Origin of the sequence: Mycobacterium sp. AZCC_0083 (genome assembly GCF_014202335.1) — a bacterium.
Taxonomy (GTDB): domain Bacteria; phylum Actinomycetota; class Actinomycetes; order Mycobacteriales; family Mycobacteriaceae; genus Mycobacterium.
The window spans coordinates 1-56,720 of record NZ_JACHGP010000031.1 but is presented as its reverse complement, the minus strand read 5'-3'; the positions used below and the strand labels follow the sequence as shown (position 1 = coordinate 56,720).

55 protein-coding genes and 3 pseudogenes (1 of these 58 running past the window's edge) are annotated in these 56,720 nt (G+C 65.8%); 30 read left to right on the top strand and 28 right to left on the bottom strand.

What is annotated here, in order from left to right; all coding sequences use genetic code 11:
- Positions 1-127 carry the final stretch of a glyoxalase/bleomycin resistance/extradiol dioxygenase family protein gene (locus tag HNP02_RS41435; protein WP_184446623.1) on the top strand. The gene continues 209 nt to the left of window position 1, outside the view, so only the last 127 of its 336 coding nucleotides appear in the window; its start codon lies off the left edge, out of view; it ends in the stop codon at positions 125-127.
- On the top strand, positions 124-975 hold the full coding sequence (locus HNP02_RS41430; RefSeq protein ID WP_184446622.1) for a class I SAM-dependent methyltransferase: 852 nt from the start codon (positions 124-126) through the stop codon (positions 973-975). The genes HNP02_RS41435 and HNP02_RS41430 overlap by 4 nt, the downstream gene beginning before the upstream one ends.
- Here HNP02_RS41430 and HNP02_RS41425 read toward each other — a convergent pair.
- Positions 972-2,045, bottom strand: a complete 1,074-nt coding sequence (locus HNP02_RS41425; RefSeq protein WP_184446621.1) for a low specificity L-threonine aldolase — start codon at positions 2,043-2,045, stop codon at positions 972-974. The two genes, HNP02_RS41430 and HNP02_RS41425, sit on opposite strands and share 4 nt — an antisense overlap.
- A 121-nt stretch (positions 2,046-2,166) precedes the next feature.
- Here HNP02_RS41425 and mraY point away from each other — a divergent pair, with 121 nt between their 5' ends.
- On the top strand, positions 2,167-3,246 hold the full coding sequence (gene mraY / locus HNP02_RS41420) for a phospho-N-acetylmuramoyl-pentapeptide-transferase (protein WP_184446620.1): 1,080 nt from the start codon (positions 2,167-2,169) through the stop codon (positions 3,244-3,246).
- 25 nt (positions 3,247-3,271) lie between these two features.
- On the opposite strand, the gene nrdF is transcribed toward mraY, so the two are convergent.
- The 3 genes from nrdF to HNP02_RS41405 form a co-directional block, all read right to left on the bottom strand.
- Positions 3,272-4,234: a class 1b ribonucleoside-diphosphate reductase subunit beta gene (gene nrdF, locus HNP02_RS41415; protein WP_221318621.1), complete on the bottom strand. Its 963-nt coding sequence runs from the start codon at positions 4,232-4,234 to the stop codon at positions 3,272-3,274.
- A 144-nt stretch (positions 4,235-4,378) separates the two neighbouring features.
- Positions 4,379-5,884, bottom strand: a complete 1,506-nt coding sequence (locus HNP02_RS41410) for an NAD(P)/FAD-dependent oxidoreductase (RefSeq protein ID WP_184446618.1) — start codon at positions 5,882-5,884, stop codon at positions 4,379-4,381.
- 94 nt (positions 5,885-5,978) lie between these two features.
- Positions 5,979-6,719, bottom strand: coding sequence for a TetR/AcrR family transcriptional regulator (locus HNP02_RS41405; protein WP_184446617.1), 741 nt, complete (start codon positions 6,717-6,719; stop codon positions 5,979-5,981).
- 166 nt (positions 6,720-6,885) lie between these two features.
- On the opposite strand from HNP02_RS41405, the gene HNP02_RS41400 reads away from it, so the two are divergent.
- Positions 6,886-8,070: an NAD(P)/FAD-dependent oxidoreductase gene (locus HNP02_RS41400; RefSeq protein ID WP_184446616.1), complete on the top strand. Its 1,185-nt coding sequence runs from the start codon at positions 6,886-6,888 to the stop codon at positions 8,068-8,070.
- Positions 8,071-8,124: 54 nt separating this feature from the next.
- On the opposite strand, the gene HNP02_RS41395 is transcribed toward HNP02_RS41400, so the two are convergent.
- From HNP02_RS41395 to HNP02_RS41385, 3 genes are all read right to left on the bottom strand, one after another.
- Positions 8,125-8,271 (bottom strand): hypothetical protein, encoded by a 147-nt coding sequence (locus HNP02_RS41395; protein ID WP_184446615.1) that lies wholly within the window; start codon positions 8,269-8,271, stop codon positions 8,125-8,127.
- Positions 8,268-9,644 carry an OFA family MFS transporter gene (locus HNP02_RS41390; RefSeq protein ID WP_184446614.1) on the bottom strand — a complete coding sequence of 459 codons (1,377 nt, stop codon included), beginning with the start codon at positions 9,642-9,644 and terminating at the stop codon, positions 8,268-8,270. Before HNP02_RS41390 ends, HNP02_RS41395 begins: the two co-directional genes overlap by 4 nt.
- 155 nt (positions 9,645-9,799) lie before the next feature.
- The gene (locus HNP02_RS41385) at positions 9,800-10,633 is read right to left on the bottom strand and encodes a GNAT family N-acetyltransferase (protein WP_184446613.1); all 834 of its coding nucleotides are present in this window, start codon (positions 10,631-10,633) and stop codon (positions 9,800-9,802) included.
- A 153-nt stretch (positions 10,634-10,786) separates the two neighbouring features.
- On the opposite strand from HNP02_RS41385, the gene HNP02_RS41380 reads away from it, so the two are divergent.
- Positions 10,787-11,131, top strand: a complete 345-nt coding sequence (locus tag HNP02_RS41380) for a hypothetical protein (protein ID WP_184446612.1) — start codon at positions 10,787-10,789, stop codon at positions 11,129-11,131.
- 24 nt (positions 11,132-11,155) lie between these two features.
- Here HNP02_RS41380 and HNP02_RS41375 read toward each other — a convergent pair whose 3' ends face one another.
- Positions 11,156-11,869, bottom strand: coding sequence for a LysR family substrate-binding domain-containing protein (locus tag HNP02_RS41375; protein WP_184446611.1), 714 nt, complete (start codon positions 11,867-11,869; stop codon positions 11,156-11,158).
- A gap of 41 nt (positions 11,870-11,910) precedes the next feature.
- Here HNP02_RS41375 and HNP02_RS41370 point away from each other — a divergent pair, with 41 nt between their 5' ends.
- Positions 11,911-12,297, top strand: a complete 387-nt coding sequence (locus HNP02_RS41370) for a DUF5997 family protein (protein ID WP_184446610.1) — start codon at positions 11,911-11,913, stop codon at positions 12,295-12,297.
- A 29-nt stretch (positions 12,298-12,326) separates the two neighbouring features.
- On the opposite strand, the pseudogene nrdE reads toward HNP02_RS41370, so the two are convergent.
- From nrdE to HNP02_RS41350, 6 genes and pseudogenes are all read right to left on the bottom strand, one after another.
- Positions 12,327-13,943 (bottom strand): annotated as a pseudogene (nrdE, locus tag HNP02_RS43960) (class 1b ribonucleoside-diphosphate reductase subunit alpha); the annotation flags it as partial.
- Positions 13,944-13,967: 24 nt separating this feature from the next.
- Positions 13,968-15,158: pseudogene (locus HNP02_RS43955) on the bottom strand (LAGLIDADG family homing endonuclease); the annotation flags it as partial.
- A gap of 6 nt (positions 15,159-15,164) precedes the next feature.
- Positions 15,165-15,674 (bottom strand): annotated as a pseudogene (locus HNP02_RS43950) (ribonucleotide reductase N-terminal alpha domain-containing protein); the annotation flags it as partial.
- A gap of 11 nt (positions 15,675-15,685) precedes the next feature.
- Positions 15,686-16,132 carry a class Ib ribonucleoside-diphosphate reductase assembly flavoprotein NrdI gene (nrdI, locus tag HNP02_RS41360; RefSeq protein ID WP_184446608.1) on the bottom strand — a complete coding sequence of 149 codons (447 nt, stop codon included), beginning with the start codon at positions 16,130-16,132 and terminating at the stop codon, positions 15,686-15,688.
- Between the two features lie 32 nt (positions 16,133-16,164).
- A complete protein-coding gene (locus HNP02_RS41355; protein WP_149373221.1) occupies positions 16,165-16,407 on the bottom strand; it encodes a redoxin NrdH in 243 nt (80 codons plus the stop codon).
- A 479-nt stretch (positions 16,408-16,886) separates the two neighbouring features.
- The gene (locus tag HNP02_RS41350; RefSeq protein WP_184446631.1) at positions 16,887-17,429 is read right to left on the bottom strand and encodes an NADPH-dependent FMN reductase; all 543 of its coding nucleotides are present in this window, start codon (positions 17,427-17,429) and stop codon (positions 16,887-16,889) included.
- 92 nt (positions 17,430-17,521) lie between these two features.
- Between HNP02_RS41350 and HNP02_RS41345 the strand changes: the two genes are divergently transcribed.
- Genes HNP02_RS41345 through HNP02_RS41335 form a run of 3 tightly spaced genes read left to right on the top strand, consistent with a single transcriptional unit; the run spans position 17,522 to position 20,410 of the window.
- Positions 17,522-18,121, top strand: coding sequence for a helix-turn-helix domain-containing protein (locus HNP02_RS41345; RefSeq protein ID WP_309241889.1), 600 nt, complete (start codon positions 17,522-17,524; stop codon positions 18,119-18,121).
- Positions 18,109-19,182: a DNA polymerase IV gene (locus HNP02_RS41340; RefSeq protein WP_309241888.1), complete on the top strand. Its 1,074-nt coding sequence runs from the start codon at positions 18,109-18,111 to the stop codon at positions 19,180-19,182. The genes HNP02_RS41345 and HNP02_RS41340 overlap by 13 nt, the downstream gene beginning before the upstream one ends.
- Positions 19,183-19,192: 10 nt before the next feature.
- The gene (locus HNP02_RS41335) at positions 19,193-20,410 is read left to right on the top strand and encodes an AAA family ATPase (protein ID WP_184446606.1); all 1,218 of its coding nucleotides are present in this window, start codon (positions 19,193-19,195) and stop codon (positions 20,408-20,410) included.
- A gap of 12 nt (positions 20,411-20,422) precedes the next feature.
- On the opposite strand, the gene HNP02_RS41330 is transcribed toward HNP02_RS41335, so the two are convergent.
- Both HNP02_RS41330 and HNP02_RS41325 read right to left on the bottom strand, forming a co-directional pair.
- The gene (locus tag HNP02_RS41330; RefSeq protein ID WP_184446605.1) at positions 20,423-21,283 is read right to left on the bottom strand and encodes an SDR family oxidoreductase; all 861 of its coding nucleotides are present in this window, start codon (positions 21,281-21,283) and stop codon (positions 20,423-20,425) included.
- Between the two features lie 13 nt (positions 21,284-21,296).
- A complete protein-coding gene (locus tag HNP02_RS41325; protein WP_184446604.1) occupies positions 21,297-21,932 on the bottom strand; it encodes a TetR/AcrR family transcriptional regulator in 636 nt (211 codons plus the stop codon).
- Positions 21,933-22,052: 120 nt separating this feature from the next.
- Between HNP02_RS41325 and HNP02_RS41320 the strand changes: the two genes are divergently transcribed.
- Positions 22,053-23,534: a cytochrome P450 gene (locus HNP02_RS41320; RefSeq protein ID WP_184446603.1), complete on the top strand. Its 1,482-nt coding sequence runs from the start codon at positions 22,053-22,055 to the stop codon at positions 23,532-23,534.
- 17 nt (positions 23,535-23,551) lie between these two features.
- Here HNP02_RS41320 and HNP02_RS41315 read toward each other — a convergent pair whose 3' ends face one another.
- Positions 23,552-24,037, bottom strand: coding sequence for a homocitrate synthase (locus HNP02_RS41315; protein WP_184446602.1), 486 nt, complete (start codon positions 24,035-24,037; stop codon positions 23,552-23,554).
- Between the two features lie 191 nt (positions 24,038-24,228).
- Positions 24,229-24,786, bottom strand: a complete 558-nt coding sequence (locus HNP02_RS41310; protein ID WP_309241887.1) for a TetR/AcrR family transcriptional regulator — start codon at positions 24,784-24,786, stop codon at positions 24,229-24,231.
- 163 nt (positions 24,787-24,949) lie between these two features.
- Between HNP02_RS41310 and HNP02_RS41305 the strand changes: the two genes are divergently transcribed.
- From HNP02_RS41305 to HNP02_RS41285, 5 genes are all read left to right on the top strand, one after another.
- Positions 24,950-25,705, top strand: coding sequence for a hypothetical protein (locus HNP02_RS41305; RefSeq protein WP_184446600.1), 756 nt, complete (start codon positions 24,950-24,952; stop codon positions 25,703-25,705).
- A complete protein-coding gene (locus tag HNP02_RS41300; protein ID WP_184446599.1) occupies positions 25,702-26,223 on the top strand; it encodes a DUF302 domain-containing protein in 522 nt (173 codons plus the stop codon). The genes HNP02_RS41305 and HNP02_RS41300 overlap by 4 nt, the downstream gene beginning before the upstream one ends.
- A complete protein-coding gene (locus tag HNP02_RS41295) occupies positions 26,220-27,032 on the top strand; it encodes a class I SAM-dependent methyltransferase (protein WP_184446598.1) in 813 nt (270 codons plus the stop codon). Before HNP02_RS41300 ends, HNP02_RS41295 begins: the two co-directional genes overlap by 4 nt.
- Before the next feature lie 120 nt (positions 27,033-27,152).
- The gene (locus tag HNP02_RS41290; RefSeq protein WP_309241886.1) at positions 27,153-27,530 is read left to right on the top strand and encodes a metalloregulator ArsR/SmtB family transcription factor; all 378 of its coding nucleotides are present in this window, start codon (positions 27,153-27,155) and stop codon (positions 27,528-27,530) included.
- The gene (locus HNP02_RS41285) at positions 27,527-29,170 is read left to right on the top strand and encodes a SulP family inorganic anion transporter (RefSeq protein WP_184446596.1); all 1,644 of its coding nucleotides are present in this window, start codon (positions 27,527-27,529) and stop codon (positions 29,168-29,170) included. Before HNP02_RS41290 ends, HNP02_RS41285 begins: the two co-directional genes overlap by 4 nt.
- Here HNP02_RS41285 and HNP02_RS41280 read toward each other — a convergent pair.
- On the bottom strand, positions 29,167-29,961 hold the full coding sequence (locus HNP02_RS41280) for a Fic family protein (RefSeq protein WP_184446595.1): 795 nt from the start codon (positions 29,959-29,961) through the stop codon (positions 29,167-29,169). The genes HNP02_RS41285 and HNP02_RS41280 overlap by 4 nt on opposite strands.
- Before the next feature lie 8 nt (positions 29,962-29,969).
- Positions 29,970-31,016 (bottom strand): putative nucleotidyltransferase substrate binding domain-containing protein, encoded by a 1,047-nt coding sequence (locus HNP02_RS41275; RefSeq protein WP_184446629.1) that lies wholly within the window; start codon positions 31,014-31,016, stop codon positions 29,970-29,972.
- Between the two features lie 125 nt (positions 31,017-31,141).
- On the opposite strand from HNP02_RS41275, the gene HNP02_RS41270 reads away from it, so the two are divergent.
- The 5 genes from HNP02_RS41270 to HNP02_RS41250 all read left to right on the top strand — a co-directional run bounded on the left by HNP02_RS41270 (position 31,142) and on the right by HNP02_RS41250 (position 37,195).
- Positions 31,142-32,677, top strand: a complete 1,536-nt coding sequence (locus HNP02_RS41270; RefSeq protein WP_184446594.1) for an amino acid permease — start codon at positions 31,142-31,144, stop codon at positions 32,675-32,677.
- Between the two features lie 72 nt (positions 32,678-32,749).
- Positions 32,750-33,502: a sulfite exporter TauE/SafE family protein gene (locus HNP02_RS41265; RefSeq protein ID WP_184446593.1), complete on the top strand. Its 753-nt coding sequence runs from the start codon at positions 32,750-32,752 to the stop codon at positions 33,500-33,502.
- A gap of 195 nt (positions 33,503-33,697) precedes the next feature.
- The gene (locus HNP02_RS41260; protein WP_184446628.1) at positions 33,698-35,341 is read left to right on the top strand and encodes an alkaline phosphatase family protein; all 1,644 of its coding nucleotides are present in this window, start codon (positions 33,698-33,700) and stop codon (positions 35,339-35,341) included.
- 171 nt (positions 35,342-35,512) lie between these two features.
- Positions 35,513-36,727 carry a hypothetical protein gene (locus HNP02_RS41255; protein ID WP_221318618.1) on the top strand — a complete coding sequence of 405 codons (1,215 nt, stop codon included), beginning with the start codon at positions 35,513-35,515 and terminating at the stop codon, positions 36,725-36,727.
- A 96-nt stretch (positions 36,728-36,823) separates the two neighbouring features.
- Positions 36,824-37,195: a CD225/dispanin family protein gene (locus HNP02_RS41250; RefSeq protein WP_184446591.1), complete on the top strand. Its 372-nt coding sequence runs from the start codon at positions 36,824-36,826 to the stop codon at positions 37,193-37,195.
- A gap of 8 nt (positions 37,196-37,203) precedes the next feature.
- Here HNP02_RS41250 and HNP02_RS41245 read toward each other — a convergent pair whose 3' ends face one another.
- From HNP02_RS41245 to HNP02_RS41220, 6 genes are all read right to left on the bottom strand, one after another.
- Entirely contained in the window at positions 37,204-38,040 is an 837-nt protein-coding gene (locus HNP02_RS41245; RefSeq protein WP_184446590.1) for an undecaprenyl-diphosphate phosphatase, read from the bottom strand.
- Between the two features lie 126 nt (positions 38,041-38,166).
- Entirely contained in the window at positions 38,167-38,394 is a 228-nt protein-coding gene (locus HNP02_RS41240) for a hypothetical protein (protein ID WP_184446589.1), read from the bottom strand.
- A gap of 245 nt (positions 38,395-38,639) precedes the next feature.
- The gene (locus HNP02_RS41235) at positions 38,640-41,300 is read right to left on the bottom strand and encodes an FtsX-like permease family protein (protein ID WP_184446588.1); all 2,661 of its coding nucleotides are present in this window, start codon (positions 41,298-41,300) and stop codon (positions 38,640-38,642) included.
- A complete protein-coding gene (locus HNP02_RS41230; protein ID WP_309241885.1) occupies positions 41,297-42,016 on the bottom strand; it encodes an ATP-binding cassette domain-containing protein in 720 nt (239 codons plus the stop codon). Before HNP02_RS41230 ends, HNP02_RS41235 begins: the two co-directional genes overlap by 4 nt.
- Positions 42,013-42,696 (bottom strand): ABC transporter ATP-binding protein, encoded by a 684-nt coding sequence (locus tag HNP02_RS41225; RefSeq protein ID WP_184446587.1) that lies wholly within the window; start codon positions 42,694-42,696, stop codon positions 42,013-42,015. Before HNP02_RS41225 ends, HNP02_RS41230 begins: the two co-directional genes overlap by 4 nt.
- On the bottom strand, positions 42,687-43,259 hold the full coding sequence (locus tag HNP02_RS41220) for a hypothetical protein (RefSeq protein WP_255507524.1): 573 nt from the start codon (positions 43,257-43,259) through the stop codon (positions 42,687-42,689). Before HNP02_RS41220 ends, HNP02_RS41225 begins: the two co-directional genes overlap by 10 nt.
- A 234-nt stretch (positions 43,260-43,493) precedes the next feature.
- On the opposite strand from HNP02_RS41220, the gene HNP02_RS41215 reads away from it, so the two are divergent.
- Positions 43,494-44,165: a response regulator transcription factor gene (locus HNP02_RS41215; protein WP_184446586.1), complete on the top strand. Its 672-nt coding sequence runs from the start codon at positions 43,494-43,496 to the stop codon at positions 44,163-44,165.
- Here the strand turns inward: HNP02_RS41215 and HNP02_RS41210 are convergent.
- Positions 44,100-45,458, bottom strand: coding sequence for an ATP-binding protein (locus HNP02_RS41210; protein WP_184446625.1), 1,359 nt, complete (start codon positions 45,456-45,458; stop codon positions 44,100-44,102). The genes HNP02_RS41215 and HNP02_RS41210 overlap by 66 nt on opposite strands.
- Before the next feature lie 402 nt (positions 45,459-45,860).
- On the bottom strand, positions 45,861-46,394 hold the full coding sequence (locus HNP02_RS41205; RefSeq protein ID WP_184446585.1) for a hypothetical protein: 534 nt from the start codon (positions 46,392-46,394) through the stop codon (positions 45,861-45,863).
- Positions 46,395-46,546: 152 nt separating this feature from the next.
- Here HNP02_RS41205 and HNP02_RS41200 point away from each other — a divergent pair, with 152 nt between their 5' ends.
- The 9 genes from HNP02_RS41200 to HNP02_RS41165 all read left to right on the top strand — a co-directional run bounded on the left by HNP02_RS41200 (position 46,547) and on the right by HNP02_RS41165 (position 56,378).
- A complete protein-coding gene (locus HNP02_RS41200; RefSeq protein WP_184446584.1) occupies positions 46,547-47,713 on the top strand; it encodes a hypothetical protein in 1,167 nt (388 codons plus the stop codon).
- Positions 47,714-47,981: 268 nt separating this feature from the next.
- Positions 47,982-48,434 carry a helix-turn-helix transcriptional regulator gene (locus tag HNP02_RS41195; RefSeq protein WP_184446583.1) on the top strand — a complete coding sequence of 151 codons (453 nt, stop codon included), beginning with the start codon at positions 47,982-47,984 and terminating at the stop codon, positions 48,432-48,434.
- A gap of 198 nt (positions 48,435-48,632) precedes the next feature.
- Positions 48,633-48,887, top strand: coding sequence for a hypothetical protein (locus HNP02_RS41190; RefSeq protein ID WP_184446582.1), 255 nt, complete (start codon positions 48,633-48,635; stop codon positions 48,885-48,887).
- Positions 48,880-50,892 (top strand): prolyl oligopeptidase family protein, encoded by a 2,013-nt coding sequence (locus tag HNP02_RS41185; protein WP_184446581.1) that lies wholly within the window; start codon positions 48,880-48,882, stop codon positions 50,890-50,892. Before HNP02_RS41190 ends, HNP02_RS41185 begins: the two co-directional genes overlap by 8 nt.
- Positions 50,893-51,113: 221 nt before the next feature.
- The gene (locus HNP02_RS44245; RefSeq protein ID WP_375373773.1) at positions 51,114-51,407 is read left to right on the top strand and encodes an MBL fold metallo-hydrolase; all 294 of its coding nucleotides are present in this window, start codon (positions 51,114-51,116) and stop codon (positions 51,405-51,407) included.
- Between the two features lie 270 nt (positions 51,408-51,677).
- Entirely contained in the window at positions 51,678-54,440 is a 2,763-nt protein-coding gene (locus tag HNP02_RS41180) for a LuxR family transcriptional regulator (RefSeq protein ID WP_184446580.1), read from the top strand.
- Between the two features lie 198 nt (positions 54,441-54,638).
- A complete protein-coding gene (locus HNP02_RS41175) occupies positions 54,639-55,496 on the top strand; it encodes a hypothetical protein (RefSeq protein WP_184446579.1) in 858 nt (285 codons plus the stop codon).
- 54 nt (positions 55,497-55,550) lie between these two features.
- Positions 55,551-56,072: a hypothetical protein gene (locus HNP02_RS41170; protein ID WP_184446578.1), complete on the top strand. Its 522-nt coding sequence runs from the start codon at positions 55,551-55,553 to the stop codon at positions 56,070-56,072.
- A gap of 111 nt (positions 56,073-56,183) precedes the next feature.
- Entirely contained in the window at positions 56,184-56,378 is a 195-nt protein-coding gene (locus tag HNP02_RS41165; protein WP_184446577.1) for a hypothetical protein, read from the top strand.
- The last annotated feature ends 342 nt before the right edge of the window (positions 56,379-56,720 follow it).

The window sequence follows — 56,720 nt, the reverse complement described above, 5'->3', positions numbered from 1 at the left end:
CGATGCGCTCGAACTCGATGACTCCGTCGAGGTCGTCGACCAGTGGGAGGACACCCATTGGGGCACCAGGCTGATGACGGTGCGCGACCCCGACGGTCGCGAGTGGCAGCTTCAGGCCCCGAAATGAACCAGGCGACCGCAACACCCGACAGCACCGCGATCCGCACCGCCCTGTGGCGGGCGCTGCACCTCGAGGTCGACGCATCTCCGCACGTCCTCGACGATCGGATCGGCCTGCAACTCGCCGGGGTCGATGCCGATTGGCGCGAGCGCCCCGACATGAACGAGTACGCCACGCCGGGCGTCCGTGCGTCGATCGTGGCACGCGCCCGGTACATCGAGGATCTGGTCACCGAACAGGCCGATCACGGTGTCCGCCAGTACGTACTTCTCGGCGCAGGCCTGGACACGTTCGCCCAGCGCAGGCCGGAAATCGCCTCGACCATCACGGTATTCGAGGTGGACCAGCCGGGACCGCAAGCGTGGAAGCGCCAGCGACTGGTCGAACTCGGCTTCGGCGTTCCGGATTCTCTTCGGCTGGTGCCAGTCGACTTCGAGACGACCTCGTGGTGGGACGGGTTGCTGGCCAACGGTTTCGATGCCAGTGAGCCTGCCGTCGTGGCGTCACTCGGTGTGTCCATGTACCTGACCAGGGAGGCGACGGCGGCCACGTTGAGCCAAAGCGCGAAGCTGGCAACCGGTTCCACCTTCGCGATGACGTTCATGCAACCGCTGGAGCTCGTCGACCCCGACGAGCAGGAGATGCATCGGGCAACGAATGCCGCCGCCCGCGCCTCCGGCACGCCCTTCATCAGCTACTACGCACCGGACGAGATCCTCGCGATGGCGCGCGATGCCGGCTTCACATCGGCCCGGCACGTGTCCGCTGCCGACTACACGCAGCGCTACTTCGCCGATCGGACGGATGGCCTTAGGCCGTTCACCACCGAGGAGCTGTTGGTGGCGAGCACCTAGACCGCCACGAGTTCCTCGCGCAGCGCGGCCGCGAAGGCGTCGACATCGGCCTCGGTCGTGTCGAAGGCACACATCCAGCGCACCTCCCCGGTGATGGGGTCCCAGTCGTAGAACCGGAAGCGCTCGCGCAGCCTGTCGGCGACGCCGGGAGGCAGGATCGCGAACACGGCGTTGGACTGCGTCTGCTGCGTGATGGTTACGCCGGGCAACCCCTCGACGGCCGCCCTCAGCCGGGTGGCCATCGCGTTCGCATGGCTTGCCGACCGCAGGTAGAGATCGTCGGTCAGGACGGCGATCAGCTGGGCCGAGACGAAGCGCATCTTGCTCGCAAGCGCCATGTTGAGCTTGCGCAGATACGTCAGGCCCTCGCATGCCGCGGGATTGAGCACCACGATGACATCGCCGAAGATCAGGCCGTTCTTCGTTCCTCCGAACGACAGGAGGTCGACGCCGGCGTCGGTGGTGAACTCGCGCAACGGCTTCCGTAGATACGCGGCCGCGTTCGACACCCTGGCACCGTCCATGTGCAGCGTCATTCCCCGCTCGTGCACGTGATCGGCGATCGCGCGCACCTCGTCAGCGGTGTACGCGGTGCCGAGTTCGGTGGTCTGCGTGATCGACACCGCGAGCGGCTGGGCCCGGTGCTCGTCGCCCCAGCCCCACGCCTCCCGGTCGATGAGCTCGGGGGTGAGCTTGCCGTCCGGCGCCGGAACCGCCAGCAGCTTGAGCCCCGCGACGCGCTCGGCGGCGGCGTTCTCGTCGGTGTGGATGTGCGCGGTCTGCGTGCAGATCACCGCGCCCCAGCGCGGCAGCATCGACTGCAGGCCGATCACGTTGGCGCCGGTGCCGTTGAAGACGGGGAACGCCTCGACACCCGCGCCGAAGTGCTCGGCCATGACCTCCTGCAGGCGGGCGGTGTAGGCGTCATCGCCGTACGCGGTCTGATGCCCCTCGTTGGCGGCCGCGATGGCGGCGAGCACCTCGGGATGGATGCCGGCGTAGTTGTCGCTGGCGAAGCCGCGGTAGTCAGGGTCGTGCAAGCGCAGGGTGTCGTTGAATACTTGGGTCACGACATCCAGTGTGGCTTAGACGTTCCAGTGCTCGTCTTCGGTGTCGACCGCCTTGCCGATGACGTGCGTCGCAGCGGCTCGGCCATACTGGCCCGGTGGGGGTTTGGGATCCGAACGGCCTATGAAGCAGATACTCATCGCTGCGGGCATGGCCCTGGCGGTCGCACTTCTGCTGACCCTCGTGTTGATCCGGGTGTTCACCCGGTTGCGGTTCGGCCAGGAGATCCGCGACGACGCCCCAAAGAGCCACCAACGCAAGCGTGGCACCCCGACCATGGGCGGACTCGCGATCCTCACCGCGATCTGGGCAAGCTACCTTGGCACGAACCTCGTCGGACTCGCGCTCGGTGGAGAGGGCCCATCGGCGTCGGGACTGCTCGTCCTCGGGCTGGCCACCGCGCTGGGTGCAGTCGGCTTCACCGACGACTACGTCAAGTTGCGGCGCTCGCGCAACCTCGGCCTGAACAAGAGGGCCAAGAGCGCAGGCCAACTCGTCGCAGCGATCCTCTTCGGCGTGCTCGCGCTGCAGTTCCGCAACTCCGACGGCCTCACTCCGGGCAGCGCCGAGCTGTCCTACGTCCGCGAAATCGCCACGGTCACACTGGCGCCCGCGGTGTTCGTGCTGTTCTGCATCATTGTCGTCTCTGCTTGGTCGAATGCCGTCAACCTCACTGACGGCCTGGACGGGCTCGCCGCAGGCGCCACGGCGATGGTCTCCGCCGCTTACGTACTCATCACCTTCTGGCAGTTCCGGAACGCATGCGCCGTCACCCCGGGGCCCGGTTGCTACCACGTCCGAGATCCTCTGGATCTGGCCCTCGTCGCCGCGGCGACTGCAGGCGCCTGCGTCGGATTCCTGTGGTGGAACGCCGCACCCGCCAAGATCATCATGGGTGACACGGGTTCGCTAGTGCTGGGCGGCATCATCGCCGGGCTGTCGGTGACCAGTCGCACCGAGATCCTGGCCATCATCGTGGGCGCACTGTTCGTCGCCGAGGTGACCTCGGTCGTCATTCAGGTCGTGGCGTTCCGCACCACCGGCCGACGGGTCTTTCGCCTGACTCCGCTCCACCACCACTTCGAGCTGATGGACTGGCCGGAGAGCACACTGACTATCCGGTTCTGGTTGATCACGGCCATCGCCTGCGGCCTCGGAATCGCGCTCTTCTACGGCGAGTGGTCGACGGCCGTCGGAGCCTGAGCACCCGCGGCGCGGCACTGCGGCTTTAGAAGTTCCAGTCGTCGTCTTCGGTGTTGACCGCCTTGCCGATCACGTACGAGCTGCCAGAGCCGGAGAAGAAGTCGTGATTCTCGTCGGCGTTGGGTGAGAGCGCCGACAGGATCGCCGGGTTGACGTCGGTCTCGTCCTTGGGGAACAGCGCCTCATAGCCGAGGTTCATCAACGCCTTGTTCGCGTTGTAGCGCAGGAACTTCTTGACGTCCTCGGTGAGCCCGACCCCGTCGTAGAGATCCTGGGTGTACTCCACCTCGTTGTCGTACAACTCGAAGAGCAGCTCGTAGGTGTAGTCCTTGAGCTCGGCCTTGCGCGCGTCGCCCGCGAGCGCCAGGCCCTTCTGGAACTTGTAGCCGATGTAGTAGCCGTGCACGGCCTCGTCGCGGATGATCAGCCGGATCATGTCGGCAGTGTTGGTCAGCTTGGCGCGGCTGCTCCAGTACATCGGGAGGTAGAAGCCGGAGTAGAACAGGAAGCTCTCCAGCAGCGTCGAGGCCACCTTGCGCTTCAGCGGATCGTCGCCCCTGTAGAAGTTCATCACGATCTCGGCCTTGCGCTGCAGGTTGGAGTTCTCCTCCGACCAGCGGAACGCCTCGTCGATCTCCACGGTCGAGCACAGCGTGGAGAAGATGTTGCTGTAGCTCTTCGCGTGCACCGACTCCATGAACGCGATGTTGGTGTAGACCGCCTCTTCGTGCTGGGTCAGCGCGTCGGGGATCAGGCTCACCGCGCCGACGGTGCCCTGGATGGTGTCCAGCAGTGTCAGGCCGGTGAAGACGCGCATGGTGAGCTGCTTCTCATGCGCCGTCAACGTGCCCCAGGACGGGATGTCATTGGACACCGGAACCTTCTCCGGCAACCAGAAGTTGCCGGTCAGCCGGTCCCACACCTCGGCGTCCTTCTCGTCCTGGACGCGGTTCCAGTTGATGGCCGAGACACGGCTGATCAGCTTCATTCCGTCGGACACCAGACCCTCATTTCACCTGCGGAACTGTATTTGCCAGGCCGACCCGGCCGGTAGAAGGCGACACTACCCCTGGTGTCCGACAACGAACGCCAACACAACAACTTGTGTCGCGTGTCGTCGGACAAAGCCACCTCACTGCTTGGTGAACGAGTACTCCGAGTTCCGGAATCGGCGGGTCTCCAGCCAGTACTGCCAGGTCATGCCACTCCATAATGTCCGATTCACACCGTGCTCGTCCATGTACCAGCTCCGGCAACCTCCGGTGCTCCACACGGTGCCCGCGAGCTCGGCCTGCAACTCGGCGTTGTACTCGTCCTGGGCGTAGCGGCTGGGTGCCAGCGCGCGTGCGCCGGACTTGTCGACGGCGGCGATCGCCTTCGCGACGTACCGGATCTGCGACTCGATCATGAAGACCACCGAGTTGTGGCCGAGCGCGGTGTTGGGGCCCAGCAGGAAGAACAGGTTGGGCATGCCCGCGACCGCGATCCCGCGATGCGCCTGAATGCCCTCGCGGGTCCACCGGTCCACCAGGTCCTCGCCGCCCGGTCCCTTGATGTCGACGTAGGTGTAGGAGTCGGTGACGTGGAACCCGGTGCAGAACACCACGACGTCCACTGGATGCTCGACACCGTCACTGGTGACGATGCCATCGGCGGTCATCCGCTCGATGCCGTCGGTGATCACCTGGGTCTTCGGGTTGGCGATACCGCCGTAATAAGTGTCGGAGTTCAGGATTCGCTTGCAGCCGGCGCGGTAGTTCGGCGTCAGCTTGCGGCGCAGCTCACGATCCTTGACCGAGCGTCGGATGTTCCACTTGCCCAGCAGCTCACCGAGTTTCAGCAGCCGTGGCTGCCGCGTCATGGCGAACCCGACGCCCTCGTGAATCCAGTAGATCCCTGCGCGCATCAACGCGCGCGTGCCAGGGACGTTGCTGAACGTGGCGCGCATCCACTGCGGGATGGGATTGTTCGGCCGGGGCATCACCCACGCCGGGGTGCGCTGGTAGAGCTGAAGTTCGGCGACGTCGCCGACGATCTCGGGCACGATCTGGATCGCGCTGGCACCGGTGCCGATCACCGCGACGCGCTTGCCGGTGATGTCGACGCTGTGGTCCCACTGCGCGGAATGGAAAGTGGCGCCCTGAAATTCGTCGATGCCCTCGATGTCGGGGACGAGCGGGATGTGCAGTCCGCCAGCGCCGGAGACGAGGAACTGCGCGACGTACTCCTGGCCGTTGTCGGTGAACACGTGCCAGCTCTGTTCGTCGTCGTCCCAGTGCGCGCGGTCGACCCGAGCGCCGAACTGGACGTACCGGCGCAGGCCGTACTTGTCGGTCACGCCCTTGAGGTAGTCGAAGATCTCCGGCTGAAACGACCACATGTGCCGCCAGTCCGGCTTCGGCTCGAACGAGAACGAGTACATGTGCGACGGGATGTCGCACGCGCATCCCGGGTAGGTGTTGTCGCGCCAGGTACCGCCGATCTCGTCGGCCTTCTCCAGGATCAGGAAGTCGACGCCCTGGCGCTGCAGCGCAATGGCCATGCCGAGTCCGGAGAAGCCGGACCCGATGATGAGCGCTCGGGTGTGGACGGGGTCCTTGCGGAGCGCGTTCTGGTGAGCCTGCTCGGCAACGGTCATGGGCGGTGTCCTTTCATGGGAACGCCGGTACCGGGTATTCGCAAGTGTTCCGTCAGGGGGTCGTTCGTGTCAACGCGCCGACGATACGGGCAGGTCAGGCGACGGATTCGCGGCGACGAACGCCCTCGTGCAACGGCAGGTCCGCGTCGATCTTGATGCCGAGCAACTCGCATGTGCCGTTGATGGCGCCGAGCATGATCGTCGTCATGTGAGCGATGAACTCGTCGGGCGGCATGCGCCGCGGGCTGTCCACCTCGGCGCCCAGCCACCAGTCCGTCGCCGCTGCCGCCGACCCGTACGTGGTGTATGCGGCCAGCTCGATGGCGGCTCCGTCGAGCTCCATTTCGCGCAGCTCGTTGCTGAACATGTTGGCCATCGCCAGGGTGATTCCGCGGCCCTCGTTGAGTGCCCGCATCGTCGACTCGCTCTGCTCGGCGAAGCGGCCCTGGATGAGGAAGCGGCACACGTTGGGGTGCTCGTCGACCAGCAGCACGTACTGCTCGACGCTGCGCCGGATCACCTCACGCGCGGGGTCGGTGGCCAGGTTGATCGTCGGGAAGATGGCCGCCCACAGGATGTCTCGCAGCCGCTCGCCGATCGCCTGGAACAGATCCGACTTGTCGGTGAAGTGCCGGTAGATCTTCGGCTTGGCCGTTCCGGCCTCTTCGGCGATCTCCCGCAGGCTCACCTCGGGGCCAAGCCGGTCGATCGCCCGGAAGGCGGCGTCGACGATCTCGGAACGCACCTTCTTGCGGTGCTCGCGCCAACGCTCACTGCGCGCGTCGACCTTCACGCCGGGCTGGATACCCGGTCTGGGGAGGGACGGTCGGCGCACCCACCCACTGTACCGGCTGAGCCCTCCTGACCTGCCAAGACCGCGCCGTACGTGGCGTATCCCACGATCTCCGGATCGTCGTTTCGATGACCGTGCTCGTCAGGCTGGGTTTCTTCGCCCCAGGTACTATCGCCCCGAGACAAATCCAGCTAGTGAGACGGAACAGATGACGCAGCGATACGACCTCGTCATTGCCGGCGGGGGCCCTTCGGGCTCGGCAGCGGCATGGCAGGCGGCGCGGACCGGCGCGAAGGTAGTCGTCCTCGACAAGGCCGAGTTCCCGCGATCCAAGCCATGCGGCGACGGGCTGACGGCCCGTGCGGTGAGCTACCTGCAGAAGATGGGACTTGCCGACGAGGTGGCGAGCTACCACCGGGTCAACCGGGTGACGGTGTTCAGCCCCAGCAAGTGGGAACTGTCCTTCCCCAAGCGCCCTGGCATGCCCGACCACGGTCACACGGTGAGCCGCGAGCACCTCGACACGGTGCTGCTCAAGCACGCCGAGTCCGCGGGCGCCGAGGTCCGCCAGGGCGCCGAGGTCAGTGGACCCGAGTTCGACGCGAGCGGCCGCGTGGTCGGTGTCGTCCTCAAGGGCGGTGAGAAGGTGTACGCCGACGCGGTGATCGCTGCCGACGGCGCGTACTCCCCCATCAAGCGCGCCCTGAAGCTCGACTCGGCGTACAAGGGCTACCAGGCGATCGCGATCCGCTCGGAGATGCACGCCAACCGCGCGGACTCCGACAGCCTCGACATCTACCTGAAGCTGGTGTTCCAGGGCGATCAGCTGCCCGGTTACGGCTGGGTGTTCCCGATGGGCAACGGCGTCTTCAACATCGGCCTCGGGTACGTCAACAGCTACAAGAACTGGCAGTCGATCAACGCGACCCAATTCCTCGGCGAGTTCCTGCGCACCCTGCCGCGGGACTGGGAACTGCCTGCCATCGAGGAACTCAAGAAGAACAAGAGCGTCCGGGCGTGGCGGTTGCCGATGGGCTTCACCGCGTGGCCGCCGTGGCAGCCCGGCGTCCTGTTCACCGGCGACTCGCTCGGCGCGGGCAAGCCGGCATCGGGTGCGGGCATCTCCAAGGCGCTGGAATCAGGCCTGGCCGCGGGCGAGTGCGCGATCGCTGCGCTGCAGAACGGCGGTCCCGACGACTTCACCAACTACGCGCAGCGGATGGAAGCGGCGTGGGGCAAGGAGTACCGGCGGGGCCGCTACATGCACAAGCTGATCGGTCAGCCGAAGGTTGCCAACGCCGGTGTCAAGCTGATCGACAACGCCGCCTTCCGCGACCGGATGCTCAAGTCGCTGTACAAGAAGGCGCAGGGCCCACAGCACACCGTCAAGTAGCTCGGCGGAGGCCGGCCACACCCTGCATCGCCTTCGGAGCGGTGACGCGGTCCGCTAGAGGAGTTGCTTGACCTTGAGGATCAACTGGAAGACGCCGTAACCGAACGGGATCGCCACCCAGAGCCAGGCAAGGAAGACGAAGACCGCGGGCACCGTCGACTTGTAGTCGTGCAGTTCGACGTCGGTTGTCTGGTCGGTCATCGCTGGCTCCCCTGAAGTGCCTTCGCGGGCTCACCGGATGCGCTTGGCTCGTACCACTTTTCATTGACGGGCTTGAGAAGCTCGTTGCACACCAGCGCGACGAGCAACAGGCCGATCATGATCGAGAAGGACATCGTGTACAGGTCGGGCCCGGACCGGCCCGCCGCCTTCTGGCTGTCGGCGATCGCGTTCACCATGATCGGCCCGAGGATGCCCGCGACCGACCACGCGGTGAGCAGCCTGCCGTGGATCGCTCCGACCTGATACGTGCCGAACAGATCGCGCAGATAGGCAGGCACGGTCGCGAAGCCTGCGCCGTAGAACGACAAGATGAGCAACGTGCAGATGATGAAGACGGCCTTGTTCGAGTTCTGCATCAGCGTGATGGTGAGGTACAGCAGTGCACCGACGCCGAGGTACATCCGGTAAGCGTTCTTGCGGCCGATCACGTCGGACAGGCTGGACCAGCCGATGCGTCCCAGCATGTTGGCCAGCGACAGCATCGCGACGTAGCCCGCCGCGGCCGCGGCCAGTGCGGCCGCAGCCATACCCGCGGTCGGGAAGTAGTCCTGATAGATCGGCGAGGCCTTCTCGAGGATGCCGATGCCCGCAGTCACGTTGAAGCACAACACAACCCACAACAGCCAGAACTGCGGTGTCTTGATCGCGTTGTTGGCCGAGACCTGGCCACCGGACACGACCGACCCCACCGCCGGTGGCGCGGGAGTCCATCCGTGTGGTTTCCAATCCGCCCTCGGTACCCGCACCAACAGCCAGCCCAGCGACATGAACGCCGCGTAGACCAGTCCGTGCACCAGGAACGTCTTGGCGATGCCCGCCGAATCGCTGCCGAACACACTGAGCATCTGCGTCGACCACGGTGACGCGATCAGCGCGCCACCACCGAAACCCATGATCGCCAGGCCGGTCGCCATCCCTGGCTTGTCCGGGAACCACTTGATCAGCGTGGAGACCGGCGAGATGTATCCGATGCCCCAGCCGATACCACCCACCAGCCCGTAACCGAGCAGCACCAGCCAGTACTGGCGCATCGCCAGCCCGGCGGAACCGATCAGCCAGCCGCCGCAGAAACAACACATGGCGGTGAACATCGCCAGGCGCGGCCCGTTGCGGTCGACCCAGGTGCCGAAGATCGCCGCAGAAAGCCCGAGAACGACGATGCCGACGGTGAACGGCAGAGCACTGAGCGTCCCGGAGATGTGCAGCGCACCTTCGAGGGGTTTCTTGAAGACGCTCCACGAATACGCTGCGCCGATGGACAAGTGGATCGACAGCGCGGCGGGCGGAACCAACCAGCGGCTCCACCCTGGTGGGGCGACGATACGTTCCCGGCTGAAGAATGACGCGGTCACTCAGAGGCCTCCGTTCAAGTAGGTGTTCGGGGGGAACCACCGCGGGATGCCCGCTGGCGGCCCTCCCTAGCTTGCCTCTTCGACGGCATGTATGGAATGTTTTGTATGCAGTATTCGACGTGTCGCCTTCGTCCATTTGCCGACTCCGTCGGCGGCTAGGCCGCGAAGGCGCACTCCAAGGAATCCGCGACCGGCACGAACCCGAGCCGCCGGTAGATTCCGTTCGCCACCGCGTTGACGACATCGGCGAACAGCACCACGTGCCTGGCGCCGCGCCGGTAGGCCTGACGCGCCGCGGCGGCGGTGACCGCCGCGCCGAACCCGTGGCCCCTACTCGCGGCAGGTGTATAGACCGGGCCGATGCGGCTCATCCCCGCGGCGGGTGCGTGCACCCGCGCCATGCTGACGGGCACGCCGTCCACCGACCAGAGCACCACGTCACCACCGTAGGCACGGATGTCGCCGAGGAAGCCCCGGCGGGCTCCCCTATCCGACACGACGCCGAACGCGTCGACGAAGAACCCGTCGACCCAGTCCAAGAGCAAGTCCGCATCGCCTGCCCCGGCAACGCGGCACTCCCCCGGCACACCGTTCGGCTCGACCAGATCGCCGAGCCGGTACAAGGTCCTGCCGATCGCCTCGCCCGCGTGCGCGCCCGTGACCGAACACCAGGCGTCGGCGAACGCCGTTGCGTTGGCACGTGTTCCGCGCACCCCCGGGAGTGTGGCGCGGACCGCCGACACCTCGAGGGCCGCGGCCTTCGCCATGGCAGGCGGTAGCCCGCTCACCAGCAGCGCATCGCCGGGAGTCTGCATCGCGGCACCGATCTCGTCGTCACAATCGGTGACGGACAGGAACACCCCGTCGGTCACACCCCTCGTCGTGCGCAGGGCGGTGAGCTCGCTGGTGAACAACACGGGATCGCTGCGGTACACCCAATGCGCGACCGACCCGAAGTCGTTCGCGGTGTGGTACAGCCGGACATCCATACCCTTGAGCGTGAACTTTTCAGCGGCGAGAATCCACTGATTATTTGCGGCGAGCGACGCACTCGCCCGAAAAGTGTGGCATTCAGCCACCCTCGGCACTCCTAACAGGTGGACGCGTCCCGCGGGGATGCGACGACCCACCAGGAGCCCGACATGCGCAACACTTCGCCCTCGTTCCACCGCTTGCTCGCCGCGACTGCGCTTGCGGCAGGCCTGTCGATCGGCCTCGCCGCCAACGCCGGCGCGCAACCAGCAAGCGATGACTTCTGGGAATGCGCAGGCGATCACCAAGACACCGACGGCATCGGCGTGTGTTGCGTGTTCTACGGCGGTGACTACGACGAAAGCACCGGCGAGTGCTGGCTCGACGAAGCCGCCGCGGAGACCAGGTCGCCCGACGCAGGCCCAACGAAACCCACCGTCAAGCCGGGGCTTCCCAATCTGACACAGTTGCCGACTTCGGTTCCCTCCAAAGCCATTCGGCTAGGGCGGGAGTAGCACCTCGGCATGGGACGGGTTACGTCAGCGTCTACCACGCTCGGCCCGACCGGGCTTGCGGGCGACCTTACCCGCAGCGGCGCGTGCGGCCTGCTTCGCGAGAGTCTTCTCCCGTGCCGTGCGCTTCGGCGCCTGCTCGGCCCGCCCACGCGACGAACTGGGTTTGCGACCCCGCACGATTCCAATGAACTCCTCGACCAGTGCCGGCTGCGGCCCTTCCGGGAAGGCAAGCGCCACAGGGCAGGTGGGCGCGTCGGTGATCGGGCGGTAGGTGAGATCCTTGCGGTGATGTAGCCGCGCCAGCGACTGGGGAACGATGAGCACGCCGATCCCTGCGGCGACGAGTTCTGTTGCGTCCTTGACGGTCTCGGGTCGGTGATCGACCTGGACACCGGGGGCGGTTGCCCAGGCCACGACGTCGTCGTGTGGGATCAGGATTGGTTCGCCGTCGAGGTCTGCGGCGGTGATCGTGTCGTCGGCAGTGAGAATGTGATCGGTCGGGACCACGGCCACCGTCGCCTCCTCGTAGAGAGGGACGACGGCCAGCCCGGACGTGCCCCCGGGCGGCCGGAGCAGCGCCACGTCGACGGTGCCGGCCCGCAACGCGTCGGCCGCGTCTGCCGCGGCGACGGCATGCAACTGCAACTGAACCTCGGGGTGGCGTTCGCCCCAGGTCCGAGCCCACTTCGCGGGCGTCACACCGGGGACGTACCCGACGGTGAGGCAGAGCGGGGTCACCGCCTCAGGCTACCGTTGGGCCCCACCGATAAGCTCAAGCCATGAGCAGGCCCAATGCGCAGTCCATGAAACCCGCCACGGCGGCGAAGAAGCTGGACGTGTACTTGCCCGCCACGCCTGCGGAGTTCCAGGAGAACCCGACCACCCGCACCGAACTCGCCGCACTGCAGGCGGACCCGCCGCAGTGGCTCAAGGACCTCCGCAAGAACGGGCCGCACCCGAAGAACCTCGTGGCGGCCAAGCTGGGCATCTCGATCGCGGGTCTCGCACGCAATGGCGTCGAGGATGGGCCCACCACCGAGCAGATCAACCAGTTGCTCGAGGAGAAGCCCGAGTGGCTCGTCGCGGAACGCGAGAGCTACCAGAGCGTGCTGCGCGAAGAGCGCCGCTTGAAGGCGCTGCATGCGGACAAGGCTCGCGAGAGCTGATCCTGCACAGCACCGTCAAGCGTCAAGCGTCACAGCATGCAGCTGACGCAATTTTCCACCTCTGTGCCTTGCAACGCCATTTGGCGAAGCCGGATGTAGTACAGCGTCTTGATTCCCTTGCGCCAGGCGTAGATCTGCGCCTTGTTGACGTCGCGCGTGGAGGCGGTGTCCTTGAAGAACAGCGTCAGGCTCAACCCCTGATCCACGTGCTGAGTGGCCGCGGCGTAGGTGTCGATGATCTTCTCGTAGCCGATCTCGTACGCATCCTGGTAGTACTCCAGGTTGTCGTTGGTCAGGAACGGCGCCGGGTAGTAGACGCGGCCGATCTTGCCTTCCTTGCGGATCTCGATCTTGCTCGCCACCGGGTGGATCGACGACGTCGAGTGGTTGATGTAGGAGATCGACCCCGTCGGCGGAACGGCCTGCAGGTTCTGGTTGTAGATGCCGTGCTCCTGCACCGATTCCTTGAGTCGGACCCAATCCTCTTGCGTCGGAATGCGAATGTCGGCATCGGCGAACAGCTGGCGCACCTTGTCGGTGGCCGGCTCCCACGGCTGATCGGTGTACTTGTCGAAGAACTCTCCCGACTTGTACTTCGAGCGCTCGAAGCCGCCGAACGCATGACCTCGTTCGATCGCAATGCGATTCGATGCCTTCAACGCGTGGTACAGCACCGTGTAGAAGTAGATGTTGGTGAAGTCGATGCCCTCTTCGGAACCGTAGTGGATCCGCTCCCGGGCCAGGTATCCGTGCAGGTTCATCTGCCCGAGGCCGATCGCGTGAGAGTCGTTGTTGCCCTGCTCGATCGACGGCACTGACCAGATGTGGGTCTGATCGCTCACGGCGGTCAGAGCCCGGATCGACACCTCGATGGTCTGGGCGAAGTCCGGCGAGTCCATCGCCTTGGCGATGTTGAGCGACCCGAGGTTGCACGAAATGTCCTTGCCCACCTTGGAGTAGGTCAAGTCTTCGTTGAACAACGACGGCGTCGACACCTGCAGGATCTCCGAGCACAGGTTGCTGTGGGTGATCTTGCCCTCGATCGGGTTGGCCCGATTCACCGTGTCCTCGTACATGATGTACGGGTAGCCCGACTCGAACTGTAGCTCGGCCAGAGTCTGGAAGAACTCACGCGCCTTGATCTTGGTCTTGCGGATCCGCGCGTCGTCGACCATCTCGTAGTACTTCTCGGTTACCGAGATGTCGGCGAACGCCACCCCGTACACACGCTCGACGTCGTACGGCGAGAACAGGTACATGTCCTCGTTCTTCTTCGCCAGCTCGAAGGTGATGTCCGGGATCACGACGCCCAGCGAGAGCGTCTTGATCCGGATCTTCTCGTCGGCGTTCTCGCGCTTGGTATCCAGGAACCGGTAGATGTCGGGATGGTGGGCCTGCAGGTAGACCGCGCCTGCGCCCTGCCGGGCACCCAGTTGGTTGGCGTAGGAGAACGAGTCCTCGAGCAGCTTCATGATCGGGATCACGCCCGAGCTCTGGTTCTCGATGTTCTTGATCGGCGCGCCGTGCTCGCGAATGTTGCTCAGCAGCAACGCGACTCCGCCACCCCGCTTGGACAGTTGCAGCGCGGAGTTGATCGAGCGTCCGATCGACTCCATGTTGTCCTCGATGCGCAGCAGGAAGCAATTGTGCACGACCGTGCCACGAATCGTGTACGTATGCGTGTCCTCGACGTGAAGGTTGTAGACCTTCTCCGGAACGTCTTGCGTGCGCTCCACATCACGGACTCCGTACACGTGGCGCCCGTTCACGACCTGATACGTCTTCCGCGACGTGCCCTTCTGCCCCACATAGTTGTGCAGGTTCTTGCCGACGTCGAAGATGAAGTCCTCGTTGGCGCCCGGCAGCCCGGGCACGAACACCTGCCCCGTCATGTTGCCGGCTTGGTTGGTGTACTGGCGAACTCGAGACATGATGCCGACTCGACGCAGGAGGAGCTGCACCTGGTCGATGAGTTCCGGGTTCACCAAGTCGAGCACCATCCCGCCGGTGGTGCTGCAACCGTCCCCTCGGAACAACCCAGCCAACAGGCCATGCTGGAATTCCTCGTCGGCTGTCAGGACGTCGTGGGACAAGCGCTTCAGGTGGTATCCCGTGCCAACCATCGACAGGAAGAGCGAAGCGACGACCTTGCTATTGCACACCATGCGCACCGATTGGTCTGACACACTGTGGTGGACGGGGAGATCGGCGCCGAAGACGCGCTTGAACGCTGTCGCCAACTCATGCTGGTACTCGAGTTCATGCGCGCCAAGCGTGAAGTGAATACCGTTGGGCGTCTTCGCGCTATCCGGTCCTGATCGCTTGGAGATGTGTCCTTCGGCGATGTACCAGCCGAGGATGAGGCCAAGGTCGTAGGACTCCTCGACGTAGCGATTGACCGACACGAACTTCATGTGGTGGCGCTGTTTGTTGCGGTGCTTCAGGTCTGTGTTCACCTTACGGATGAGCCCATCGACTTCTTCGTATTCGCCGGAGCCGACGTGCTCCATCAAGTCGTGCACGCGCCGCTCGCGTCCTTCTAGCGGAGCTGCGGTCACGATGAAGTCCGCAGGATGGATGTCCTTCGCAGCCAGCCACACGAACCCGTCGAACGGGTCGGCACCGTCGCCATCGATGAGGGTGTCGACCTCGCGCGTCGTCCACACCAGGATCGGATGCTCGGGAGTGCAGAGGATTGGCTCCTTGTGCCCGAAATGCGAGATCCGAATGAGCGCTTGATCATTGGGGTTCTCAATGACGGACTCGACGACGGAGAACGACCCGTCGTGTGAGAGCACCCGGTCACCCGTCGTCAGAGTCTCAATCGCCTTCGGGCCGTCCGGAGTATCCACTGGAGTTCCGGCCGGAAAGCAGCTAACTGGCTCACCGCGCTGCTTCTTGCCTGAGTTGAGGAAAGTCGGTGTGGCAGGCTGGAATCGGCCATCGATGATTTCGTCGACCAACTTCTCAGCTAACATCGTGTCGCCTGCGGCCAGCGTCATGGCCACCATGCACACCCGGTCCTCGAACCGCTCGAGGTAGCGCTTCCCGTCGAACGTCTTCAGCGTGTAAGAGGTGTAGTACTTGAACGCGCCGAGGAACGTCGGGAACCGAAACTTCTTGGCGTAGGCCCGATCCAGCAGGGTCTTGACGAAGTTACGCGAGTACTGGTCGAGCACCTCGCGCTCGTAGTAGTTCTCCTTGACGAGATAGTCGAGCTTCTCGTCCTGGTTGTGGAAGAACACCGTGTTCTGGTTGACGTGCTGAAGGAAGTACTGGTTCGCGGCTTCCCGGTCCTTGTCGAACTGGATCTTGCCGTCCGCGTCGTACAGATTCAGCATCGCGTTGAGCGCGTGGTAATCCGTCTCGCCGGGCAAGGCGTTGGAGATTACAGGCTCTGCAGCTGTGACGGTTGGTGACACGTCTGGTCCTTCCAGAAGTTCGCGAGGCCCGCACGGACGGCGGCGACGTCGTCCTCGGTTCCCATCAGTTCGAAGCGGTACAGGTAGGGCACGCCGCACTTGCGGGAGACCACGTCACCCGCATAGCCGAATTCGGCGCCGAAGTTGGTGTTGCCCGCGGCGATGACACCGCGGAGCAGCGACCGGTTGTGTTCGTTGTTGAGAAACGCGATGACCTGTTTGGGGACGTATCCCCCGGCATCGGGATCGGGCCCGTTGGCATGTCCACCGCCATAGGTGGGCAGAACCAGTACGTAGGGCTCGTCGACCTCGATGCGTCCGCGTAGCGGAATCCGGGTGGCGGGCGTACCCAGCTTCTCGACGAAGCGGTGGGTGTTCTCCGAGACGCTGGAGAAGTAGACGAGATTGCTCATCACGCCCTCCTTTCCAGTGCCTCGAATACCCGTTATGCGGTGACTGCGACCGCCCCGGCGAGCGCCTTGATCCGGTCCGGCCGGAAGCCCGACCAGTGCTCGTTGCCGACCACGACGACGGGCGCCTGCAGGTAGCCCAGCGCCATGACGTAGTCACGCGCCTCGGCGTCCAGGCTGATGTCGACCTTCTCGTAGGCGACGCCCTGCTTGTCCAGCGCCTTGTAGGTGGCATTGCACTGCACGCAAGCGGGCTTGGTGTACACGGTGACGGTCATCTGCGGTACGGCTCCTCTGCGGAAATTTGAAACTTTTACTTGACCCGACTGGCAACTGCTCGAGTTGGTACATCTCCACTAGGTTCAGCAGACCCGGGACCCTCGAAATTCCTGAGATTCCTGCCGACCGAGGCTACGAATCCGGCGTGTCAGGGACCCTGACACCACCGGATTGGGAGCTCCGGCCGACCCCTTGAAAGCTTGGGAACCGTGGGGGTCTGTCGGTCTGCAAGACACTACACCTAGTGGCCGACATTCAGAACAGATACAACATGTTCTGAACGACATTGATGGAATTCCCAGGTCGTAACCTCCGCGACCCCGGACCGCCCGGCGTGTCGCGCGTCACAGAAGGGTGCGTGTCGCGCCATGTGCCCGTGTCTACCACCGGGCACCGACAAAACCCGTGGCGGCGTATTCAGACAGCAAAGCCGCCGACGAACCAGGGTCGTCGGCGGCTCTGCGATGAAGCGGGCGAGTCAGCCTATCTCGGCGACCAGCTTCGCGACGACGTCCTGCACGTTGGCGGTCACCTCGGCGTTCTCGCGCGGGTGCTTGCCGTCGAGCGATTTGAACGGCACCGAGAGCTTGAGATCCTCGACGATCCGCGGGCCGGCGAAGCCGAACGACTTGCGGGTCTCGTCGTGCGCCCAGACGCCGCCGTACTGACCGAATGACCCGCCGATGACGGCCGCGGGCTTGTCCTTCAGCGCGCCGTTGCCGAATGGGCGCGACAGCCAGTCGATGGCGTTCTTCAGTACGCCCGGAATGCTGCCGTTGTACTCGGGGGTGACGACGAGCGCGGCGTCCGCCTCGGCCGCGGCCTGGCGAAGCGCCTGCACCGACTCGGCGACGTCGTCATTGTCGATGTCCTCGTTGTAGAACGGCAGCTCGCCCAGCCGGTCGAACGGCACCAGCGTCACGCCGTCAGGAGCCGACTCGACGGCCAGCTCCACCAGCTGACGGTTCACCGATGCGGCGCGCAGGCTGCCCAGGAGTACCAAAACCTTGTTGTCCGACATGATGCTCATTTCCTTCCATGGCTTGTTCAGATCGTTGCACGATGAAACCGGACCATGGTCCGATTAATTCCATCTGAGCTAAAATGCAAAAGGTGAGCGTAGATCAGCTGGGCGGATTGCCGGTGTCCACGCCACCGGAGCGGGGCGATGCCGCCCGCAATCGCGCGCTGCTGCTCGACGCGGCCCGCCGGCTCGTCGCCGAGCGTGGCCCCGACGCGGTCACCATGGACGAGATCGCCACGGCGGCCGGCGTCGGCAAGGGCACCCTGTTCCGCCGGTTCGGCAGCCGGGCCGGCCTGATGATGGTGCTGCTCGACGAAGACGAACAAGCCAGCCAACGGGCCTTCCTGTTCGGGCCGGGACCGCTTGGCCCCGACGCGCCGCCGCTGGAACGACTGCTCGCCTTCGGACGCGAGCGGCTGCGTTTCGTGCAGACCCATCAGGCGCTGCTCTCCGATGCGGCGCGCGACCCCCAGATGCGCTACGGCGCACCTGCCATGGTTCTGCGTACGCACGTGCGCGTGCTCCTCGAGGCAGCTAGGACGACCGGGGACCTCGACGTTCAGGCCGACGCCCTAGTCGCCCTTCTGGACCCCGATTACGTCCATCATCAGCTGGTCGACCGCCAAGAAACCGTCAAAAGCCTGGGAGACAAGTGGGAGAGCCTGGCACTCAAGCTGTGCGGGACGTAGCCACACGCTGGATCCTGCACGTCGACCTCGACCAGTTCCTCGCGTCGGTCGAACTGCGCCGACGCCCCGAACTCGTCGGCCTCCCGGTGATCGTCGGCGGCAACGGCGATCCGACCGAACCCCGCAAGGTGGTCACCTGCGCCTCGTACGAAGCGCGGGAGTTCGGCGTGCACGCGGGCATGCCGCTACGCACGGCCGCGCGCCGCTGCCCTGACGCCACCTTCCTTCCGTCCGACCCGGACGCCTACGACGAGGCGTCCGAGCAGGTGATGGGACTCCTGCGTGACCTTGGCCACCCGCTGGAGGTGTGGGGCTGGGACGAGGCCTACCTCGGCGCCGAGGTGGTCGACCCGGTGGAGTTGGCCGAACGCATCCGCGCGATCGTCGCCGCCGAGACGGACCTGTCGTGTTCGATCGGCATCAGCGACAACAAGCAGCGCGCCAAGGTGGCCACGGGTTTCGGAAAGCCTGCCGGGGTGTTCGCGCTGACTGACGAGAACTGGATGCCGGTGATGGGTGACCGCGGCGTCGACGCACTCTGGGGAGTCGGGCCGAAAACTGCCAAACGGCTTGCCGGACTGGGTATTACGACGGTCGCCGACCTCGCCGACACCGATCCGACGGTCCTCACCGCGACGTTCGGGCCGACGACGGGCCTGTGGATCCTGCTGCTGGCCAAGGGCGGAGGCGACGCGACCGTCAGCGCCGAGCCATGGGTGCCGCGCTCGCGCAGCCACGTCATCACCTTCCCGGAGGATCTCACCGAACGCGCCGAGATGGACTCGGCCATCAGCGAGTTGGCCAGAAAGACGCTCGCCGAAGTGCTCGAGCAGAACCGCATCGTCACCCGCGTCGCGGTCACGGTGCGTACCAAGACGTTCTTCACGCGCACCAAGATTCGCAAGCTCGGAGCCCCGAGTACCGACGAGTCGGTGATCGTCGACACCGCGCTGGCGGTCTTCGATCAGTTCGAACTCGACCGGCCGGTGCGGCTGCTCGGCGTCCGGCTGGAGCTGGCGATGCCGCAGCCGGAGCCCTCCGTTGTCACTGCCGACGCATAGCGTCGGGCCCATGCTGCACACCGTCGCGGTCCGGGGCTACCGCTCGTTGCGCGAGATCATCGTCCCGTTGGCAGGCCTGACGGTCGTCACCGGCGCAAACGGGACGGGAAAGTCGTCGGTGTACCGGGCGCTGCGGCTGCTTGCCGACTGCGGTCGCGGTGAGGTGATCGGCTCGCTGGCGCAAGAGGGCGGGCTCGAGTCGGTGTTGTGGGCGGGCCCAGAACAGCTCGGCGGCGCCCGCCGTACCGGCACGGTGCAGGGCACGACGCGCACCCGACCGGTCTCGCTCGAACTCGGCTTCGCCTCCGACGACTTCGGCTATCTGATCGACCTCGGGCTGCCTCAGGACGCGGGCCACAAATCGTTGTTCGCGCGCGATCCGGAGATCAAGCGCGAGGCGGTGTTCACCGGCCCAAGGCTGCGGCCTGCGGCGACGCTGGTGCGGCGGGGCCGCGACTATGCCGAGGCCGCAGCGGATTCGGGCCGCGGCTTCGACGAGCTAACCCGGGTGCTGCCGACGTACCGGAGTGTGCTTGCCGAGTACGCGCACCCCGCGGCACTGCCGGAGCTCGCCGCGGTCCGGGATCGCTTGCGCGGCTGGCGATTCTACGACGGCTTCCGGGTCGACGCCGCCGCACCGGCGCGTCGGCCCCAGGTCGGCACGCGCACCCCGGTGCTGTCCGACGACGGCAGTGACCTGGCCGCCGCCGTCCAGACCATCGTCGAGGCCGGCTTCGACGATCTGCCCCGCGCCGTCGCTGACGCGTTCGACGGGGCGACCGTGTCGGTGGCCGCGCACGACGGCCTGTTCGAGCTGCAGCTCCATCAGCACGGCATGTTGCGACCGTTGCGGGCAGCCGAATTATCCGACGGCACACTGCGATTCCTGCTGTGGGGCGCTGCTCTGCTCAGTCCGCGACCTCCGTCTCTCATGGTGCTCAACGAACCGGAGACCTCACTGCATCCGGATCTGGTGGCCCCGTTGGCGGGGATGATCCGATCGGCTGCCCGGGGTGCTCAGGTCGTCGTGGTCACCCACTCGGCGGCGATGCGGGAACACCTCGGCGCCGCCGATCCGGAGGGCAGTCCACGCAAGCGCGGCTCCAGCGAAGCGACCCGGGATTGTGCGAGCAGCACCGAGATCGAGCTCTACAAGGAGTGGGGCGAGACCCGCATCAACGGACAAACCACGCTGACCACCCCGCCGTGGGACTGGGGCAAGAGATGAGCGCGCTGGGGATCAAACGCTCTTGGTCGGCCGCAGTGCGCGGGTGAAGATGACGTTCACCCGTCGCATCGCGACGCTGTAGGGCCACCACGCGATGCGCTTGAACGCGTACAACGCGCGGATGTCGTTGGAGGTGTAGACGAGATAGCGGTTGCGGGTTACGCCGCGAAGGATCTTGTCGGCCACCAGCTCCGGCGAGACCGCGTGGCCGCTGAACCGGTCCATCCACTTGCGCACCTGCGGGTGCTCGCGGTCCACGCCCGCGATCTCGACCGTCTGCACCAAGGGAGTCTTCACCGCACCCGGCACCACGACCGACACCCCGATGCCGTGCCGGGCCAGATCGAATCGCAGTACCTCGCTGAGCCCGCGCAGCCCGTACTTGCTCGCGCTGTAGGCGGCGTGCCACGGCAGTGCCACCAGTCCCGCCGCCGACGAGACGTTCACCAGGTGCCCGCCGCGGCCCGCCGCCACCATCGGCGGTACGAACGTCTCGATCACGTGGATGGGGCCCATCAGGTTGATGGACACCATCGACTCCCAATGCTGGTGGGTGAGATGGCTGACGGTGCCCCACGCCGAGACGCCCGCGATGTTCATCACCACGTCCATGCTCGGGTGCGCGCTATGGATGTCAGCGGCGAAGGCAGCCACCTGCTCGTAGTCGGACACGTCCAGTGCACGATGCGCGCTCACCGTGGCGCCCAGCGCGCGGGCGTCCGCGACGGTCTGCTCCAAACCTTCGGCGTTGCGATCGGTGAGGAACAGCTCGGCGCCATCGGCGGCCAGCTTCAGGGCCGTCGCGCGGCCGATGCCGCTGGCCGCTCCGGTGAGAAAACACCGCTTGCCGGCAAAGCTGCTCCCCTGCGCCATGGAGCGACCTTACCTATTCGTCACGTAAGCCGGATCCGCCCCACAGGCCGTACAGCCATAGCCGCTCGACGGTCTCGACGGCACGTGCGAGGTCGTCATCCTCACCGCGTCCGACGAACGCGCTGTCCTGCGTCAGCGTCATCGTCGTCGTCGCCGCCAGCGTCCGGACCAGACTGGGCAGATCCCGTGAGATCGGCCGCGCATCGACGTCCTGCTCGACGAGGCGAATGATCTTCTCGATGATGACGTCGGCGAAGTCGTCCATCATTTCCCGGATCTGCGCATCGGTGTTCCGGGCCACCGCGCACGCGTGCATGATCGGATCGTTGGTCGCATAGACCGCTGCGGCGGCACCGACCATCCGCTTGGCGCACTCCGACGGTGTCTCCCCCGGCTCGCGGGGCGCGAAGTGGTGGGTGAGCTTGTCGAGCTCTTCCCCGGCATCCGCGAGGACCACGGCCAGCACCGCGTACTTGGAGTCGAAGTAGAAATAGAAGCCCGACCGCGCGACGCCGGCACGTTCACTGATGGTGCTGACGGACAGATCGGCGAACGACCGCTCCTCGAGCAATTCGCGGACCGCGGTGACGATGGCCTCACGCTGGCGGTCGCCGCGGCTGCGGCGGACCGGTATGGGTTCGGCTGTCATGGCTGTAGACCATTGCATCCACGGCGCGCCAGAGCAAAACTTGACATGCGTCAAGTGTGCCCTACAGGATGGAATCTCACGTGAGTTCGACCACACCCCGTTGAGCGTCAGGAGCGTTGCATGCCGACCATCAGCACCAAGGACTACCTGCTGGATCAGGCGAGGCGCCGGGTGATCCCGACCCTGAACAACATGCCGGGGATGGGAGCGATCGAGAAGCGGCTGCGGGGTCGCGAGTGGAAGCAGTTCGCACTTGCCGAGCCACCGCCAGGCAGCGACCTCGAACCGGTGATGGGTGATGCCGGCTTGCCCGTGGTGGGCCACATGATCGAGATGTTCCGCGGCGGCCCGGAATACGTCCTGGAGATCTACAAGAAGTTCGGCCCGATCCATTACGCATACTCACCGGCCCTCCCTGCGGTGCTCGCGCTGGGTCCCGACGCCACCCAGGCCGTCTTCTCCAACCGCAACAAGGAGTACTCGCAGAAGGGCTGGAACCCGGTGATCGGCCCGTTCTTCAAACGGGGCCTGATGCTGCTGGACTTCGACGAGCACATGCACCACCGCAGGATCATGCAGGAAGCGTTCACCCGCACCCGGCTGGCGGGTTACGTCGAGCACATCGACCGCGTGGCATCGAAGGTCCTGGCCAACGACTGGGTCGCCAACGACCCACGGTTCCTGTTCTACCCCGCGACGAAGGAACTGACGCTCGACATCGCCTCGATGGTGTTCATGGGTCACGAGCCGGGCACCGACCACGACCTGGTTACCAAGGTGAACAACGCCTTCACCACGACCACGCGCGCAGGCGGCGCAATCATCCGGACCGGGCTACCGCCGTTCAAGTGGTGGCGGGGCTTGCGGGAACGCAAGGTGCTCGAGGATTACTTCGCTGCGCGGGTCAAGGAGCGCCGCAAGGCCGAGGGCACCGACATGCTGACCGTGCTCTGTCACACGTCGGACGAGGATGGCAACAGCTTCTCCGACGAGGACATCGTCAATCACATGATCTTCGTGATGATGGCCGCGCACGACACGTCGACGTCGACCTTGACGACGATGGCCTACCACCTGGCCGCCAACCCGGAATGGCAGGAGCGTTGCCGCGACGAGTCGGCCAGGCTCGGCGACGGCCCCCTGGACATCGAGTCGTTGGACAAACTGGAGACCCTCGACCTGGTCATGAACGAGGCGCTGCGGTTGGTGACACCGCTGCCGATGAACATCCGCCAGACGGTCCGCGACACCGAGCTGCTGGGCCATTACCTACCGGCGGGCACCAACGTGGTGACGTGGCCGTCGATGAACCACCACCTGCCCGAGCTGTGGACCGACCCGGAGAAGTTCGACCCGGCCCGCTTCGCCGAACCGCGCAACGAGCACAAGCAGCACCGGTACGCCTTCGCCCCGTTCGGCGGCGGCCCGCACAAGTGCATCGGGATGGTGTTCGGACAGCTCGAGGTCAAGACCGTCATGCACCGGTTGCTGCGTCAGTACCGGCTGGAACTGATCCACCCCGGCTACAAGCCGCGGTTGGACTACGGCGGCATGCCGGTGCCAATGGACGGCATGCCGATCGTGTTGCGCCCGCTGCACTGACCCGGGGCTCCAACGCGTCAGGCAGCGCTGAGTCGATTGGCGCACGCGATGACCGCCCGCAGCGCCGACTGTGTGGCGTCCGGCGCCCATCCCATCGCCCATTCGTCGTGCGCACCGTCGGTGCCGCGGATGAACGTCGCGATGCCGTCGTCGCCGCGGAGCTGGTGGAACTTCAGCATCTCGACGGCGACGCCGCGGTCATACAGCATCGCGGTCAGCGCCGCGAGTGGCCCGCTGGCCGTGGCCTTCGACGTGCTGATCCGGTCCCCGATGGCGATCGTGGCCTGATAGTTGCGCGCCTGCGGTCCCGGTCGGGTGGAGGCGTCGGTGCACTCCCAGTTGCCGAGCCGCAGCGGACCGACGGCAGGGGCGTAGGTGGCTTCGAATGCGTCTGAGGACATGGCGGCGGACTCCTCGCGCAGACCCCGCGGCAGCGGTGCGTCGAAACGTGCTGCGAAGGGGGGTGTCGCGCTGAATGGCGATTGTGTCTGAGAGGGGAACATGTGCCGGTCTTCTCTTGCCAGAGGAATTGACCGACGGTGTAGCAACGACCCACAGCGAGGGGTCGGTCTGGATCAGACCCCGCTGCGGGTTGCTACTACGAGTCGCTTCGGCACGGACGCCACGCTAGCCCTTCGCGCAGTCGATGCGCAACCGACTTGGTTTGGGCCACTGGGAGATGGATGTCCTCGGGTCATCGGTCAGGCGCGGCGAGTTTCCGGTAGAGCAGCGTCAGCCAGGCATGGTCACCGCGGAAATCCTGGTCGATCCACCACACCAGCAGGCCCAGCGCGGCGGACGTGTAGAACTCGGCCGCGACGTCGGCGGGCACGCCTGCACCCGGTCGGGTCCGTTGTGACCGCAGACGCTTTCGCAGTACGTCGCCGATCAACTGGCGCAGATGGCGCTGGACCAACGCGCCGCCCTGATGTCCGCACAGCGCCTGGTACACGCGCTGGTTTCGGTACGCATGCTCGAACAGCAGCGCGGCGGGCAAGGTGACGTCGATCGGGTCGGCTGAGGTGATGCCGGCGAGCTCGTGCTCGAGCTGATCGCCCATCGAATCGAAACTCGCCATCAGCAGAGCTTCCTTGTCTCGATAGTGGACGTAGAAGGTGGACCGGCCGATGTCGGCCCGATCGAGGATGTCCTGGACCGTCGTCTTCTCGTATCCCTTCTCGATGACGAGGGCAATGAAGGCGTCGTGCAACTGCTTGCGCGTGCGCCTAACCCGCCGATCCGGCGCCGCCACTCGAACCACCCCTGGTTTTCGCACGAGTTCTCGACTTTGTTCGGAACTGGACATCTCGCCTCTATTGGTTGTTGACGGAATTTCCGTCGCACCACTCTTATTGAACACGTTGTTCTGAAACATACATGTTGTTCAGTCAACGTGAACCCAATTGGAGGGGCTAATGAGCACACTGCCGATATACGTGTGGGCGATGGTGCTGGCTGGCGTGATCGGTACCACCGCAACTATTTGCGTGATGCTGTGGCGAGGCGCAACAACCGCAGGCGTCAGCCGTCATAGCGCTACCCGAGTGGCCGTCATCGCCGGAATCGTCTGGGGCGCTTGGGTACTGGTCAGCGGATTGCTGGCCAACGCCGAGGTGTTCCGGTTCCAACCGACGAAGGCGGCGCCGTGGATCGCGGTCGCGATGATCGTGCCGCTCGTTGCGGTGCTGCTGTCGACCCGCGTCCCGTTGGTGTCTCGCATCCTGGACCAGCCGGACGCGTTGTGGCGGTTGACGTTGCCTCAGTTCTTTCGGCCGGTCGGTGTGACCTTCCTGGTCGCGATGGCGTTGGGCTACCTGCCTGCCGTATTCGCCATACCCGCCGGGATTGGCGACATCGCGATCGGGGTCGAGGCGGTATTCATCGCGCGCAACCTGCGTCGCGGCATCGTGCACCGCAGCACCGTGTGGTTCAACGTCCTTGGCCTCCTTGACCTCGTCGTCGCACTCGCGATCGGTGTCATGGCCGCGCCAGGACTGGCGCGGTTGCTGGTCGTGTCGCCGTCCACCGAAGCGATCTCGCTGCTTCCGCTCGTCCTCATCCCCACCACGATCGTGCCGCTCGCGGTGGCATTACACGTGCTGTCGTTGCGCAAACTGAGGGTGGGCGCGGAGACGGCTACGGTCGTCGCACCCGTCGGGAACACGAAATGACCAAGACCATTCCCCACCTCGTCAACCGCTTCGTCATCGACACCGACGACACCTTCGACGACGTCCGCCAGAGATACGAATACCTAGTGCCCACCATCGATTTCGCGGAACTGACCGCTGTGATCGAGACGGGCGACCTGTCCCGCGTGCAGCAATACACGGCAGCGCATGCCCCGCATTCGTTCGTCAACTTCTGGACGTTCGATCCAACGCCGATGATGACATTGGCAGGGCATCGCACGCGGGCAGTGACCTACATGGTCGGAAACAACGTGATCGTCGAGACCATGTACCGACATGATCCCGGAGTCATGCTGTACGCGCCGCTGCGCACCGAGATCTACGAAGACACCGCCGGTCGCGTGCACCTCAGCATCGACCAGCCGTCAAGCAAATTCGCGAGTTTCGGCGACGCGCGCATCGCAAGGGTCGGAGCACAGTTGGACGCCAAACTCGCCGCGCTCCTGCGACTCATCCCGATGCCGGTTCCACCGGAACTCGAGCCGGAACCGAAATGAACAACTCCCAGATTCAGCTCCAGTACTCGACTGGCCTATCTCGACGCAACATCGAAGACGCACTTCTCGCCGCAGGAAAGGACCTCGACCACATTGCGCCCGCCGACCTCGGGTTGCTCGAGGACTTCCACACAATGGGTCGCCTTGCCACCAGCCAGCTGGTCGACCTGGTCGGAATCACGAGTAAGAGCCAGGTACTCGACGCAGGCACCGGAATCGGCGGCACCGCTCGCCTCGTCGCGGATCGGTGCGGTTGCAGAGTTACCGCAGTCGATCTGACCGAGGAGTACTGCAACACCGCCCGTTGGCTCAATCGCCTCGTCGGGCTGGACGAGCGGATTTCGGTCCGCCAGGGAGACGTCACCGCACTGCCCTTCGCCGACGGCACCTTTCACGTCGTTTTCAGCCAACACGTTCAAATGAACGTGGCCGACAAGGAACGCCTATATGAGGAAGCGCGTCGCGTGCTCGTCGTCGGGGGACAGCTCGCCATGTGGGACATCACCACTGGCAACCGAGGCGAACTCGACTATCCCCTTCCCTGGGCCGACGACTCCGGACGAAGCCACCTGGCCACACCCGACCAATTGCACGCCGTGGTCGAGTCCGCTGGCTTCGCGATTGACCACTGGAACAATCTCACCGAGCAGGCGACCGCGACCATGCAGGCATTGCTGGCACTTCCTCCCAACCCCCTTGGACTGCACGCCTTCGTCACGGACTTCGCGACGAAGGTCGAGAACCTCACTCTGGCTCTTGCCGACGGACGGCTTCGGGTCATCGAAGGGGTGGCGCGAGCAGTCCAGTAACGGATACCGCCGCGGCGGGTTTCGCCGGACTCCATGTCCGACGGATTAGGTCACGGAGGGCAGCGCCCGTACCCTGGATTGAGGTTTTACTCAATCCATCAACTGTTAGGTCGTTGCCGCGTGCCGCACAGCTTTCCCAACCGCTCAGAGCGACCGCTCTACGAAATAAAGGCGAACCTGTTCAAGGCGCTCGCGCATCCCGCCCGAATCCGGACGCTGGAGATCCTGGCGGCCAATGGCCGTCCGACGCCGGTCAGCGAGATCCTGGCGGCGACCGACATCGAGCCGACCGTGCTCTCCCAGCACCTCGCGGTGCTCAAGCGCCACCACGTGGTCAGCGGCAGGCGGCTGGGCAATGCCGTCTACTACGAGCTCGCCCACCCGGAGATCTCGGAACTGCTGCTGATCGCCCGCACCTTCCTCGCCGACACCCTGACAGCACGACGAGACGAGTTGGACGCGCTGGATTCCCTACCGCCACTGGGAATTCCGGAATGATCGACGCATTCGCGCGCTCGATGTCGCGACTTGTCCCCCACCGATCCGACTATGCCGGCCTGTCGCGGTCCTGGCGCCGCGACGTCCTGGCCGGCGTGACCGTCGGCGTGGTGGCACTGCCGTTGGCCCTGGCGTTCGGCATCAGCTCGGGCGTCGGTGCCGCGGCCGGCCTGATCACTGCGGTGGTCGCCGGCCTGGTGGCCGCGGTGTTCGGCGGATCGCACGTCCAGGTGTCGGGTCCGACCGGAGCCATGGCGGTGGTGCTCGCGCCCATCGTGACTCACTACGGGTTCGGCAGCATCGCGCTGGTGACCGTGTTGGCCGGAATCATCGTCGTGGCCGCCGGCGTGACCGGCCTCGGGAGGGCGGTGACATTCATTCCGTGGCCGGTGATCGAGGGCTTCACCCTCGGCATCGCGACGATCATCTTCCTGCAGCAGGTGCCCGCTGCGTTCGGGAGCGCCGCCCCGGAGGGGCAGAGCCCCTTGATCGCGACGTGGACCGTCCTGGGCCACCTCGACTGGACCGTCGCCGGCGCCACGCTTCTGGTGGTGGTGTTCGCCGCGGTCCTGATGGTCGGGCTTCCTCGGCTGCACCGCGCCATCCCGGAGTCACTGGCGGCGGTCCTGGCCGCGACGGTATTGGTGGTGGCGGCGAATCTTCCCGTCGCACGCATCGGCGAATTGCCTTCGCACCTGCCAACTCCGGTCCTGCCCCATGCCGACCTGGACGCGCTCCGGACGCTGTTTGGTGCGGCGCTGGCGATCGCGGCGCTGGCAGCCATCGAGTCGCTGCTGTCGGCGCGCGTGGCCGCCACCATGTCCCCGACCGGACCCTATGACCCCAACCGCGAACTGGTCGGTCAGGGCCTCGCGTCGGTGGCCTCCGGCCTGTTTGGCGGTATGCCTGCCACGGGGGCGATCGCGCGTACCGCGGTGAACGTGCGATCCGGGGCGCGTACCCGCGTATCCGCCGTCGTCCACTCGCTCGTGCTCATATGCGTGGTGTACTTCGCGACCGGCCCGGTGTCAGCGATTCCCCTATGCGCCCTAGCCGCAGTGCTGATGGTGACGTCGTTCCGGATGATCTCGGCGACCACGATCGGCAGGATCCTGCGCTCCACCCGTTCGGACGCCTTGATCTTCGTGCTGACAGCGGTCGTCACCGTGTGCTTCGACCTCATCGAAGCCGTCGAGATCGGCATCCTGGTCGCGGCCGTGTTCGCGTTGCGCTCTCTGGCACGCCGGAGCAGCGTCACACGCGAGGAGTTGCCAGGTGATCGCCGAACCGGCGATGAGCGCATCGCCCTGCTGCGGCTGGACGGAGCGATGTTCTTCGGTGTGGCCGAACGGATTTCGACCCTGATCACCGATGCCGAGCGTTCCGAGGTGTCGGTGGTCATCATCCGGATGTCGACGCTGGGGATGCTCGACGCCACCGGAGCGCACACGTTGTCGCGCGTCGCGGAGGAGCTGGAGTCGCGTGGTGTCACCGTGATCATCAAGGGCGTGCAGGAGGAGCACATGGACTTGCTGACCAACGTCGGCGTGATCGACTCACTACGCCACGAGAACCACCTCATCGACTCACTGGACGACGCGATCGCGCATGCCCGCGACCACGTGGCCGCGGCGGCCTAGGTCACGGCGCGACCCAGAATCGGCAGGAAGGGCCGATGGCTGGTTCGGCCGTCACGCCCCCGCAGCGACATGCTGTCCGCAGCCGCCGAATACCACTCCGCGCGGGTGGTCACCGTCAGGTCCAGCGTGCGGCCGCAGCGGGTCGCGACACCGTGCAGCAGCATTGCGCCGGCTCGCCCGTTGCCGTCGCGGAACGGGTGCACCTGGTTGTAGTCCGTGTAGAGGCGGGCGAGTTCCCATGCCAGCCGGGGGTTGTCGTAGGAGGCGCCTGCGTCCACCACCGACCGCGCGGTATCGTGCACCCGCGTCATCTGCGACGCGATGGTGGACACCCAGGCGAAACCCTGTTGGCCACGCCGCAGTTCGGTCGTGCGGTACTGCCCGGCCCACGAATACACGTCGCCGAACAGATGCCGGTGGATGGCGCGAGCGTCGAGCCCGTCGAGCCCGTCGAGCTCACAGGCCCCGCACAGCCACGACACCATCCGGCCAGCTGTCGCGACAAATTCCAGGTCGGCAAGCATCTCCGCCGACTGCGCCCCGAAGTTGTTGCGCAACAACGTTGTTCCTCGAACCAGGTAGGGCGTGGGCCGCAGGGACGGCCTCCTGCGGCGGGGGCGCGGCTGCGCCGGATAGCGGTCACGGAACTTCGCGAGGTAGTCGTCGAACGACACCTCGTCATGGGCCAGCGCGGTCAGCGCGGAGACGTGCTCGTCGGAAGGGCGCCAACCCTCGAGGCACTCGGCGGCGACGGCCTGGGCGACGGCGTGATCGCGCGAACCCGGTGTCATGCGGCGACTCAGCGGAACGCCGACGTCGACGCGAGGTAGGTCAACTTGCGTCTGATGCCTGCCACCTCGCGCGCGACACTGCGCAACATCGCCCGTTCCTGGGGTGGCGTCTCCGACAGCAGCACCACGTCGCTGACCCGCCGCCCTTCGAGGAACGCACCGGCCCGCGTCCGCCAGCGGAACCGCAGCAGCCATCCGAAACAGTCGCGCAGGCTGGACACGTCGCCCGCGTCGAGCACCTTGGCGGCCGCGGCGTCGTCGAGGCGGCCGAGGGTCGACAATGCCTGCGATCCGGCCGAAAGCGCCGCCCAGCGCGCGATCTTCACCACCGGATCGATCGCGGCCAGCTTGAGGTCGACGGTGTCGGCGTGCGTGGCGAATACGCGCAACCGCGACGGGAAGCCGGCCCGCACGGCCGTCGCGTCCTGCAACATGGCTTGTCGCGCCGGATAACTCCGACCGACCGCCGCAACGGTCTGCGCCCGCAGCGCATCGGGGGCGACGGCCGCGCTCCCCCACACACCCGTCGAATCGGCGAGCAGGCCCGTCATCACCACACCTCGGTCCTCGCCGGGATCGACCGTCCAGCGTTCGGTGCCCTCGGCCCAACTGCTCAGGCGTCGGCAGAACCTAGGCCGGCTGGCCAGCACGCCGTTGGCGTCACCGCGTATTCCGCACCGCTCCAGCATCGCGTGCACGTCGGCGGCGCGGACCAGGAGTTCGGTCTTGGTCGCGTCGTCGACGGAGTCGCCGATGGCGACCATCGTCTCGACGTCGGAGCCGGGTGCGGCCTCACCGCGCGCGATGCTGCCGGAGACGAACCACGTCCAGTCAGCCGGGGCAGGGACCAATCGGACGGCGGTGGCAACGCCGTGCCGGAGCACCTCCGACCACGCCCCGGCCAGCGCGGCCGCGGGGGTGTGTGCCCGGAGTTCGGCGGCGACGGCAACCAGCGCCTTGTCGATTCCGGCGCGCAGAACGGCCTCGTCACTGGCAGCATCGATGTCCCCGATGGTCGCGGCGATCCCACGACCGGAAGGAAGCACAGGCGGCATGTCAACGATTCTCACCCGCCGAGTATCTGGTCACACGGTCGTGACAATTACGAAACGCGGAAAACAAGAGCGGAAGCTAATTTCTGTCGTATGACAGTTATTAGCCGGCAGTCCAGGAGCGCCCCATGACCACCTTCGACCCTGCGATCTCCACCCAGGAGGACGCGTCGACCCTGGAGGAACTCGGTTACACCCAGGAACTGCACCGCGGCATCGGCGGCTACGCGGCGTTCGCATCGGGCTTCTCGTTCGTCTCGATCCTCACCACGGTGTTCGCGTTCTTCCCGCTGGGTTTCAGCCTCGGTGGGCCCGCGTTCTTCTGGACCTGGCCGATCGTCTTCGTCTGCCAGTTCTGCGTCTGCCTGGTCTTCGCAGAGCTGTCCGGCAAGTTCCCGGTAGCCGGCGCCATCTACCAGTGGTCACGCCGGCTGGCAGGCAACGCGGTCGGCTGGTTCGCCGGTTGGTTCATGCTCATCGGCTACATCGTGTCGATCGCCGCGCTGGCCATCGCGATGCAGACGGTGCTGCCTCCGATCTGGAGCGGTTTCCAGATCGTCGACGGTGACATGGATCCGCTGTCGGTCACCGGCGCGGAGAACGGCATCATCCTTGGCTCGATCACCATCGTGCTGTGCACCGTCATCAGCGCCGCCGGGGTGAAGTTCATGGGGCGCATCACCGTCACCGGGGTCACCATCGAGATCGTCGGCGTCGTGCTGATCATCGGGGCGATGTTCCTCACCGCCGAGCGCAACCCGGTCGCCGCGGTGGCCGACACCGGCGGACACGGGTCGGGGCTCGGCTATGCGGGGGCGTTCCTGGCCTCGATGCTGATGGCTGCCTACGTCATGTACGGATTCGACAGTGCTGCAGAGCTTTCCGAGGAGACCAGGGATCCGCGCAAGACCGCGCCCAAGGCGATCGTCAACGCTCTGCTGGTGTCGTTCATCGGTGGTGGGCTGATGATCGTCGCCGCCCTGATGTCGGCTCCCGACCTCGGCGAGAATCTGACGACCGGCGGTATGGCCTGGGTCATCGAGAGCCAACTCGACACCTGGCTTGGCAAGACCCTGCTGGCCCTGGTGGCCGTCGCAATGTTCTCGGCGACGCTGGCCATCCAGGCCTCGGCGTCGCGGGTGATGTTCTCGATGGCCCGCGACAACCGGCTGCCATTCGGCAAGTTTCTGGCACGAGTGAACAAGCGCACCGGCACGCCCGTCATCACGGGCATCGCGGTCAGCACGCTGGCGATCCTGGTGCTGCTGGTCAACATCGGGCAGTCCAGCGTGTTCGCCGCCATCGCGTCGGTATCGGTGGTCATCGTCTACATCGCCTACCTGATGGTGACCGTGCCCGCCCTCATTCACCGGCTGCAGGGCACCAGCCTGTCCTACGGTCCCCCGGTCATGGACCTCGGCAAGTGGGGCATACCGGTGAACCTCATCGCCGTGGTGATGGGCGGACTCTTGGTGATCAACATCGGGTGGCCCCGCGCCGAGATCTACGACGTGGCGGGTGCCGGGTGGTACATGCAGTACTTCGCGATCATCTTCGTGGCCTTGACCCTGGTGGTCGGCTACGTCGCTTACCGCATGGTCAAGGACCGCGACGGCGCTCCCGATCCGGTCGACGCGCTGGTCGGCAAGAGGAAGTCCACCTAGCGTTTTCGGCGCGCTTGCGCTCGCTCAGCGTCCGCGAACGCGCCCAGATCGCACGGCCGTAGCCTTGCGGCGATGACATTTTGGGAAGCGGTGCTGCTCGTCGCCGCCGGAATCGGAGGCGGACTGGCGGGCAGCGTCGCAGGCCTGGCGTCGGTGACCACCTATCCCGCCCTGCTCCTGGTGGGTCTGCCCCCGGTGGCCGCCAACGTGACCAACACCGTCGCCCTGGTGTTCAACGGCATCGGCTCGGTCTCCGGTTCACTCCCCGAACTACGGGGCCAACGCGCCCAGCTCAAACGACTGATCCCGCTCGCCGCGATCGGTGGTGCCGCCGGCGCGGCACTGCTGTTGTCCATCCCCGCCGAGGGCTTCGAGAACGTCGTGCCCATCCTGCTCGGCGTCTCGGCGATCCTGATCGCATTGCCCCGCCGCCAACGCGCCGAGGGCGCAGTCCGCAGCAGAACCCACGTCGTGCTGGAAGGGGTCGCCATCCTCGCGATCTGCGTGTATGGCGGCTTCTTCGGCGCGGCGGCGGGCGTGCTGCTGCTTGCCCTGCTCCTGAGCACCGGCGACGAATCGATGGCCCATGCCAACGCCACCAAGAACGTCGTGCTCGGGGTGGCGAACCTCGTTGCCGCACTTGCCTTCATCGTGCTGGCGCCGGTCGACTGGCTCGCCGTCGTACCACTGGGCATCGGGTGCTTACTCGGGTCGAGGCTCGGGCCGGTCGTCGTCCGCCACGCCCCGGCCACGCCGATCCGGTTGGCGATCGCGGTCGCGGGCATGGCGCTGGCCATCAAGCTCGGGCTCGACGCCTATCGATGACCGCCAGTCAGCCTCCGATAAGTCGACTGCGTAGAACCTGAACGAGCAGCGGCCTGCCCGTATATCACCGCGACCCTGAAGAATCGCTGAACGGCTACGTGCAAACTTCGTCCCCCGTTCAAACCATGTTCAACACTGGCATTCAAGCTGCGGCGGACACGTTTCCCACGACCAACAGCGGAGAGTCAATTGCCCATGTTTGGACCAGGGCGGGCAGCCACGGTTGCCTGCGCCGCGCTGTTGATCGTCGTTGCCGGCTGTTCGAGCGACAAGCCCGCGCAGACCGCGGGGCCGGGTGACGCTCAGCACGTTCTGCTCCTGTCGATCGACGGCATGCATCAATCGGACCTGACGGGATACGTTCAGGCGCATCCCAATTCGGCACTGGCCGCGCTCGTCGGCAGGGGAATCGACTACACGAACGCTCAGACTCCGGTTCCCTCGGATTCATTTCCCGGACTGATCGCGCAGGTCACCGGCGGGAACCCGAGAACGACCGGGGTGTACTACGACGACAGCTACGCTCACGACCTCCTCGCGCCGGGCACGACGAACTGTGCCGGTGCGAAACCGGGCGGGGCGGTCAGCTTCACCGAGGAACTGGACAAGGACGTCACCAAGATCGATGGCGGCCAGGGGCTGAAGAATCTGCCTGACGGTGTCCTGCAGATGACCCGTACGCCCACCGACGTGATCGATGCCGCGAAGCTGCCCGTCGATCCCGCGTCCTGCAAGCCGCTCATGCCCGGTGAGTACCTGAAGGTGAACACCGTATTCGCCGTCGCCCACGATGCCGGGCTCCGGACGGCCTGGTCTGACAAGCACCCCGCCTACGCGATTCTCGGCGGCCCGGGCGCCTCGTCCATCGACGACCTGTTCACCCCGGAAGTCGACAGCAGTCCGGCGGGAAGCAAGGACGCTGACACCTGGACCGACGACAACGCCCTCACCCAGCGCTACGACACCTACAAGGTCGATGCCATCACCAATGAGATTGCGGGCAAGGATCATTCAGGCAGCACGCAGGCCGGCGTACCGTCGTTGTTCGGTATGAACTTCCAGTCGGTCTCCACCGCGGAAAAGCTGACGGAGTCCGGCAGCCAACCGGGAGGCTACGCCCCCGACGGGCAGTCCCCAGGGCCGGTACTCGCCTCGGCGCTTGGCTTCGTCGACACCCAGATCGGGCGCATGGTGTCCGCACTCGACGCCGCCGGGATCGCCGACACCACCACGATCATCGTCTCGGCCAAACACGGTCAGGCTCCGATGAAGCCCGACACCCTCACCCGAATCGACGACGGCCAGATCATCGACGGCATCAACGCCGAATGGGCCGTCACCCACCCCGACGTCCCGGAGCTGGTTGCGCACGCGGTCGACGACGACGCGATGATCATGTGGCTGGCCGACCGATCACCCGCCGCAGCGACCTTCGTCGAGGACCGGCTGCGCGCCAAGGCCGGCGAGGGCACTGATATCGCCGGGAAACCGAAGCCGTTCAACGCTTCTGGCACCGACCGGATCTATGCGGGTGCCGAGGCCGTGACCTTCTTCGGCGCGGCCCCCGGCGATCCGCGAGTGCCGGATCTCTACGCGACCACCCAGCCGGGTACGGTCTACACCGGCGGAACATCGAAGATCGCCGAACACGGCGGCGTCACTCCTGCCGACCGGAACGTGCCGCTGATCGTGGCGGGTCCGGGCATCAGCTCCCGCGTCGATCAGTCCACGGTCGCCACCGCACAGATCGCGCCGACGATCCTCGCCCGGCTCCATCTCGACCCCAAGAAACTCCAAGCCGTCGTCGCCGAGAACACCGCAACACTGCCGGGCCTGTAGTTCCTGGTGGCCCCGTTGATGCCGGGGCTGCGCATCTTCGCGGTTCTCCGCGTCGTCGCGCCGCGCGGGCAGGCGTGGCGACTTCTTCAGCGTGGCTTCAGCCAGGCGTCTGTACGTTCGGGCTTCGTGACTGAGTCAACGAGACCTGAGGCCGTGAATCCGGGCCGTGTGATGTTGAGCAAGGTTCCCGAGATCACGGTGTGGTTCTGGATCATCAAGATCCTGTGCACCACCGTGGGTGAGAGCTTCGCCGACTGGATCAACATGACGTTGGGCCTTGGCCTCAACGCGACCGCTCTCATCTTCACCGCTGTACTCGTCGCGGTGCTGGGGTGGCAGTTGAGCCTGACCCGCTACGTGCCGTTCGTGTACTGGCTGACCGTGGTGGTGGTCAGCGTGACGGGCACGCTGTACACCGACATCCTCACCGATGACCTGCAGGTGCCGCTGGCTCTGAGCACTGGCGTGTTCGCGGCGGTACTGGCCGTGGTCTTCGGGGTGTGGTGGGCCCGGGAGCGGACACTGTCGATCCACAGCATCGTCACGCTGCCACGGGAGTGCTTCTACTGGCTGGCCATTCTGGTCACCTTCGCCCTCGGTACCGCATCGGGTGACTGGATCCTGGAGCTCACCGGCTGGGGACCGGGTATTTCGGTGCTGTTGCCTGCTGGCCTGATCGTCGCGGTCGTGATCGGCTGGCGGCTGGGCGCCAACCCGGTGTTGTCGTTCTGGTTGGCCTACATCTTGACCCGCCCGCTGGGGGCCAATCTCGGTGACTGGTTGGGCTTCCCGCCCGACCAACAGGGCCTCGGTTTGGGTACGGCGATGACCAGCGTGATCTTCCTGACCGCGATCCTCGCCACCGTCGTGTACCTCACCGTCACCCGCAGCGACGTGATCGAAGAGCACGAACGGAGCAACACCCCTGCGGTCACCACGCACCCGGCCCGCGAGCGCGTCATGCACGGGTACTACGGCGTCATCGCGGTCGCCACGGGCGTTCTGCTGGTCTGGGCGGCTGGTCAGCCGCACTCGACCGCGGCGGCCAGTGAGGCGGAATCGGGCTCGTCGGTGACCGCGACACTGGCCCCGGGGCAGTCGGCGACGGCGAAGTTCCCGCCCGCCGAGACGGTGAAGTTCCGCACCATCACTGCCGACACTCTGGCCAAGGTGCAGGCCGGTGACCAGGCGGGTGCGATGGCGCGGATCAAGGACCTCGAGACCGCGTGGGACGACGGCCAGGCCACCCTGCAGCCCCTCGATGACAACGGGTGGACCGTGCTGGACGGCCAGATCGACCACGTACTCACCGCGTTGCGGGCCGGCCAGCCCGACCCTGCGACCGAAAAACAAGCACTCACCACGCTGCTGACCTCGCTTCAGTGACACGACCGCCGATGCCACGCGCCGTCGGGTTATCCGTCCGCACGATGACCGTGACCCCGTCACCAATTCCCATGGTCTGCCTTCAGGAGGTACGAAATGTCTGACACCACCGAGCTTTCCGACACGCCGGCCGACGCGTCGCACACACCCGCGGAAACTGTGCCAACGGCGCACGCGGGATGGGCGGTCGCGACGCTGTTGTGCTTCTGGCCGCTGGCCTTCTCGGCGTTCACCCATGCGTTCGCCGTGTATCCGCTATGGGCCAGCGGCGATGTCACAGCCGCTCAGCACGCCTCCGACCGAGTCCGTCGACTCGGGCAACTCTCCGTGTGGATCGCCGCGGTTCTGGTGCTCATCACCGTCGTCCTGTGCACCATCGCCGTGGTGGTGTTGATCGCGCACGGAGACTACGAAACACCGCGTCACGGCATGGAGCACGGCGGCGAACACATGCGCAGCGGCGACTAAGGGCACCGTCACACCGCGGCGAGGACACCGGTGGACAGGGCAACGATGAGCACGCCCGCGAGCACGAGGCGATAGCCTACGAAGTAGGTGATCGGGTGTCCGGAGACGAACCGGAGCAGCCACGCAATCGAGGCGTATGCGACAACGAAGCTCACCACCGTTGCGACGCCCGTCGCCAACCACCCCACACCGCTGGCAACGTCACTGGCTGACGTCGCCGCTTCGTAACCGCCGGCCGCCACCAGGGCGGGTATCGACAAGAAGAACGACAACCGCGTTGCCGCAACACGGTTGAGGCCGACGAACAACCCACCGCTGATCGTCGCACCCGACCTCGACACCCCGGGTATCAGCGCCACACACTGCAGGATGCCGATCACCAAGGCATCGCGCAGCGTCACTTGAGTTTCGGAGCGCCGTTGGGTCGCAACGCGTTCCGCGAGGTACATCACCGCGCTCCAGGCGATCAGCGCTCCTGCGACCACCCACAGATTGCGCAGCGGGCCGGAAACGACGTCCTTGGCAAGGAATCCCACCACGCCGATGGGGATCGATCCGACGATCACCGCCCAAGCCAGCCGATACTCCGAGTCGGTTCGCGCTTGCTTGTTGCGGGCGCCCCGTACCCACACCGTTGCCAACGTCGCGATGTCGCGGCGGAAGTACACGATCACCGCGAGGATCGCCCCAGTTTGAATGATCGCGGTGAAGGCCGTGACCGCGGCATCACCCAGCGGCAGACCCATGAGTTTCTCGACGATGGTCAGATGCCCGGTACTCGAGATCGGCAGGAACTCCGTAACGCCCTCGACGATCCCCAACACCACGGCTTGGACGATGTTCACAGGGGATGCTCCTCATCGGTCGGTACTGGGCGCACGGCGCAGACACCACATCACAGCGGTGCTGAAGAAGCGTTGAAGATCGAGCGCGAGGCACACACCGCCGCCGGGTCAGTGGTCTAGGGAACGTCAGCGGACGGGTGTCGACGAGTGGTGCGATGCGAACGCCCGACCGACAGGCCCATCGGTGCGTGCGGTTCGCAGCTCGACGGCATCCTCGACCAAATCCGGAGACACGTCGACGATGATCGTGGTGGTCGGACGGGGATGGGCGTCGGTCACGCCGTCGTCGATCAGGATCGCCGCCATCGCGACGATCGCGTAGGCGAGGGCGGCCCACAGCAGGATCTTCGTCATAGGTCGCCCGCCGCGCGCAGCATCAGTAGGGACGGCATACCCGTGGCGCAGTTCGGAACTGCGCCCGGCGCTGCGCCACGCGCCCTCACCTCGTCGGTCCGACTAGCGTCGGTCAACCCGTGCATCACCGTTCTCACTACACCTCGGGGCCCGCATCGAGCACCCGCGAAATCCGGCTCGCCGCATGCTGACAGATTGCCACCGGCCCGCTGAAAGAGTGCTGAGAAGCACTTCAGCGGGCACGGTCACAGCTTGCCCAACGCGGCCAGTGGTGACCGTCTGGCGAAGCCGACCGTACCGGCCGACACCGCGCCGATCGCGGCCACCGCGGTCACCGCGATGACGATCAGGTAGACCCACGGCACCGACAGCGCCGCAGGCGGCGGATCGAAGACGCCGGTGAGCACGCTTACGAGCATGCGCGACAACGCCCACCCCAACACGACCGCACCGCCAAGCCCGCCGACGATCAACGCCGTCGATTCCGACCAGACGAACGAACCGAGCTGGCGGCGGGTCGCTCCCAGCGCGCTGGCGATGGCGAAGGCTCGTCGGCGTTCGGTGAGCCCCAGCGCGAGAACGAGAGCGCCGGCCGCGGCGGCCAGACACAGCCCGAACCCCAGCTCGATGCGGGTGAGCCCGGCCAGATTGACCGCCGTCAGGCTGGAGCCCACGTTGCCCCGGGCGGCGGCGATGTCGGTGACGGTCGCCGACGTCCCCACCAGCGCGCGGATGCGGGCGGCCACCGCGTCGCTGTCGCGTCCCCCCGTGTCGACCAGGAAGGCCCCGACGGCGTCGCTGCCCGTTCGTTGGGCGACGTATCCGGCGTTGGCGACGAAGAAGCTGTCCTTGGGCGCGGTCGGGAACTCGGTGACCACTCCGGCGTACCGGAAGGGGACGGTACTCAGCTGGTGAGTGGTGGCGTTCGGCATTCTGAGGTTGACCGTGTCGCCGACCACCAGCTGGAAGTCGCTGACGGTTTCCGCGCTGACCAGAATCGAATCCGGCTGGGATGCCAGTGTGTTCATCAACGATCTGACCGTGCCACCCCGAAAGTAACTGTCCTGCAACGCGGTGACGTTGCCGATGCTTTCTGGGTTCACCCCGTAGAGGTCCTGGAGGTCGCCTCCGATGTAGGCGAATCGGTGCTGGATCGGTTCCACCGCCCGCACGCCGTTCACGGCGGCCAGGGGTTTCGCGCCGCCGGGGGGTACGGCCGTGCCTGGGGCTTCGGTGACGGTCACGTCGGCGCCGTTGGTGAGTTGCGCGTCGACCTCGGCCTGCGCCTGGTAGGTGGCGTTGAAGGTCGCCGTGGATCCGGCGAAGGCCGCCGTCAGTGCCAGGAGCACGATCGCGCGGGCCAGCGGTGCCCTCTGTCTGGCCAGGGATTGGGAGAGCACGCGTGACAGCGGGCCGGCGACCGGTGTCAGAAGTACGGCGACCGCGCGGCGGCCCCGCACAAGCACGAGGTCGGCCAGCCTCCAGATGAAGAGCGCACCGCCGATCCACAGCAGGGCGGGGGCGACGAACGCCCAGTAGGAGACCGATATCGAGGGGACGCCTTCTGGGGCGAGGACGATCTGGTAGCCCGAGCGGCCGGCCAACCAGAACAGTAGGCCCGAGGTGACGAGTAAGACGAGGTCGACGCCGAACCGGGTCCATCCCGGGGCGTGGGTCCGCCGTACCTCGATGCGTGCGTTGGCGACGGTGACGCGGCGCAGGTCTCGCCACGCAGGCACCAGCACGGCTGCCGCGGCGATCACCAGACCGACGGCGACGGATGCCACTGCCCAACTGACGGCGGCCGAGGTGTCTGCCCCGAAGCTGGGTGATCCGAAGCTGGCCAGGCCGATCAGTGCTGCCGAAGCCAGACCCGCGGCACTGCCGAGGACGCCGACCACGGCCGTCTCGGCCGTCGAGAGCCAGACCAGTCTGTTGGTGGTCGCGCCGCGGGCGCGCAACAATGCCTGCTCGCGGCGGCGCCGCGGCGCTCCCGCGTCGACCACCGTGGCCGTCAGCAGCGCCGCCACGACGGCTGCGGGCAGACCGAGGAAGAGGAAGAGCACGCGGGCGTAGGCGGCATCGCCGCGCGCGGCGTCGAGCGCGGCGGCGAGGTTGTTACCGATCAGCGCCGAGCCGGCACTACGTGCTTCGAGGTTGTGCGCGGCGGCGGTGACCTGGGTGTAGGCAGCGGCCGGATCGCTCGGCAACGCGTGGTCGAGGGCGGCGTGGACTTGGGTGCTGACCAAATCGGGGCGCGCCGCCGCCAATGGGTTGAAGGCGGCGTGCCATTGGGCTTCGTCGAGGATCAGCACGTTGTCCGGCGGCGCGGTGGGTTGCGCACCCGGCGGTGCGCCGACCTTCTGGAACAACGAGTTCGCCTGTGGGAGTTCCACTACGCCGTCGACGACGACGTCGATTGCCGGCATGCCGACGCGGGCGATGGTGATGGTGTCACCTGGCGCCGCATTGAGGTTGGCTGCGGTTTGTTGGGCGATCAGGACACCACGATCGGTGCCGGCGAGGGTGCGCAGGACGGCCGGCCAGGTGTCGCGGTAGGTCATTGGGATGCCCAATACCGTTGCGGGGCCGGTCGTTCGGATGCCTCCCGCGCCGGTGGCGCTGAGCCCGGACGAACGGGCGAACCCGACCGGTGATGCCGCCAGCACGTGCGGGGCCGTCCGTACCGTATCCAGCACGGCGGGTGTCGAGCCGTTCGGCTGGACTTCGACTTGCCAGTCGACGGCGACCGCACCCGCCGCGCGGGCGGTCATCGCGCTCTGCGCAGCGGCCAGGAAACTGCCAAGGCAGGCGAGCAGCGCCACCGCCGCAGCGATGCCTGCTGCGGCGCCAAGGAGTCGGCCCGGCTGGCGGCGGATCAGGCCCAGCGTCCAGGTCGCGATCATGGCGCGTTCATTCCCGTCGTCATGTCGACGTCGAGGTAGCCGTCGCGCATCGTCCAGTGGTCGGTGAGCCGCGCGGCCACCGCCGGGTCGTGGGTGGCGATCATCAGCGCTGCACCGATGGCCGTCGCGGTGTCCAGCAGAGCGGTGATGACCCGGTCCGCGTTGTGGTGATCGAGCTGTCCGGTGGGTTCGTCCGCCAGGATCAGTGCAGGACGAGTTGCCACGACTCGGGCAACCGCGACCCGCTGTGATTGGCCGCCGGACAGTTCGTCGGGAAGCCTGGCCGCCGATTCACGCATACCGACCAGGTCGAGGGCGGCCAGTGCGCGCTCGTGGGCGCTGAGTTCATCCCGTCCCGCGAACAGCATTGGCAGGGCGACGTTTTCAACGACGTCGAAGCTGGGCAGCAGGCTCGGACCCTGGAACACCACACCGACGCCGTTGGGCCGACCCAGACGGTCCGCGTGCAGTCCGGGCCAGCGCACCGTTCCAGCCGTTGGCGCATCGATTCCGGCGATCACGTGGATGAGGGTCGATTTCCCCGAGCCGGACGGGCCGGTCAGGGCGATGCGCGCCGAGACCGGTATGCGGCAGCTCACCAACCTCAGAGCATGTACCGCGGCTGCGCCGGACCCGAAGGACCGTGCCACGTCGACGCATTCGGCGACGGGCGATGCCATCACGTCGGTGTCGAGGTCCGGACGGGTGGTCGTCACCAGAGAGCCTTCCCGTCATCGAGGCGTAAGACCCGGGTCGCGGCGGCGGCGACGGCTGCGCTGTGGCTGGCGACGACCACGGCGGTACCTCGGTGCGTCGCAGCGATCAGGAGGTCGAGCACATGTGCTTCGGTGGCGCTGTCGAGTTCACCGGTGGGTTCGTCGGCCAGGAGCACCGCCGGCGAGTTGGCGAGCGCGACCGCGAGCCCGGCCCGAGCAAGTTCCCCGCCGGAGAGTTGATTCGGGTAGGCCCCGCAGCGATCCTGCAGACCAAGCATCCCCAGCAGGTCCGGGGCATCGATGGATGGCCGGTCTGCCAGCGACCGCACCAGTGCCAGATTCTGCGCGACGGTGAGGTGCTCGACGAGGTTGGCATTCTGGAACAGCATGCCAACGTGGCGCGACCTGATCCGGGCACGGTCACGCTCGGTGCGGTGACTGATCCGCTGCCCGGCGATGCGCACCATGCCGCCGTCGGGGTCGTCCATCCCGGCCAGGCACGACAACAAGGTCGATTTGCCCGAGCCGGACGGTCCGGTGACGGCGACCAGGTCACCGGACTCGACCCGAAGCGATACTCCCTGAAGGGCCAGGGTCTCCTCGTCACCGGCGCGGTAGAAGCGATATAGCGAACGGGCCTCCAAAGGACATGGCGGCGCCGGTGCTGCCGCTACTGCCACTGCAGTGAATCGGTGATGGTGCGCCACGGATCGACGTTGTCGGCTCCGAGCGGTCCGGATAGCGTCAGGATCGCCTCGTGGCCGTCCCGCCAGAATTCGTATCGCTCGACGGCATCGACGCCGCTCTTGCCGGTCACCTCGTTGGGTGGCGACGTGGCCTGGTAAGTGACCAGAAAGACCGGGCCGGACTTGCGTTGGACCACCGAGATCGCTCCGAATCGGTTACCCGGACTGGATGATTGGATGGCGGGTAACTCCTGCTGCCGAATCGTGTCGGGCGTCAGTGGCGCCAGCGCCGGTCGCATCTCGATGCGCACCGCATTGAGTTTGTCGGTGAAGACGGTCGCCACGCCGTCGGTGGTCTGCGCCCAACCCTCCGGGACCGATACGGTGAACAGCTTCGTGGGCGGCGTGAAGGACACGAATACCTGAGTATCGGGGATGTCGCCGGCCGAATTGTTCTCGGGTGCAGCCGTTCCCGAGGCTGCATTTGCCGTAGACGCGCCCGAACTGGTGCTGGTGGCGCTGGCGCCGCATCCGGCGAGCACAGCCACAACAGCCACTGCCGCAACCACGATGGATGCCAAGTTTCTAGCGGTCTTCACGAGTTCCTCTCCGACAGCGTGAGCCAGGCAGCGATGTCAGGGATGTCGCAGCAGCGCTTCGGGGTTGAGCGAAGTCACGTCAGCCTCACCGGCACAGTCTGGCAATGTCCTGCTGAAGAACTGCTGAACGCGCGTCGTGTGCCGTGGGCGGCTCTGGTGTACTGGCTGTGAGGCGATGGGAAGGATGAGGCGATGCGCGTACTGGTGATCGAGGACGAGGTGCACCTCGCGGAGCTGATTCGTCGCGGCCTGGTGGCCGAGGGGTTCGTGGTCGACGTCGACCACCGCGGGGACGAGGGCTTCGAGACCGCGGTAGCCGACGCGTACGACGCGATCGTGCTCGACATAATGCTGCCGGGCAAGAGTGGGTACGAGATCGTCAGGAGTATGCGTTCCCAAGGCGTGTGGACGCCGGTGTTGATGCTGTCTGCAAAGGATGGCGAATACGACCTGGCCGATGCGTTCGACTTGGGCGCCGACGACTACCTGATCAAACCGTTCTCGTTCGTGGTGCTGATCGCACGGCTTCGGGCGCTGATCCGCCGCGGCGCACCGGAACGTCCCGCCGTCTTGACCGTCGGCGACCTCGAACTGGATCCAGCGCGCCACCGCGTTACGCGAGCGGGGGCGGAACTGGCGCTGACGCCGCGGGAGTACAGCGTCCTGGAGTTCCTGATGCGCCACCGCGGCACGGTCGTCACCAAGGCCGAGATCGTCCGGTCGGTGTGGGACACGAACTTCGACGGTGATGACAACATCGTCGAGGTCTACATCGGCTACCTGCGGCGCAAGATCATCTCACCGCTCTCCGGTCACGGTATCGAGACGGTTCGTGGTGTCGGATACCGTATCGTCGACGGCTAGTGGCAAACGGACGACGAAACGCGCGCCCCCGCTCGAGGACTCACCGACGGTCACCGTGCCGTGGTGCGCATCCGCGATCTGGGCCACGATGGACAAACCGAGGCCCGCTCCCCCGGACTCCCGGGTGCGGGGTGAATCCAGGCGAATGAACCGGTCGAATATCCGACGCCGCTCCGCCACCGGTACGCCCAGCCCATCGTCGGCGACCACGACCTGCGCCCGGGCGGCGACCTGCGCACATTCCAGTCGAATACTGCTGTGCGCGTGCCGAATTGCATTGTCGACGAGGTTTCGCACCAATCGTGAGAGCGTCCGCTGATCGCCGCTCACCCGAACGTGTCTGATCTCGGTGGCTACGCGCAAGTCAGTGATCGCGCGAACGCGATCCGCTTCGGCATAGACGATGTCGTCGAGATCGACGTCAATCGCAACCTGAACATCTCTGTGCTCATCGGCGCGCGCCAGCAGCAGCAGGTCTTCCACCAGCCGTCGCATGCGGTGTGCTTCCGGCAGCAGCGACTCGTCGATGACCTCCTGGTCGAGGAATTCGGGACGGCCATGGGCGAGTTCGAGTGCCGCGATGATCGTGGAGAGCGGGCTTCTCAGCTCATGGGATGCATCGCTGACGAACCGCCGCTGAGCGGTCTGGCCGGACTCGAGCCGGTCCAGCATGTCATTCATCGTCACCGCCAGTCGGCCCACCTCGTCGTCGACTGCCGGAACCGGGATCCGTTCGTCGAGTTTGCCACTGGTCACCGATGACACACGGGCTCGGATGCGCTCGACCGGTTGCAGCGCCGCGCCCACCAACCGGTAGGTCCCGAATGCCACCAGCGCCACCACGATCGGGCCACCGATCGCCAAGAGTCCGGCGACGGTCGTCGCAACAGTCTCGACGGGTTCACGATCGGCTCCGACCAGAACCGTTACCGGACCGGCGGGGGTCTGGGTTCCAACTCCGGTGACCCAGAAGTCGTTGTCGGCACTGAGCGCTATCCGTCCGAGAGACGTCCGCGATCCAGGTGGAATCTGCGCCGATGACACCGGCGCGGCGGGGCTGCCCGCCGATGCGACGATGATCTTTCCGCTGCGATCGACGACCTGCACCATGCCCACTTGGGCATCGGTGGCCAGCATCGCCCGGTCGAGGTCGGATGCCGGCTCGGTCCTCAGCTGTTCGACTATCTGAGCGGCTCGACCGTCGGCCGTCGACTTCGCCGAGGTCGCCAGCGATTGGAATAGGACCATCAGGAGGGCGCCGCCGGCCAGCATCAGGCACAGCGTCACGACCATCGTTGCGGCGACCGTGGTCCGGGTGCGGACCGTCCACTGCGATGGGGACGCGAGCACCGACAGGGAGGTTTTCACATGTTCAGTGTGAACCCCCGCGTGTCCGGCAGAGCACAGCCCTTCAGCGTTCCTTCAGCGCAGTCGCCGGTGCGCTGGGGATGACCACCAAGGCCGGCGGCCCAGCTGATCAACGGAGCGCAACCAGGGCGTCGACCCGAACCACACCCCGTTCGTGGTCGGCCGGATTACCGATAGTCACTCTGGCAGTCCGGTTTTCGGGCGATTCTCCCTCTAGCTCCGGTATCTGCAAGCGGGTCGGCATGGGTAGGGCAGGCAGGTGCGATGACGGTCGCGACCAGGCCGAATCCGTTCACGATCCTTGCCGGGCGACCTGCGGGTCGGGGTCTACAGGGCGGCCGCCCGACACGTCCCGCCCCGTTCGTCTGCGCTGCCCGAGGCGGAAACCGACACGGAAACGACCGCAGAGATGGGGACGTCGATGGCGAAGGTATGGCCGTTGTCGCCGGCAGCCACCACGGCGTGGTCACGGCGGCCGGCATAGGCCGGGTCGTGCGACTCGACGGAATAGGAGACGATCTGGCCTGCCGACGCGACGATGCCTAGTTCGATCGTGTTGGTCGATCCCCGCGAATGATAGAACGCGACGTCCGGCGGGCAGTCGCCGCCACCGACACCGAGCGCATACCGCACGGCCGTCGCTTGCTCGGACGGCCGATCCACTGGCTTGCCGTCACCTCCGGGCGGGGCTGCGGCGCACGCAACCACCGTCAGCGCGATTCCGACCACGCCAAGGTGCGAGGCACGTATCTGAACATGGTGTGCTGCATCATCATTGGGGCCGTAGCGAGTCCAGTGCTCGGTCGGGTTGCGATCATGGATCATCCGGGACACGCCAAGGATCACCGTCTTCCGCGGCACGAGCGAGCATCTGTTGCGGTCGACCCTCACTGTGGACCGGGGCGCCTGAAGATCCACTGAGAATGCATTCCGTGGGCGGGCCGTCGTCATCCCGACCGATGGTGGTCACCGTCCTCAGCGGAACTTCAGCGGTGGCGGCCGACTCTGATGCCATGGTCAGAAGCGGCCGGCACGCGGTACATCGGCGCCACACGGGCACGCACACCGACGCGCGTCGTGGTCGACGATGGACGGTCTGGGCCGCGGCATTGGTCGTGATCGCTTCCACGGTGTTCCTGGGGACACAGTTCGCTCAGACGGCGGTGGCGCCCGGTTACGCCACCTGGCAGGACAAGACGTCGACCCTCCTTCGCGCGGTCGGTATGGGTCCGGTGCTGGACCGGGTCGAGACCTGGCTCTATACGCGCTCCGCACCGTCGGACACCCCACCCGATCCCGCCTCGGTCACCATGACCGGGGCCGCGCCCAACAGCCCCGGTGCAGGCCCCAGGTATCCGGGCCTGCCCACGCTGGCACACACCGCGGACGATGCCGGCTGGCATGCCGTGGTCAGGGTGCCGGGGGATCCACCGGTGGTGTACACCGCGGTCATACAGCCAGATCCCTTGCACCGCAGCGTCGTCGTCGGCATCGGCCTGGTGCGCTCGTCGGCGGTGCAGGCGCACCTCGAATCCGGAACCGTCCAGCCGGTGCGGTCCGGATCGGCCGGGCAGATCCCGTCCGGACAGCTAGCCGACGTCGCCGCAGCATTCAATTCCGGCTTCAAGATGTCGGCATATTCGGGAGGCTTCTACCTCGATGGCGCCACGGTGCGGACACTGGTCGATGGCAAGGCCTCCGCAGTAATCGACGACACGGGTCGGCTGTCAATCGGACAGTGGGGCCGCGACATTCAGATGAGCTCACACGTTCGTGCGGTCCGCCAGAATCTCGCTCTCATCGTAGAAGGTGGCCAGCCCGTTCCAGGCCTGGACCGCAACGTCGACCTGCGCTGGGGAACCCTCCACAACCAGCTGCAGTACACCTGGCGGTCGGCGATGGGCATCACCCGCAGCGGCGACATCGTCTATGTGGCTGGGGACAAGCTGAACCTTGCCACCCTCGGCGTCGCACTTGCGCAGGCAGGCGCAATCACCGGGATGGAACTCGACATCCATTCCGGGATGGAGTTCTTCAGCAGCTGGCGCACCGACGGCGCCGGCGGCAGCGCACCGCAACGGTTGATGTCGGCCATGGTGGGACCGGCGGATCGCTACGTGCGGCCCGATCAGCGGGACTTCTTCTACTTCACCGCCACGCCGACGACGCCGGCTCGGTGACCGGTTGATCGCTACGGTGTATGCCTGGCTCGACGGCCAGAATACGTCGTGGATCGCCGTGTACCCGAGACACTCGGACCACACCGTGCGCTCGTCTAGTTCGTCGACGGAGAATCGTGGCGATTCCATGACCGGCACGAACCATCTGCGTCGTTCGACCTGGTTCCAGTCGATGGCGGCGGTGTGGACCGCCACTGGCTCGCATTGGGCTGCTCAGCACCGGAGTTGGACGTAAACCGGTGTGTGTATAAGTGGACGCTGCCGGGGCATGCTTCTGGCCGCCCGCGGTGACGTCGACGAGGCTTACCGTGCCACCGAACAGGCCATGGTCGAACACGATCGGATTCCGATGCCCTTCGAACGCGCACGCACCCAACTTCTGCTGGGCCGAATTCAGCGCCGACAACGCCAGGAGCAGGCGGCCACAGCCTCTCTCACAGAGGCTTGGAGTGTATTCGAGCGTCTCGGCACGCCGCTCTGGGCCGCGCAGGCTCGCGCCGAAATGGACCGCGCCGCCATCGCCACTCGCCGACACGAGTTCACTCCGGCCGAGGCAAAAGTTGCCCGGCTGACGGCATCGGGCATGACGAACGGCGAGGTGGCGGCAGCGCTGTTCATCAGCCCGAAGACCGTTGAGTTTCATCTCGGTGGCATTTATCGCAAACTGGGCATCCGCTCGCGGGCCGAACTCGGCGGTCACATGCGCGAGCCCAAAGAGTAGAAGGTCCGGATGCGTCGCTGGGATCATCGCCGCGCCCGTAAACAGCCCTTACTAGGGAAACACCTAGTTACTCATTGACTCCGCAACTATTAACGTCACCGTCGGTAGGCGAACAGCCTTGTGAGCGCTCGAATCTGGGGAGTCACGCGACGGCTGGCCTTCTGGGATGACGTAACCGTACGACTGGAGCGGGAATCGATGACCACACGTACACCTGTAGCGATCGTCATGGCGATCGCGTTCGTCGGCGCGTCCGTGCTGTCCGGGACATTGGCGACGCCGATCGCCAACGCCGACGATCCGCTCGGCCCGATCAGGGGCACTGTCAACGGCGACCGGTCCAGGACTGGCTGTCCGGCATTCACCTACAGCCAGGAACTCGAAGACCTCGCTCAGACAGCGGTGCGGCCGGGCGACGTAAGGGGCGGCGACCTCAGCGGCCGTTATGGGTGACGATCCGTACTCGTGGCTCGAGGCCATCGACGGTGAGCAGTCGCTGGATTGGGTGGAGCGGCACAACGTGGCCACCCTGGCCCGGCTGTCGGGTGAACGGTTCGAGCAGATGCGCGCTGAGGGGCTCGACGTGCTCGACGCCGACACCAACATCCCTGGGGTAGCGCGCACCGGGGAGTATCTCTACAACTTCTGGCGCGATGGGGGCCAGCCGCGGGGGGTGTGGCGGCGCACCACCTTGGAGGAATACCGCAAGGACTCCCCGGTGTGGGACGTCGTCATCGATGTCGACGCGCTGGCCGCCGCCGAGGACGAGAACTGGGTATTCGGCGGCGCCGGCATCATTCAGCCCTGGAATAAAAGAGCGATTGTCTGGCTCTCTCGCGGCGGTGGAGACGCCTCCGTCGTGCGCGAATTCGACATGACTACACGGCAATTCGTCGCCGATGGGTTCAACCTGCCCGAGGCCAAGCACGATATCGATTTCGAGGACGAGGACACCGTGCTGGTGGGGACCGACTTCGGTGACGGTTCGCTGACCGAAGCGGGGTATCCACGGCTGATCAAGCGGTGGCGGCGCGGGACGCCGCTGGAGGACGCCGAAACGGTCTTCTCCGGTTCTGCGAGCGACCTCATGGTGAGCGTGGCTTGCGCGCTTCAGCCAGGATTCGAGCGCACCTTCATTTACCGCATCGTCGACAACTACAACAAAGTGACCTTCGAGCTGCGTGACGGCGAACTCATCCGCCTCGACATCCCGACCGACTCCAAGTTCGCGGCGCACCGCGAATGGATGATGATCGCTCTGGTATCGGACTGGGTCAGGGGCGACACCACGTTCGAGGCCGGCTCGGTGCTCATCGCGGATTACGAGCAATTCGTCGCCGGGACAGTCGAACCACACGTGGTGTTCGAGCCCGGCGGCGGCGACTTCTTTGCCGCCGGGGCGTTTACCGGCGACCGGTTCCTCAGCATCAAGCTGCGTGATGTGGCGACAGTGGTGGAGGTCCTCACCCCGGGCAGCTGGCAGGCCGAGCCGCTGCCGGGGGTGCCGGACAACGCCACCGTCGGCCTCGCCGGCTACGACGTATTCGGCGACGAAATCTTCCTTTCCACCAGCGGCTTCGACACACCGCCGCGACTGTTGCATGGCCCGTCGGCTGGACCCGTGCGGGAGATCAAGTCCTCGCCGGCGTTGTTCGACGCCGACGACCTCGTCGTCACTCAGCGCTTCACGTCCTCAGCCGACGGGACCCGGGTGCCGTATTTCCTGGTCGCGCATCGGGATTCGATTGGTTGCGGCCCGACTCTGCTGCTTGGCTACGGCGCCTTTCGTGTGCCGCGGTTACCGGGCTATTTCGGTGTGTTGGGCCGACTGTGGTTGGCTCGCGGCGGCACCTTCGCGCTGGCGAACATCCGCGGCGGTGGGGAGTACGGGCCAGCGTGGCACGAGCAGGTGCTTCGCGCGAACAGGCACAAGGTCGCCGAGGACTTCGCTGCCGTCGCTAGGGATCTGGTTGCGGAGGGCGTCACGACCGCCCCCCAGCTCGGCGCCCTCGGCGGCAGCGCGGGAGGCCTGCTGATGGGCATCATGCTCACGCAGTACCCCGAGCTGTTCGGAGCGTTGGTCTGCCAGCAGCCGCTGCTGGACATGCGCCGCTTCCACCTGCTGCCGCCCGGTGCCGCCTGGACGACGGAGTTCGGCAACCCCGACGAGCCGGCCGACTGGGAATTCATCAAGGCGTATTCGCCGTACCACAACATCTCCGCCGAGCGGCACTACCCGCCCGTGCTGATCACCACCTCAACCAGGGATGACCGGGTTCATCCGGGTCATGCGCGCAAGATGGCGGCAGCGCTGGAAGCCGCGGACCACCAGGTCCTCTTCTACGAAAAGAAAGAGGGCGGCCACGCCGGGGCCTCCAACAACGCCCAAGCCGCCATCACCGACGCTCTCGTGTACGAATTCCTTCTCCAAACGCTCCTTCAGTACGCACCACGGTAGGACGCAACCGGCTGGCGCCGAGGCTGCCCGCACGGATGTGGCTATTTCCGCTGCCCTGAGGATCGGAGCTCGCTACTCGAACAGTCCCAGAAGCTGATTCGGAAAAAGCGCGTGTTTTGACGTCGGCGCTGGCTCGTAGTCGGTGAACGCGGCCCATTGGGGGCGGCGACACAGCACAGGAGAGCACGACGCTTACCTGAGCACCCTAGCTGTGCAGCTCATTGATCTCGGCCACAGGCGCACCTTGCGGACCGGCATCCCGTCGCCGTGACAGCAACCCACGGCTTCGTCACAGTCTGCGACAGTCGGGTTGGGCACCAGCCGCGGCATGCTCTGGTGCGGGCCGGCACCCACCGGCACTCCATGCCGGCGTTACATTGCCCGGCGCCTCTTCATGGACCGTCATCACCACACCTGGTCACACCGATGCGGGGATCACGTTCTGGCACGCAGATTCTCGCACCTCGTTCTCCGGCGACACGGTCCACCGCCATCGTCGGCACTTCGAGTGCTAATGGACACCGCATCGATCCGAGGGAGTGAGGACCGACCCGAGCCCCGCAGCCGACCGATGGGGCAGACCGGGCAGCCAAGTACTCATCCATCCGGGGCCGCGAAAGCCTTCACCACGCGTCAACGCGGCCGGTGAAGGATCATGAGTACATGATCGACGGCCGCGTTCGTCAGGAGGCGGAAAGCCAGCCACGCAGTTGGTCCGAGGGCATCCCCGACGAGCGCACCAGAATTTCCGCCGTTATTGCGGCGCTCGGTGGGGTGAACGTTAGGTGACGGCTTCGCCTCTCCTGGGCCGGGACGCCGAAACCCGTTCAGTGGCCGAGTTTCTCGCGGCGGCCTCCACGACACCGTCGGCGTTGGTGGTGGAGGGGAAACCAGGAATAGGCAAGACCACGCTGTGGCTTGCCGGCGTCGAGCAGGCACGTGAGCATGGCTTTCAGGTGCTCTCGGCCCGGCCAGCTGCAGCGGAGTCGGCGCTGTCGTACTCATCGTTGGCCGACCTTCTGGGTGGCGTCGAGGCCGCCGCCCAGTCCGAGCTGCCGGATCCACAACGAGTCGCGCTGGAGCACGTCCTGCTGCGTGCCGATGCGGGCGAGGCGCCGACTGACCCGCGAGCCGTCTCGGCAGCCCTGCTGTCAGTCGTGCAACGACTCGCGATCGAGTCACCGGTGCTCGTGGCGATCGACGACCTGCAGTGGCTCGATATGTCCAGCGCGCACGCAATCGCGTTCGCCCTACGGCGACTCGCTGGCCGGGTAGCGGTGTTCGCTACGACCCGTAACGACCGCGACAGCGCCAGCGCGACCTCGTGGCTGCAACTGCCCACACCCGACGCTATACGTCGGATCCCGCTGCGCCCGTTGAACATCAGTAGTCTACATGCGGTCATCACAGAGCGCCTCGGACAATCGTTCCCGCGACCGGCCATTCTCAAGATTCACGAAGTCTCAGGCGGAAATCCCTTCTATGCCCTGGAACTGGCGCGATCACTGGAAGGTCACACGCTCACCCCGACGTCTTTGCCCGCCTCGCTCGCAGAATTGGTGCGCGCCCGGGTCGGCAGTCTCGACCACGACGTACGCCATGCCCTGCTCGCCGTGGCGTGTTTCGCGGTTCCGACCGTAGAGCTGGTCGCTCGCGCCACGGGCACCGGCGCCGCTGACCTCGTGGCGCTACTTGCGGGCGCCGAGAACACCGGGATCGTCGAAATCGATGGTCAATACTTGCGTTTCGCTCATCCGCTTCTCGCCAGGGGCGTGTACACCGACACACCCCCGGCGCTCCGTCGAGCGATGCACCAGAGACTGGCAGGCCTGGTCGACGACCCAGAGTCACGCGCCAGGCATCTCGCGCTCGCCGCGACGAGCGCGACCCCTGCCACACTCGAGTCGCTGGACGTCGCGGCCGAACTGGCGCGCAAGCGCGGAGCGCCGGCCGCCGCCGCCGAACTGCTCGATCTCGGCCTCGCATTGGGTGGTGAAACGCCCGAGCGTCAGATCCGTGCAGCAAGCCACCATCTCGGAGCCGGCAACCCCGGCCGAGCCAAGAACCTCCTCGAACAGGCCATCGCGCACTCGGCGCCCGGGGTGCTCCGCGCGCGTGCACTCATGCAGCTGGCTGTCGTCAACCTGTTCGACGACGGTCTGCAAGAAGGTGCAGCCCTGTTCGAACGTGCGTTGGGTGAGGTCGGCGGGGACTTCGCTCTGCGGGCTCAGATATTGGTCACGCTGTCGTTCGCTCTGCTGAACGAAGACCGATTCGCGGAGGCGGTCGACGAGAAGGTCGAGGAAGCCGTCGTTGCTGCCATGCGGTCCGGGGTTCCTTCGCTCGTCAGTCAGGCACTCGGCGCGCGCGCCATGATTCGATTCATTCAGGGCAAGGGTCACGATCAACCCGGCATGCGTCGTGCGCTGGAGTTGGAAGACCCCGATGCGAACATCGCGATCGTGTTTCGCCCGACCGTGGAAAACGCGCTGCTGTCAGGTTGGTCGGGGCAGCTCGACAACGCCCGAGACGCGTTGGTCTCCATCTGTCGCGGCTGTCTCGAACGTGGCGAGGAGAGTGAGCTCGTCTACCTGTCGTTTCACACGTGTCTCGTCGAGTTCTGGCTCGGAGAGTTCATCGGAGCCGGTCGGCGCGCGGAGGACACTGTTGAACGAGCGCGACGGTTGGGCGGTGACATACCCCTGCTCGAAGCGTTGACGATGCGGGCGCTGGCAAGGTCGTACGCCGGTCAAGAGGTCGACGCCCGATCCGATTTGACCGAAGCCACTGCTGCCAGCGCACGCAGCGGTATGCACGCCATCGCCGAGTGGCCGGTGACCGTACTCGGCTTCCTGGAGATGTCACTGGGTAACTACGAGGCGGCGCTCGCCGCGCTCACGCCGCTGATGTGCAAGATCACTGCCACTCTCGCTTCGACGGAAATCATTGCCGGGTCATTCATTCCAGATGCCGTCGAAGCGCTGATTCATCTGGATCGGCTCCACGATGCAGAGCCCCTGATCGACCTTCTCGAAGGCAACGGCCGCAGACTCGACCGTCCCTGGATGTTGGCAGTCGGCGGACGGTGCCGAGGCATGCTTCTGGCCGCCCGCGGTGACGTCGACGAGGCTTACCGTGCCACCGAACAGGCCATGGTCGAACACGATCGGATTCCGATGCCCTTCGAACGCGCACGCACCCAACTTCTGCTGGGCCGAATTCAGCGCCGACAACGCCAGGAGCAGGCGGCCACAGCCTCTCTCACAGAGGCTTGGAGTGTATTCGAGCGTCTCGGCACGCCGCTCTGGGCCGCGCAGGCTCGCGCCGAAATGGACCGCGCCGCCATCGCCACTCGCCGACACGAGTTCACACCGGCCGAGCAAAAAGTCGCGCGACTGACGGCATCAGGCATGACGAACGGCGAGGTGGCGGCAGCGCTGTTCATCAGCCCGAAGACTGTTGAGTTTCACCTCGGTGGCATTTATCGCAAACTGGGCATCCGCTCGCGGGCCGAACTCGGCGGTCACATGCGCGAGCCCAAAGAGTAGAAGGTCCGGATGCGTCGCTGGGATCATCGCCGCGCCCGTAAACAGCCCTTACTAGGGAAACACCTAGTTACTCATTGACTCCGCAACTATTAACGTCACCGTCGGTAGGCGAACAGCCTTGTGAGCGCTCGAATCTGGCGAGTCACGCGATGGCTGGCCCTCGGGGATGACGTAACCGTACGACTGGAGCGGGAATCGATGACCACACGTACACCTGTAGCGATCGTCATGGCGATCGCGTTCGTCGGCGCGTCCGTGCTGTCCGGGACATTGGCGACGCCGATCGCCAACGCCGACGATCCGCTCGGCCCGATCAGGGGCACTGTCAACGGCGACCGGTCCAGGACTGGCTGTCCGGCATTCAACTACAGCCAGGAACTCGAAGACCTCGCTCAGACAGCGGTGCGGCCAGGCGACGTAAGGGGAGGCGACCTCAGCGGGTACAACGGCAAGGCGAAGTTGAGCACGGGTTGGGGTGATCCCCAAGCCGCCGCGATCAACGATGCCTACAAGAACGGTGCAGGACCCTTGATCAGCGACTGCGACTACACCGAGTTCGGCGTGGGATTTCACCGCAACGAGAGTTCTGAATACGACTCGGTGAGCATCGTCTTTGGTGCACCTGCAAAGGTGGCGGCGCCTCCTGCCGCCGCCCCTGCTCCCGACCCCATTCTCGTGCCCACTCCAGCCAGCAGGCAGTGCCCGGCAGGTTCGCCCACTCCGACCGTTGGAGCCTTCGAGACCTGCGCCCCGCCGCCGACGGACTCCGTCACGTTGGCCGTCTCAGCAGCGGGCCTCGGCAAGATCGACGTGAAGTTGACCAACAGCGCCGACCTCGACGCCTCATGCGCCTACACCGCTAAACCCAAGAGCAATCCGTTCGGGATACTGCCGACGATCAACGAGACCGTCGCGGTGAAGGCCAAGGGCACGGCGACGCTCAATGAGAATTCCCCTTTTCCCGGGTCCACCTACCACCTGACGGTGTCGTGCACCGGCAGCTTCGAGGGCAAGAACGTCGACTTGGGTCACCCGGAACAGGATGTGTCGGGCTGATGTCCGCGACCCGCATTCCCGCGTACCTACCGACAAGCAATGAGGACGGTTGAATTGAGCACTTCCAACTGCTTCCATCTGGGTGCTCGCTTCGGCGTGAAATCCGTGCTCGTGGCGGTGCTCGTGGGGTCCGCGCTCGGGGCGAGCGTGACCGCGGCCAGCGCCGACGTCGTGCCGGGAACCGAAGACGGCTGGGGTACGCCGCCCGGCGGCGTCACTCTCTCCGTTGTCGGCGACGACGGTTCTGGAAACCACCTGCTGACCGTTACCTGGGGGCCGATAGACCCAATCCCTGCTGACGGGGGCTACTGGAGCTGCGACGTGGACGAACGCTACACGCCGACCCAATTGGACGATCAGGGTCGAAGCCCCAAGTTCCCTGAATCGACCACTAAGGCCAATTTCCGCGTCAAGCTGGATCCCCCCTCTGGAGGAAGCTTTCAGCAGAATGTTGTCGAGGCTCCCGGAGCGCGGATCAAGATGAGTATCGAGTGCCGCACGGTTTACCCCGGGGCCTTTCCAGTTACTCCTGGCTCCGCTCCGTTCGGATGGCGATTCGAGTACCAGCTGAGCTAACCGTGCAACCCCGAATGGGACCGGGTGCGCGGCCATATGAACTTCGTGCCCCGGCTTGATTCGAATTTGTCTGGTCGAGAGTGACGAGTACCCGTACGTGAGGGAGGGGCAATGCTGAGAACGACGCGGTCGCGCGCGGCCTTGTATGTGGTCATCGTCGGATGGATCGGGTTCCAAGCAGGCAACGCTGTATTCAGCGGGACCTACCCGTGGTTCGTCCGGTTGTTTGAGCTCGTCATCTTCGTAGCCGTGATGGCGTACACGGCACGGTGGGTATACCGGCAGTTTCCTGCTGACGACGAATAGGCGCGGTCCGCTGGCTCCATCTCGGCCACGTGCGCAACGTCCCATCGGCACCAGCCTCGACGGCGTGCCATGGTGCACAGAGGACAACACCGTGGTGTGTTCCCCGCTTGAGTGTCCGAACCAGTTTTTAGAGCGTATGGGGATGCTGGGGCCCCTCACATGTGAACGTGAAATGCGATGTCCACTGGGCGACACGCTGTAGCCAAACGGCGCCTTGTCGCCGCGAATCAATTTGCGTACGCCCGGCTGACGGCGCTCATCGAAGATCCCCAGGTGTGCTTATCGGAATTCCCCACCTGTGAGCAGCGGTCAGTGTATCGGTTGGCGGGTGCCGGTGGTGGC

What these genes read in the sequence shown, in the direction of transcription:
- HNP02_RS41325 (WP_184446604.1), bottom strand. Translation starts at nt 21,932, where the DNA reads ATGACAGCCGAACCCATACCGGTCCGCCGCAGCCGCGGCGACCGCCAG.
- HNP02_RS41190 (WP_184446582.1), top strand. Translation starts at nt 48,633, where the DNA reads ATGACCACACGTACACCTGTAGCGATCGTCATGGCGATCGCGTTCGTC.
- HNP02_RS41255 (WP_221318618.1), top strand. Translation starts at nt 35,513, where the DNA reads ATGTTGAGCAAGGTTCCCGAGATCACGGTGTGGTTCTGGATCATCAAG.
- nrdI (WP_184446608.1), bottom strand. Translation starts at nt 16,132, where the DNA reads ATGAGCAATCTCGTCTACTTCTCCAGCGTCTCGGAGAACACCCACCGC.
- HNP02_RS41330 (WP_184446605.1), bottom strand. Translation starts at nt 21,283, where the DNA reads ATGGCGCAGGGGAGCAGCTTTGCCGGCAAGCGGTGTTTTCTCACCGGA.
- HNP02_RS41335 (WP_184446606.1), top strand. Translation starts at nt 19,193, where the DNA reads ATGCTGCACACCGTCGCGGTCCGGGGCTACCGCTCGTTGCGCGAGATC.
- HNP02_RS41265 (WP_184446593.1), top strand. Translation starts at nt 32,750, where the DNA reads ATGACATTTTGGGAAGCGGTGCTGCTCGTCGCCGCCGGAATCGGAGGC.
- HNP02_RS41280 (WP_184446595.1), bottom strand. Translation starts at nt 29,961, where the DNA reads ATGACACCGGGTTCGCGCGATCACGCCGTCGCCCAGGCCGTCGCCGCC.
- HNP02_RS41240 (WP_184446589.1), bottom strand. Translation starts at nt 38,394, where the DNA reads ATGACGAAGATCCTGCTGTGGGCCGCCCTCGCCTACGCGATCGTCGCG.
- HNP02_RS41210 (WP_184446625.1), bottom strand. Translation starts at nt 45,458, where the DNA reads ATGGTCGTGACGCTGTGCCTGATGCTGGCCGGCGGCGCCCTCCTGATG.
- HNP02_RS41275 (WP_184446629.1), bottom strand. Translation starts at nt 31,016, where the DNA reads ATGCCGCCTGTGCTTCCTTCCGGTCGTGGGATCGCCGCGACCATCGGG.
- HNP02_RS41285 (WP_184446596.1), top strand. Translation starts at nt 27,527, where the DNA reads ATGATCGACGCATTCGCGCGCTCGATGTCGCGACTTGTCCCCCACCGA.
- HNP02_RS41175 (WP_184446579.1), top strand. Translation starts at nt 54,639, where the DNA reads ATGACCACACGTACACCTGTAGCGATCGTCATGGCGATCGCGTTCGTC.
- HNP02_RS41295 (WP_184446598.1), top strand. Translation starts at nt 26,220, where the DNA reads ATGAACAACTCCCAGATTCAGCTCCAGTACTCGACTGGCCTATCTCGA.
- HNP02_RS41165 (WP_184446577.1), top strand. Translation starts at nt 56,184, where the DNA reads ATGCTGAGAACGACGCGGTCGCGCGCGGCCTTGTATGTGGTCATCGTC.
- HNP02_RS41300 (WP_184446599.1), top strand. Translation starts at nt 25,702, where the DNA reads ATGACCAAGACCATTCCCCACCTCGTCAACCGCTTCGTCATCGACACC.
- HNP02_RS41320 (WP_184446603.1), top strand. Translation starts at nt 22,053, where the DNA reads ATGCCGACCATCAGCACCAAGGACTACCTGCTGGATCAGGCGAGGCGC.
- HNP02_RS41395 (WP_184446615.1), bottom strand. Translation starts at nt 8,271, where the DNA reads ATGACCGACCAGACAACCGACGTCGAACTGCACGACTACAAGTCGACG.
- HNP02_RS41250 (WP_184446591.1), top strand. Translation starts at nt 36,824, where the DNA reads ATGTCTGACACCACCGAGCTTTCCGACACGCCGGCCGACGCGTCGCAC.
- HNP02_RS41380 (WP_184446612.1), top strand. Translation starts at nt 10,787, where the DNA reads ATGCGCAACACTTCGCCCTCGTTCCACCGCTTGCTCGCCGCGACTGCG.
- HNP02_RS41305 (WP_184446600.1), top strand. Translation starts at nt 24,950, where the DNA reads ATGAGCACACTGCCGATATACGTGTGGGCGATGGTGCTGGCTGGCGTG.
- HNP02_RS41400 (WP_184446616.1), top strand. Translation starts at nt 6,886, where the DNA reads ATGACGCAGCGATACGACCTCGTCATTGCCGGCGGGGGCCCTTCGGGC.
- HNP02_RS41260 (WP_184446628.1), top strand. Translation starts at nt 33,698, where the DNA reads ATGTTTGGACCAGGGCGGGCAGCCACGGTTGCCTGCGCCGCGCTGTTG.
- HNP02_RS41370 (WP_184446610.1), top strand. Translation starts at nt 11,911, where the DNA reads ATGAGCAGGCCCAATGCGCAGTCCATGAAACCCGCCACGGCGGCGAAG.
- HNP02_RS41235 (WP_184446588.1), bottom strand. Translation starts at nt 41,300, where the DNA reads ATGATCGCGACCTGGACGCTGGGCCTGATCCGCCGCCAGCCGGGCCGA.
- HNP02_RS41430 (WP_184446622.1), top strand. Translation starts at nt 124, where the DNA reads ATGAACCAGGCGACCGCAACACCCGACAGCACCGCGATCCGCACCGCC.
- HNP02_RS41410 (WP_184446618.1), bottom strand. Translation starts at nt 5,884, where the DNA reads ATGACCGTTGCCGAGCAGGCTCACCAGAACGCGCTCCGCAAGGACCCC.
- HNP02_RS41270 (WP_184446594.1), top strand. Translation starts at nt 31,142, where the DNA reads ATGACCACCTTCGACCCTGCGATCTCCACCCAGGAGGACGCGTCGACC.
- HNP02_RS41350 (WP_184446631.1), bottom strand. Translation starts at nt 17,429, where the DNA reads ATGTCGGACAACAAGGTTTTGGTACTCCTGGGCAGCCTGCGCGCCGCA.
- HNP02_RS41185 (WP_184446581.1), top strand. Translation starts at nt 48,880, where the DNA reads ATGGGTGACGATCCGTACTCGTGGCTCGAGGCCATCGACGGTGAGCAG.
- HNP02_RS41355 (WP_149373221.1), bottom strand. Translation starts at nt 16,407, where the DNA reads ATGACCGTCACCGTGTACACCAAGCCCGCTTGCGTGCAGTGCAATGCC.
- HNP02_RS41200 (WP_184446584.1), top strand. Translation starts at nt 46,547, where the DNA reads ATGGTCAGAAGCGGCCGGCACGCGGTACATCGGCGCCACACGGGCACG.
- HNP02_RS41215 (WP_184446586.1), top strand. Translation starts at nt 43,494, where the DNA reads ATGCGCGTACTGGTGATCGAGGACGAGGTGCACCTCGCGGAGCTGATT.
- HNP02_RS41385 (WP_184446613.1), bottom strand. Translation starts at nt 10,633, where the DNA reads ATGGATGTCCGGCTGTACCACACCGCGAACGACTTCGGGTCGGTCGCG.
- mraY (WP_184446620.1), top strand. Translation starts at nt 2,167, where the DNA reads ATGAAGCAGATACTCATCGCTGCGGGCATGGCCCTGGCGGTCGCACTT.
- HNP02_RS41315 (WP_184446602.1), bottom strand. Translation starts at nt 24,037, where the DNA reads ATGTTCCCCTCTCAGACACAATCGCCATTCAGCGCGACACCCCCCTTC.
- HNP02_RS41195 (WP_184446583.1), top strand. Translation starts at nt 47,982, where the DNA reads ATGCTTCTGGCCGCCCGCGGTGACGTCGACGAGGCTTACCGTGCCACC.
- nrdF (WP_221318621.1), bottom strand. Translation starts at nt 4,234, where the DNA reads ATGAAGCTGATCAGCCGTGTCTCGGCCATCAACTGGAACCGCGTCCAG.